This is a genomic window from Streptomyces sp. NPDC055103 (assembly GCF_053607625.1).
The window spans coordinates 1-54,554 of the sequence record NZ_JBSGTX010000037.1 but is presented as its reverse complement, the minus strand read 5'-3'; the positions used below and the strand labels follow the sequence as shown (position 1 = coordinate 54,554).

Annotated in this window: 66 protein-coding genes and 2 pseudogenes (1 of these 68 running past the window's edge); 65 read left to right on the top strand and 3 right to left on the bottom strand. The window is 69.3% G+C overall.

Annotated elements, in window-relative coordinates:
* The 6 genes from ACWFR1_RS23165 to cutA all read left to right on the top strand — a co-directional run.
* On the top strand, positions 1–672 hold the 3' portion of the coding sequence (locus ACWFR1_RS23165; protein WP_453554072.1) for a major capsid protein. 384 nt of this gene lie to the left of the window's left edge; 672 of the gene's 1,056 nt are visible here — the last part of the coding sequence; its start codon lies beyond the left edge, outside the window; the stop codon is at positions 670–672.
* On the top strand, positions 672–986 hold the full coding sequence (locus ACWFR1_RS23160) for a hypothetical protein (protein WP_453554070.1): 315 nt from the start codon (positions 672–674) through the stop codon (positions 984–986). Before ACWFR1_RS23165 ends, ACWFR1_RS23160 begins: the two co-directional genes overlap by 1 nt.
* A 79-nt stretch (positions 987–1,065) precedes the next feature.
* The gene (locus ACWFR1_RS23155; RefSeq protein ID WP_453554068.1) at positions 1,066–1,392 is read left to right on the top strand and encodes a hypothetical protein; all 327 of its coding nucleotides are present in this window, start codon (positions 1,066–1,068) and stop codon (positions 1,390–1,392) included.
* Between the two features lie 3 nt (positions 1,393–1,395).
* On the top strand, positions 1,396–2,214 hold the full coding sequence (locus tag ACWFR1_RS23150) for a hypothetical protein (protein ID WP_453554066.1): 819 nt from the start codon (positions 1,396–1,398) through the stop codon (positions 2,212–2,214).
* 233 nt (positions 2,215–2,447) lie between these two features.
* Positions 2,448–3,080 (top strand): hypothetical protein, encoded by a 633-nt coding sequence (locus ACWFR1_RS23145; protein WP_453554064.1) that lies wholly within the window; start codon positions 2,448–2,450, stop codon positions 3,078–3,080.
* Between the two features lie 229 nt (positions 3,081–3,309).
* A complete protein-coding gene (gene cutA, locus ACWFR1_RS23140; protein WP_453554062.1) occupies positions 3,310–3,636 on the top strand; it encodes a divalent-cation tolerance protein CutA in 327 nt (108 codons plus the stop codon).
* Positions 3,637–3,700: 64 nt separating this feature from the next.
* On the opposite strand, the gene ACWFR1_RS23135 is transcribed toward cutA, so the two are convergent.
* Complete coding sequence (locus ACWFR1_RS23135; protein ID WP_453554060.1) at positions 3,701–4,936, bottom strand: helix-turn-helix domain-containing protein; 1,236 nt, start codon at positions 4,934–4,936, stop codon at positions 3,701–3,703.
* 130 nt (positions 4,937–5,066) lie between these two features.
* Between ACWFR1_RS23135 and ACWFR1_RS23130 the strand changes: the two genes are divergently transcribed.
* From ACWFR1_RS23130 to ACWFR1_RS23060, 15 genes are all read left to right on the top strand, one after another.
* Complete coding sequence (locus tag ACWFR1_RS23130; RefSeq protein WP_453554058.1) at positions 5,067–5,672, top strand: hypothetical protein; 606 nt, start codon at positions 5,067–5,069, stop codon at positions 5,670–5,672.
* Between the two features lie 136 nt (positions 5,673–5,808).
* On the top strand, positions 5,809–6,006 hold the full coding sequence (locus ACWFR1_RS23125; protein WP_453554056.1) for a hypothetical protein: 198 nt from the start codon (positions 5,809–5,811) through the stop codon (positions 6,004–6,006).
* Positions 6,003–6,596: a class I SAM-dependent methyltransferase gene (locus tag ACWFR1_RS23120; protein ID WP_453554054.1), complete on the top strand. Its 594-nt coding sequence runs from the start codon at positions 6,003–6,005 to the stop codon at positions 6,594–6,596. Before ACWFR1_RS23125 ends, ACWFR1_RS23120 begins: the two co-directional genes overlap by 4 nt.
* A gap of 166 nt (positions 6,597–6,762) precedes the next feature.
* Entirely contained in the window at positions 6,763–6,957 is a 195-nt protein-coding gene (locus ACWFR1_RS23115; protein ID WP_453554052.1) for a DUF5999 family protein, read from the top strand.
* The gene (locus tag ACWFR1_RS23110; protein WP_453554050.1) at positions 6,954–7,184 is read left to right on the top strand and encodes a helix-turn-helix domain-containing protein; all 231 of its coding nucleotides are present in this window, start codon (positions 6,954–6,956) and stop codon (positions 7,182–7,184) included. The genes ACWFR1_RS23115 and ACWFR1_RS23110 overlap by 4 nt, the downstream gene beginning before the upstream one ends.
* 188 nt (positions 7,185–7,372) lie before the next feature.
* Complete coding sequence (locus ACWFR1_RS23105; protein ID WP_453554048.1) at positions 7,373–7,969, top strand: hypothetical protein; 597 nt, start codon at positions 7,373–7,375, stop codon at positions 7,967–7,969.
* A 128-nt stretch (positions 7,970–8,097) separates the two neighbouring features.
* Positions 8,098–8,859 carry an XRE family transcriptional regulator gene (locus ACWFR1_RS23100; RefSeq protein WP_453554046.1) on the top strand — a complete coding sequence of 254 codons (762 nt, stop codon included), beginning with the start codon at positions 8,098–8,100 and terminating at the stop codon, positions 8,857–8,859.
* 21 nt (positions 8,860–8,880) lie between these two features.
* Positions 8,881–10,077, top strand: coding sequence for a M20 family metallopeptidase (locus ACWFR1_RS23095; RefSeq protein WP_453554044.1), 1,197 nt, complete (start codon positions 8,881–8,883; stop codon positions 10,075–10,077).
* 118 nt (positions 10,078–10,195) lie between these two features.
* On the top strand, positions 10,196–10,324 hold the full coding sequence (locus ACWFR1_RS23090) for a hypothetical protein (protein ID WP_453554042.1): 129 nt from the start codon (positions 10,196–10,198) through the stop codon (positions 10,322–10,324).
* Between the two features lie 199 nt (positions 10,325–10,523).
* A complete protein-coding gene (locus tag ACWFR1_RS23085) occupies positions 10,524–10,652 on the top strand; it encodes a hypothetical protein (protein ID WP_453554041.1) in 129 nt (42 codons plus the stop codon).
* An 86-nt stretch (positions 10,653–10,738) separates the two neighbouring features.
* Positions 10,739–12,478, top strand: a complete 1,740-nt coding sequence (locus ACWFR1_RS23080) for an asparagine synthase-related protein (protein WP_453554039.1) — start codon at positions 10,739–10,741, stop codon at positions 12,476–12,478.
* The gene (locus ACWFR1_RS23075) at positions 12,472–12,762 is read left to right on the top strand and encodes a PqqD family protein (protein WP_453554037.1); all 291 of its coding nucleotides are present in this window, start codon (positions 12,472–12,474) and stop codon (positions 12,760–12,762) included. Before ACWFR1_RS23080 ends, ACWFR1_RS23075 begins: the two co-directional genes overlap by 7 nt.
* Entirely contained in the window at positions 12,759–13,175 is a 417-nt protein-coding gene (locus ACWFR1_RS23070) for a lasso peptide biosynthesis B2 protein (protein WP_453554035.1), read from the top strand. Before ACWFR1_RS23075 ends, ACWFR1_RS23070 begins: the two co-directional genes overlap by 4 nt.
* Positions 13,176–13,381: 206 nt before the next feature.
* Positions 13,382–14,020 carry a hypothetical protein gene (locus ACWFR1_RS23065; protein WP_453554033.1) on the top strand — a complete coding sequence of 213 codons (639 nt, stop codon included), beginning with the start codon at positions 13,382–13,384 and terminating at the stop codon, positions 14,018–14,020.
* Positions 14,021–14,311: 291 nt separating this feature from the next.
* Positions 14,312–16,141 carry an ATP-binding cassette domain-containing protein gene (locus ACWFR1_RS23060; protein ID WP_453554031.1) on the top strand — a complete coding sequence of 610 codons (1,830 nt, stop codon included), beginning with the start codon at positions 14,312–14,314 and terminating at the stop codon, positions 16,139–16,141.
* A gap of 151 nt (positions 16,142–16,292) precedes the next feature.
* Here the strand turns inward: ACWFR1_RS23060 and ACWFR1_RS23055 are convergent, their stop codons facing one another.
* Positions 16,293–18,254, bottom strand: coding sequence for a serine/threonine-protein kinase (locus ACWFR1_RS23055; protein ID WP_453554029.1), 1,962 nt, complete (start codon positions 18,252–18,254; stop codon positions 16,293–16,295).
* A gap of 434 nt (positions 18,255–18,688) precedes the next feature.
* Here ACWFR1_RS23055 and ACWFR1_RS23050 point away from each other — a divergent pair, with 434 nt between their 5' ends.
* The 44 genes and pseudogenes from ACWFR1_RS23050 to ACWFR1_RS22835 all read left to right on the top strand — a co-directional run bounded on the left by ACWFR1_RS23050 (position 18,689) and on the right by ACWFR1_RS22835 (position 53,697).
* The gene (locus ACWFR1_RS23050; RefSeq protein WP_453554027.1) at positions 18,689–19,120 is read left to right on the top strand and encodes a DUF6093 family protein; all 432 of its coding nucleotides are present in this window, start codon (positions 18,689–18,691) and stop codon (positions 19,118–19,120) included.
* Between the two features lies 1 nt (position 19,121).
* On the top strand, positions 19,122–19,547 hold the full coding sequence (locus ACWFR1_RS23045) for a DUF6093 family protein (RefSeq protein ID WP_453554025.1): 426 nt from the start codon (positions 19,122–19,124) through the stop codon (positions 19,545–19,547).
* Positions 19,548–19,586: 39 nt separating this feature from the next.
* The gene (locus ACWFR1_RS23040; protein ID WP_453554023.1) at positions 19,587–20,003 is read left to right on the top strand and encodes a hypothetical protein; all 417 of its coding nucleotides are present in this window, start codon (positions 19,587–19,589) and stop codon (positions 20,001–20,003) included.
* The gene (locus ACWFR1_RS23035; protein ID WP_453554021.1) at positions 19,987–20,400 is read left to right on the top strand and encodes an HK97 gp10 family phage protein; all 414 of its coding nucleotides are present in this window, start codon (positions 19,987–19,989) and stop codon (positions 20,398–20,400) included. Before ACWFR1_RS23040 ends, ACWFR1_RS23035 begins: the two co-directional genes overlap by 17 nt.
* The gene (locus ACWFR1_RS23030) at positions 20,400–20,900 is read left to right on the top strand and encodes a hypothetical protein (RefSeq protein ID WP_453554019.1); all 501 of its coding nucleotides are present in this window, start codon (positions 20,400–20,402) and stop codon (positions 20,898–20,900) included. Before ACWFR1_RS23035 ends, ACWFR1_RS23030 begins: the two co-directional genes overlap by 1 nt.
* 59 nt (positions 20,901–20,959) lie before the next feature.
* Positions 20,960–21,454, top strand: a complete 495-nt coding sequence (locus tag ACWFR1_RS23025; RefSeq protein ID WP_453554017.1) for a phage tail tube protein — start codon at positions 20,960–20,962, stop codon at positions 21,452–21,454.
* Between the two features lie 12 nt (positions 21,455–21,466).
* Positions 21,467–22,078, top strand: a complete 612-nt coding sequence (locus tag ACWFR1_RS23020; RefSeq protein WP_453554015.1) for a hypothetical protein — start codon at positions 21,467–21,469, stop codon at positions 22,076–22,078.
* 26 nt (positions 22,079–22,104) lie between these two features.
* The gene (locus tag ACWFR1_RS23015; protein WP_453554013.1) at positions 22,105–22,407 is read left to right on the top strand and encodes a hypothetical protein; all 303 of its coding nucleotides are present in this window, start codon (positions 22,105–22,107) and stop codon (positions 22,405–22,407) included.
* Positions 22,408–22,410: 3 nt separating this feature from the next.
* The gene (locus ACWFR1_RS23010) at positions 22,411–27,141 is read left to right on the top strand and encodes a phage tail tape measure protein (protein WP_453554011.1); all 4,731 of its coding nucleotides are present in this window, start codon (positions 22,411–22,413) and stop codon (positions 27,139–27,141) included.
* On the top strand, positions 27,141–28,037 hold the full coding sequence (locus ACWFR1_RS23005; protein ID WP_453554009.1) for a phage distal tail protein: 897 nt from the start codon (positions 27,141–27,143) through the stop codon (positions 28,035–28,037). The genes ACWFR1_RS23010 and ACWFR1_RS23005 overlap by 1 nt, the downstream gene beginning before the upstream one ends.
* A 33-nt stretch (positions 28,038–28,070) precedes the next feature.
* Positions 28,071–28,979, top strand: coding sequence for a hypothetical protein (locus ACWFR1_RS23000; protein ID WP_453554007.1), 909 nt, complete (start codon positions 28,071–28,073; stop codon positions 28,977–28,979).
* A 2-nt stretch (positions 28,980–28,981) separates the two neighbouring features.
* Entirely contained in the window at positions 28,982–30,067 is a 1,086-nt protein-coding gene (locus ACWFR1_RS22995; protein WP_453554005.1) for a hypothetical protein, read from the top strand.
* Positions 30,068–30,069: 2 nt separating this feature from the next.
* Entirely contained in the window at positions 30,070–32,244 is a 2,175-nt protein-coding gene (locus ACWFR1_RS22990) for a hypothetical protein (RefSeq protein WP_453554003.1), read from the top strand.
* Between the two features lie 85 nt (positions 32,245–32,329).
* On the top strand, positions 32,330–32,686 hold the full coding sequence (locus tag ACWFR1_RS22985) for a hypothetical protein (RefSeq protein WP_453554001.1): 357 nt from the start codon (positions 32,330–32,332) through the stop codon (positions 32,684–32,686).
* Between the two features lie 55 nt (positions 32,687–32,741).
* Positions 32,742–33,590 (top strand): peptidoglycan-binding protein, encoded by an 849-nt coding sequence (locus ACWFR1_RS22980; RefSeq protein ID WP_453554000.1) that lies wholly within the window; start codon positions 32,742–32,744, stop codon positions 33,588–33,590.
* A 32-nt stretch (positions 33,591–33,622) separates the two neighbouring features.
* Positions 33,623–33,877 carry a hypothetical protein gene (locus tag ACWFR1_RS22975; protein WP_453553998.1) on the top strand — a complete coding sequence of 85 codons (255 nt, stop codon included), beginning with the start codon at positions 33,623–33,625 and terminating at the stop codon, positions 33,875–33,877.
* Positions 33,878–34,053: 176 nt separating this feature from the next.
* On the top strand, positions 34,054–34,638 hold the full coding sequence (locus tag ACWFR1_RS22970; protein ID WP_453553996.1) for a hypothetical protein: 585 nt from the start codon (positions 34,054–34,056) through the stop codon (positions 34,636–34,638).
* A gap of 215 nt (positions 34,639–34,853) precedes the next feature.
* Complete coding sequence (locus ACWFR1_RS22965) at positions 34,854–35,195, top strand: hypothetical protein (protein ID WP_453553994.1); 342 nt, start codon at positions 34,854–34,856, stop codon at positions 35,193–35,195.
* Positions 35,196–35,221: 26 nt separating this feature from the next.
* The gene (locus ACWFR1_RS22960) at positions 35,222–36,307 is read left to right on the top strand and encodes an AAA family ATPase (protein WP_453553992.1); all 1,086 of its coding nucleotides are present in this window, start codon (positions 35,222–35,224) and stop codon (positions 36,305–36,307) included.
* A gap of 31 nt (positions 36,308–36,338) precedes the next feature.
* A complete protein-coding gene (locus ACWFR1_RS22955) occupies positions 36,339–37,469 on the top strand; it encodes a PD-(D/E)XK nuclease family protein (protein ID WP_453553990.1) in 1,131 nt (376 codons plus the stop codon).
* 87 nt (positions 37,470–37,556) lie between these two features.
* On the top strand, positions 37,557–38,537 hold the full coding sequence (locus tag ACWFR1_RS22950; protein ID WP_453553988.1) for a hypothetical protein: 981 nt from the start codon (positions 37,557–37,559) through the stop codon (positions 38,535–38,537).
* A 95-nt stretch (positions 38,538–38,632) separates the two neighbouring features.
* Positions 38,633–39,061, top strand: a complete 429-nt coding sequence (locus tag ACWFR1_RS22945) for a hypothetical protein (protein WP_453553986.1) — start codon at positions 38,633–38,635, stop codon at positions 39,059–39,061.
* A gap of 70 nt (positions 39,062–39,131) precedes the next feature.
* Entirely contained in the window at positions 39,132–39,782 is a 651-nt protein-coding gene (locus tag ACWFR1_RS22940; protein ID WP_453553984.1) for a hypothetical protein, read from the top strand.
* The gene (locus tag ACWFR1_RS22935) at positions 39,782–40,003 is read left to right on the top strand and encodes a hypothetical protein (RefSeq protein ID WP_453553982.1); all 222 of its coding nucleotides are present in this window, start codon (positions 39,782–39,784) and stop codon (positions 40,001–40,003) included. Before ACWFR1_RS22940 ends, ACWFR1_RS22935 begins: the two co-directional genes overlap by 1 nt.
* Positions 40,000–40,155, top strand: coding sequence for a hypothetical protein (locus tag ACWFR1_RS22930; RefSeq protein WP_453553980.1), 156 nt, complete (start codon positions 40,000–40,002; stop codon positions 40,153–40,155). Before ACWFR1_RS22935 ends, ACWFR1_RS22930 begins: the two co-directional genes overlap by 4 nt.
* A gap of 57 nt (positions 40,156–40,212) precedes the next feature.
* Positions 40,213–40,695 carry a hypothetical protein gene (locus ACWFR1_RS22925; protein WP_453553978.1) on the top strand — a complete coding sequence of 161 codons (483 nt, stop codon included), beginning with the start codon at positions 40,213–40,215 and terminating at the stop codon, positions 40,693–40,695.
* Positions 40,696–40,764: 69 nt separating this feature from the next.
* Positions 40,765–42,261: a DNA cytosine methyltransferase gene (locus ACWFR1_RS22920; RefSeq protein WP_453553976.1), complete on the top strand. Its 1,497-nt coding sequence runs from the start codon at positions 40,765–40,767 to the stop codon at positions 42,259–42,261.
* Positions 42,258–42,677, top strand: a complete 420-nt coding sequence (locus ACWFR1_RS22915) for a hypothetical protein (RefSeq protein ID WP_453553974.1) — start codon at positions 42,258–42,260, stop codon at positions 42,675–42,677. Before ACWFR1_RS22920 ends, ACWFR1_RS22915 begins: the two co-directional genes overlap by 4 nt.
* 20 nt (positions 42,678–42,697) lie before the next feature.
* Entirely contained in the window at positions 42,698–43,075 is a 378-nt protein-coding gene (locus tag ACWFR1_RS22910) for a hypothetical protein (protein ID WP_453553972.1), read from the top strand.
* Between the two features lie 34 nt (positions 43,076–43,109).
* Complete coding sequence (locus ACWFR1_RS22905) at positions 43,110–43,442, top strand: HU family DNA-binding protein (protein ID WP_453553970.1); 333 nt, start codon at positions 43,110–43,112, stop codon at positions 43,440–43,442.
* Between the two features lie 116 nt (positions 43,443–43,558).
* Complete coding sequence (locus ACWFR1_RS22900; protein ID WP_453553968.1) at positions 43,559–43,897, top strand: hypothetical protein; 339 nt, start codon at positions 43,559–43,561, stop codon at positions 43,895–43,897.
* Positions 43,894–44,583: a hypothetical protein gene (locus tag ACWFR1_RS22895; protein WP_453553966.1), complete on the top strand. Its 690-nt coding sequence runs from the start codon at positions 43,894–43,896 to the stop codon at positions 44,581–44,583. Before ACWFR1_RS22900 ends, ACWFR1_RS22895 begins: the two co-directional genes overlap by 4 nt.
* Positions 44,584–44,741: 158 nt before the next feature.
* Positions 44,742–45,155: a hypothetical protein gene (locus ACWFR1_RS22890; RefSeq protein ID WP_453553964.1), complete on the top strand. Its 414-nt coding sequence runs from the start codon at positions 44,742–44,744 to the stop codon at positions 45,153–45,155.
* Positions 45,152–46,216, top strand: coding sequence for a hypothetical protein (locus ACWFR1_RS22885; protein WP_453553962.1), 1,065 nt, complete (start codon positions 45,152–45,154; stop codon positions 46,214–46,216). Before ACWFR1_RS22890 ends, ACWFR1_RS22885 begins: the two co-directional genes overlap by 4 nt.
* Positions 46,217–46,315: 99 nt before the next feature.
* The gene (locus tag ACWFR1_RS22880) at positions 46,316–46,684 is read left to right on the top strand and encodes a hypothetical protein (protein ID WP_453553960.1); all 369 of its coding nucleotides are present in this window, start codon (positions 46,316–46,318) and stop codon (positions 46,682–46,684) included.
* A gap of 14 nt (positions 46,685–46,698) precedes the next feature.
* The gene (locus ACWFR1_RS22875; RefSeq protein ID WP_453553958.1) at positions 46,699–47,298 is read left to right on the top strand and encodes a hypothetical protein; all 600 of its coding nucleotides are present in this window, start codon (positions 46,699–46,701) and stop codon (positions 47,296–47,298) included.
* Positions 47,299–47,376: 78 nt separating this feature from the next.
* Entirely contained in the window at positions 47,377–48,435 is a 1,059-nt protein-coding gene (locus ACWFR1_RS22870) for an N-6 DNA methylase (protein ID WP_453553956.1), read from the top strand.
* A gap of 103 nt (positions 48,436–48,538) precedes the next feature.
* Positions 48,539–48,727, top strand: coding sequence for a DUF4314 domain-containing protein (locus ACWFR1_RS22865; protein WP_453553954.1), 189 nt, complete (start codon positions 48,539–48,541; stop codon positions 48,725–48,727).
* 76 nt (positions 48,728–48,803) lie between these two features.
* Positions 48,804–49,640 carry a hypothetical protein gene (locus tag ACWFR1_RS22860; protein ID WP_453553952.1) on the top strand — a complete coding sequence of 279 codons (837 nt, stop codon included), beginning with the start codon at positions 48,804–48,806 and terminating at the stop codon, positions 49,638–49,640.
* Between the two features lie 55 nt (positions 49,641–49,695).
* Entirely contained in the window at positions 49,696–50,232 is a 537-nt protein-coding gene (locus tag ACWFR1_RS22855; protein WP_453553950.1) for a DUF6349 family protein, read from the top strand.
* A 786-nt stretch (positions 50,233–51,018) separates the two neighbouring features.
* A pseudogene (locus ACWFR1_RS22850) lies at positions 51,019–51,471 on the top strand (hypothetical protein); the annotation flags it as partial.
* A 221-nt stretch (positions 51,472–51,692) separates the two neighbouring features.
* Positions 51,693–52,193: a replication initiator gene (locus ACWFR1_RS22845; RefSeq protein WP_453554106.1), complete on the top strand. Its 501-nt coding sequence runs from the start codon at positions 51,693–51,695 to the stop codon at positions 52,191–52,193.
* The gene (locus ACWFR1_RS22840; protein WP_453553948.1) at positions 52,193–52,417 is read left to right on the top strand and encodes a helix-turn-helix domain-containing protein; all 225 of its coding nucleotides are present in this window, start codon (positions 52,193–52,195) and stop codon (positions 52,415–52,417) included. Before ACWFR1_RS22845 ends, ACWFR1_RS22840 begins: the two co-directional genes overlap by 1 nt.
* Positions 52,417–53,697 (top strand): annotated as a pseudogene (locus ACWFR1_RS22835) (tyrosine-type recombinase/integrase). Before ACWFR1_RS22840 ends, ACWFR1_RS22835 begins: the two are co-directional and overlap by 1 nt.
* Positions 53,698–53,896: 199 nt before the next feature.
* Here the strand turns inward: ACWFR1_RS22835 and ACWFR1_RS22830 are convergent.
* Positions 53,897–54,256 (bottom strand): hypothetical protein, encoded by a 360-nt coding sequence (locus tag ACWFR1_RS22830; protein ID WP_453553946.1) that lies wholly within the window; start codon positions 54,254–54,256, stop codon positions 53,897–53,899.
* Positions 54,257–54,554 lie beyond the last annotated feature (298 nt).

The following is a 54,554-nucleotide window of genomic DNA, read 5'->3' as shown; positions in this document are numbered from 1 at the left end:
AAGGGACGGATCGAGCTGGCGGCCGCCGACGTTCTCCTCGACGGGAAGCTGACCGTCAACGAGAACAACTACATCACCGAGGTCGACTTCGGCGTCCCGGCTGAGAACCTGCCCACGGCCGCGAAGGTGTGGTCGGACCCGACGTCGGACCCGATCCGTGACGAGCTGGCCTGGCTCCAGTACCTGGAGGACATCGGCTCGCCGGCCCCCGAGTTCGCGCTGACCTCCCGTCGCGTGGTCAACACGTGGTCGAGCAACAACGCCTACCGCGCGGCGTTCTACAACTCGGTCAACCCCTCGACTACGCCGACCAGCTCGCTCACGCCCAGCCAGGTCAACAGCGTGCGCATCGAGTACGGCCTGCCTCCCATCCGCATCTACAAGGGGCAGGTCCGGGTCGACGGTGCCTGGGTCAAGCCGATCCCCGATGACCGGTACATCTACGTCCCGCCCCAGCGCCAGAAGTGGGCCAACATCCAGTGGGGCCTGAACGCGGACGCCATCGTCCTGTCGTCGGGGAAGAACCCCGAGATCGAGAAGGAGGAAGCGCCGGGCATCATCATCACCCGTGACGTGGACTCCGACCCGATCCGTATCTGGACCAAGGTCAACGCGTCCGCGATGCCCGTTATGCACGACCCGCGGGCCCACCTCGTGGCGAAGGTGCTGTGATGGGGCGCCGCCTGAACGCCGCCGTGTACCTGGTGCACCCGGAGACCCACGAACCAGTGGTCCTCCTGCCGGGAGACGAACCCGAGGACGCGGTCGCCGCGCTGATCACCCACCCCGACGCCTGGGAGGACGGCCCCGAGCCGGAAGTCGAGGACTCGTCCCCCGAGCCGGGAGGCCGGGACGCACCGGCGGGCGGCGACCCTACGCCGGAGCCGGAGCCGGAGCCGGAGCCGGAGCCGGAGCCGGAGCCGGAGCCGGAGCCCAAGCGCCCCGCGACCGGCCGTCGAAGGAAGGCCGACGAGCCCGGCGCCTGAGTACGCAGGCATCACTCCCCTCCCGTCCGCCCGCGCCCTTCCCGGGCGCGGGCGGATACCCGTCTCCAGCGGAGTACCCATGGACCCGATCCTCTTGGCCTGGCTGCGCGCGCAGCTCGGTACCACCGCCGACGAACAGGACCTCACCGCCCGGTACACGCGTCTCGGCCGGGCCCGCGCGGTCGCCGTCGAAGTCCTCGGCGAACGCCGCGCCGCGCTGCTGGCCGAACCGCTGCGCATGACCGTGGACGGCGTGGTCACGATCGACCAGAGCAACAACCTGGCGGGCCTCGAACGGCAGCTCGCCGGCCTTGCCGATCTCATCGCCCCGGACGACCTGGCCGCAGGGGAGGCGAGCGTCGACCTTGTCACCGCGCCCCTGATACCCCACCGCCGGGGACGGTAAGGGGTGCCGTACGAGTGGCCTCCGCTGACTCCGGGCGATCCGGACGAGATTGCGCGGCGGGTCGCCGCCGTCCTCGACGACGCGTGGCAGCGCCTCGCCGACAAGCAGCACGCCGTCCTCAGCCAGCTCGCCGATAGCCCGCGCGCCCCGCACACCACGGCCACCCTGGAGGAGTTCAAGCAGGCCATCGCAGACTTCCGCCGCCGTGTGGATGAGGAAGCCCGAGGCTTCGTCCGTCGGCAGCTCCCTCATCTCTACGAGGAAGGCGCGCGGGCTGCCGCCGAGGCTCTGGGGACCACCTTCACCTGGACCCTGCTCCACCGCGACGCCCTCCAGGCGCTTGCCGCCGACTCCTACGCCGACTTCCTGCGCCGCTCTCAGGAGGCCGAGCGGATGGCCGATCGGTTCTACCGGGCGGTGAGGGTGGCCGCTCGTCGCGAGGTGCCGCTGCTGGCGGCGGGGAACATGACGGCCAGGCAGGCCGCGCGCAACCTCGCCCGCCGTCTCGCCGCCGACCACAAGCTCACTCACGTCGTCTACCGCAACGACGCCCGGGTACCGGTACGGGCCTGGGCGGAGGCGGCCACCCTCGCGAAGAGCGCCGTCGCCTACAACGCCGGAACCCTTAACAGGACCCGCGAGGCCGGCATCACCATGGTCGAGGTCTTCGACGGCCCGGACTGCGGATGGACTTCACATCAGGATCCGGACAAGGCCACCCGGACGCTGCGCACCGTCGAGGAGGCGGCAGAGTGGCCGATCAGCCACCCTCGCTGTCGCCGGGGCTTCGGAGCAAGGCCGGATGCGCATCTTGAACGATGAAGGTGACTTGGGGAAGGGGTGAGCGGGGCGGCAGCTCAGAGCCTCCGCGCACTGCCACATCCGGGGTTACGGTGCTTCTAGCAACCTGGGCCATTCTTCGGGGCCCTGAACAGTCTGGGGGGACTTTGAAGAGACGGATTGCTGCCGCGGCGGCCGTGGCCGCGCTGGCGCTGACCGCGTGCTCGAACGCGTCCCCAGAGGGGAAGTCCGGGCCCACCGCGACCCCGCCGCCGGTGATCACAGCGGCCCCGGAGGTCGAGTACACGCCCGTGCCCATCTCGGTGTCGATCCAGTGCACCGGCGCTGATACCGAGTTCAGCGCCCCCGCCCAGGCGTGGTTCGGCATGTACGACCTCTGCGAAGGCACCGTGTCCGGGGACAAGCTCAGCCCGAAGGAGCAGAAGGCCCTCACCACCGCGTACGGCGAAAGCAACGACGGCGACACCAGTCCGCTCGGCACCCTGTACTCGATGTGCGCGCAGAACGCGACCGACAGCTTCGCCTACCTTGAGGAAGCCGGATCGCCCGAGCAGATCACCGAAGTCCGAGGCGCGCTCCTCCTATGCCCCGACCACCCGCAGAAGGGCCGCATCACGAAGCTGCTGGCCGGCGCCGAGAAGGACAACCGGCTCTCGGACGAGGGCAAAATCTTCGGATCCGGCGTCCTCCAGGTCGGCAAGGACGTGCAGCCCGGCACCTACGTCACCACCGACGTGGAGAACTGCTACTGGGAACGCACCGACCGAAACGGCAACCCGATCGACAACTACTTCACGGCCGGCGCCGCCCGCGTCCAGGTGACGATCCGCGCCAGCGACTACTCCTTCAACAGTGAGGGCTGCGGGGAGTGGAAGCCCGTCGAGTGACGGCCTGGACTGCGGCTGGACTTCGCACCAGGACGCGGACAAGGCCACCCGGACGCTGCGTACCGTGGAGGAAGCAGCCGAGTGGCCCATCAGCCACCCTCGGTGTCGCCGTTCGTTCGGGCCGCGTCCTGATGTCGGCAGCGTGTGACGAAGCCTCGGCTGGAAGCCGGTCAGATGCGCTGATCGCGTGGGTAGGGTCGAGGCATACCGTCCAAGGAGGAGCAGCCGCATGGCGACCGAGATCGTGATCGCGCAGACGACTATCGACGACGAGGAGAAGGCGAAGGCCCTGGCCCTGGGGGCCGTTGAGGCCCGCCTTGCCGCCTGCGCGCACATCGACCCCCCTTTCACCGCGGTCTACCGCTGGAAGGGCGACATCGAGACCGCTCAGGAGTGGCGTATCTCGTACAAGACGCCCGCGGACCGTCTTGCTGACCTCCAGACGTGGGTGCACCAGGAGCACAGCTACGAGGTTCCCGAATGGATCACGCTCCCCATCACGGGTGGATCCGAGGCGTACCTGTCCTGGGTAGTCGAGGAGTCGACACCGCAGTAGGCGCGATGCGAGGCGAGTGTCCGCTCGCCGCGCGGGAGTGGACGCTATCTCCCGCGCACGAGGTTCAGGCGGCGAGCTGCCGGAGCCGCCGGAGTAGGTCGCGTTCACGATCGGGCAGATGAGCAGCGACCGTTCGCGCGCGTTCCTTCGCCATGGTGTTAGGACGGGCCTCGGCCGCCGCCGCGAACTGATAGGCCACATCCACACCTTGTTCTACGTCACCGCCGCGCAGTAGGGCGTCCGAGAGGTCGCCAAGTACTACGACCCCCGAGTCGGGCAGTCCTTCCCCTAGCCGGCGAACGGCTTCGTTGGCGGTCTCGCTGATCTCCTGCCGACCGAGACGTCCGTACACCGAGAGTGACAACGAGTCGAGGCGGTATGGGGTCATGAACCGCACCCATGCCTGCTCGTTGGTGTAGTCGGCGAAGTCGTACGCAACGCGTGCGTGCTCCAGGGCCCGCAAGGCGGCGGTGGGATTCTCCGCGTTCGCGGACTCCTCCGCCTGTCTTCCGTAGATCCAGGCTGCCGCTGCGGCGTTGCCGGGTCCTCGTACGTCCTGAGCGGCCTGTGCCAGCAGTTCCACAGCCCTGCGTGGTGTGGGCGCGCCGTAGCTGGCGTAGGCCAGTGCCAGGGCTCGAAGGGGTGGATGGCCCGCTGCCTCCGCGCACTCCGTCGTGACCTTGTAGTACGCGCCTGCTGCGCTGTAGTCGCCGAGATCCCAAGCGACCCACCCGGCTAGGGCGGCTGTCTCCCCAGCGGCCACGGTCAGCTCCCGCTGATAGCCGCCGGCCCAGGGCAGAGCGGCCGTGATCGCGTCCAGGTGAGATTCCACCGCTCCTTGGAGCTGTCGGGCCGTGAGGTTGTGCTCGCTGATGTGCAGCGCGGCAGCCCGGTCGGTCAAGGCGCTCGCCGCGTCCGCATCCACCCTTCGCCCCTTCCCCAGGGCGTGCGCGAGTCGGCTCCACGGTTCGGCGGCGGCCACCGCCCCGATCTCGAGCACAGTGCGACGCTTCATGTCGTCGTGGTCCTCCTCCCCACGGCGGCTCCGCTGCCTCCGCCGGGCTCGGGCGATGGACGCTTCCTGATGCAAGTACTCAGGAGAGACGCCGCAGGCCACTGCCATGTGCGTAAGCGTGTGGTTGGTCGGGATGCTCTTGCCGTGCTCGTAGCGGTTGATCTCCCGGCGGGTGACGGTGTCCCGGCCGGATGCCCTGTTGATCGCGTCAGCCTGTTGGTCCTGGGTGCGTCCGACCTTGTCACGGAGCTGGACCAGTAACTGAGCGAACGGATCTGCTGCCATGAGTGTGACCTCTGCGTGTGGGCGGGGCCTCATCATGACTCCAATTCCCCCTCCGTGTTTCCCCCTTGACAGAGTTTTCCCCCTCTAGTTCCCCCTGGTCCGTGGCTTGTCGAGGCGGTGCGATGGAGCCATGACCACGATCCGCACGGTGGTGAGAGGCACTGCTTCCACGACCGCCCTTCGTCAGAACGTCACCCTCACGGGTGCCTGGCCGCCCCTGGCCGGTGGGAGCGTGGATCTCCGCCATCTTGCTCAGGGCGAGGACTGGATGGACCGCGAGTACGCCTTCCGCGCGAGGCTCGGGGTAGCTGGGGAGCGCGTGCCGAGCGGCAGGCGGCTCCTCCAGCTGCGCCGACGCCTGAACCAGCCCGGCCTGACCCGGGAGGGGAGTGCCCGCCCCTCCCGCAAGGTCGTTCTCTACGCCCGAACCTTCCACGGTGAAGACGTGGCGCCGATCTTCGACCGCCTCAAGGCGGAGGCCGACCGGCACGGCTGGAGTGCCGACCGGATGATCCACGACCAGGCGCAGTTCGGCCATGGCGCGCACGCCGTGCCGGAGCACTGGCCCGGTTGGAGGGACGTGCGCCAGCTGATCAGCACCGGCCTGGCCGATGGGGTCCTTGTTCCAGACCGCACCCACATCAGCAGCAACGACGCGGCGTACACCGGTGAGCTGGAGTTCGTTGCCGAATGCCTCGGGTTCACCGCGCTCCTGGTCCCCGAAGCAGAGCCGTGAAGGAGGCCTCTCCGATGGCTCGACGCCCGAGGAATCGGCTGGCGGCAGATTGCCGCACAGGTCCTTCTCGTGATCGTCGTTGGCACCGCCATCCCTCTCCTGCTGCTTAGTGCCAGAACCCCTTGAGAGGATTCTCGTGACCCCGCTCGACAGGCGCGCCCCGGGACAGACCCTGGCCGCGATCATTCCCCCGGCCGCCGAACCCTTGCCCGTGAACCTGTTCGGGGCGGGGCTCGGCGACACCTTCGACCGCCGCTTCGACCCGGCCCGCCTCCACCGGCTCGGACTCCGCCCCGCTGTCGGCGAGGCGCAGGAGCGGGAGGCCACGTCGTGAACGTCCTTCGCCAGCACCGCTCTGCCGCCTTCTGGGACGACATGTACGCGGTCCCCAACACCCACTTTGCGCCGGTCCCGCGCGCCGAGGTGGGTGCGTTCCAGGATCGCGTCGCCGCTGGTGCGGGGCAGGAAGCGGTGGACATCGGCACCGGCTTGGGGGAGTGGGCCTGCCGGATGTCCAGGCTCGGCCTGTCTGTCACCGGCTACGACTACTCCCCGGTCGCGATCGAGCGGGCCCGCCAGCTCCACCACAACCACGGCCCCCTCGCCTTCGAGGTCCATGACTTCGACGCCGACGCGATCCCCAGCCGCCTCCGGCCCGAGTCCGTGGACATCGTGTCGTGCCGGCACGTCCTGCAGTTCCTGGAGACGCCGCGGTTCATCGCGGACGTCCGCCGGTGGCTGCGCAAGGACGGCGTACTGCACATCACCACGACGGTCGTCGAGAAGATGCGCGACGGAGGGCCCGTCGGACTCCACGAGGAGCAGGTCCGCGAGCTCGCACGGGGCTGGAGTGAGTGCGACCGGTACGACGTCGACCCCCGCGGCGAAATCACCGCCGTGGTCCTCCGCGGCCCCTACAGCTGATCCTGCCCCGCTTCCGGGCGCCGTGGGGCTGTGACCCAGAAGGCGCCCACGTATCTGAGCCCCCCTCCGCTGCAGCACTCCCTGTGGCCCCGAACCCCTCCCGCGCCGGCCCGAGCCGACCCCCGTGGCAGAGCCGGCGCGGGAGGCACGCCTGATGAGGACGAGCATGTGCACGCATGAGCCCCCCTGCCCCGCAGCTGATTCCGCCGATCACGAGGCCGCCCGCCTGCTGGCGCACCGCCCGGAACAGGGGTGGAGCCTCCTGTGTAACGGCGTCTTGATCTTCGAGGACACCGGCGAGCTGCTGCCGAGCGGGAAGGTCGTGGACCCGCACCGCCCCGCCGTAAAGGTCCTGGCATGAGACGCACAACCGCGGCCGACCCGTTCGACTGGCCGGTCCCCCGCAAGCAGGTCGGGGAGTCCGAGCGGGCCCAGGTCGCCGACGAACTGCGGAAGCGGTACGACGCCGGCGCCTCGATTCGGGATCTCGTACGTGCGTCGGGACGCTCGTACGGCTTCGTCCGAGGCCTCTTGGTCCACGCCGGGGTGACCCTCCGGCCGCCTAAGGGCGGCCACAGCAAGCCGTAGCCCCGACTATCCAGACTCCGTCCCGGCCTGCTGCCGGACCGGCATACCGCGGCCACCACGAGGCGGAGCCCGGGGCGGGCACCAGCTCCCGAGCTCTCAGGCCAAGCCACCCTCACCGCCCGGTCGGGCGGGGCAGGGAAGAGCAACCTGGAACTCGGCGTGATCAACTTTGAATCCTGGCAGGAAGAATGACTATTCACGAATTACTGGATATATCAGGCATAGGTGCGGCTCGCGACGATGACGGCGGCACGGCGGCACCGAGCCCCGACGACCCGGAGAGGAAGGTCAGAAGGAACGAGGAACCATACGTCCAGCGCCGAGCCCTCCTACTGCACCTTCTGCGCAACCACCTGGCGAAGTACGGCGTGGGCACTTCCCTGCCGGGCGCCGGCGCGCTGGCGGATGAGATTGGCCAGCAGCAGCGTGACGTGGCAGCGGCGATGGTGCAGCTGGATCAGCTTGGCGAGGTGGTCTACAACAGGAGCGGTCTTCGCCGCTTGGGCCCGCAGGAGCACCACCCCGACGACGTTGCCCTCGACCGGGTTGTCCGTTCCGGCATACAGAGCGGCGCGTACCGGCCCGGCACACCACTGCCCACCGCGATCCTCGCCGCTCGACACGGCCTGACCTTGGAGAAGGTGCCCCGCGCCCTCCGCATGCTCATCAGGGATCGGCTCGTGGCTTGCTGGGACGGTCCCGTCGGCCGCGGCTACTACGTCCTGCCGACGCAAGGTGCTGAGAAGGGCGCGCGCGCCGCGAGGGCTCCGGCGCTGAATCCGTAGGTTCAGTTCCCCCGGGGGCGTTGCCCAGCGAGCATGTGCTTCGCCCCGCCCCCTTGCACCACCTGTACGACCAACACGGCGATCTGGAACATGTGGAAGCACGGCGGAGTCAGGAGGAGGCGGTCTCGATGGACACGCCGGCGGAATCGGCGCTCAAGCGGGCGCGGTTGGAGAAGAACCTCACGCTGGAGGAGGCGGTCGCCCTGCTGAACGCCCTCACGGGTGGGACGAGCGACACCAGTCAGCTCAGCGCGTGGGAATCGGGGCGGCGACGTACGGGGCTGCGGAACCGGCGCGGCCTGTGCGACCTGTACGACAAGCCGGGCGACGTGCTGTTCGCTCACCAGGACGGACAGCACGGTGTCGCTCAGGCCCTGCATCAGGCGCAAGGGACGCTCGTGACCCGGTGGGCCGACCTGGTGGAGGCTATGACCTCGGTGGTGACCGGCGCGCGTGAGCACCTGGTGGTGACGGGCAGCCGGAGCCGTGAGAAGGCGTACCTGGGCGTGATCGAGACGGCCGTTGCGCAGAATCCGGACCTGGTGCACACCCGCGTGCTCTACGGGCCGCCGCGGCACCCGGAGCTGTCCGAACACCTGGTACGGCTCATGGAGCTGAGGAACCCGGACGAGCGCCGCAACGGGGTCCGGACCCTGAGCATCGGATATGTCGACCGCGGGGAGACGCTGGAGCGGTTCTTCGTGGCCTCGGAGAAGCAGGCCGTAGTGCCGCTGCCGTCCCTGCACAGTGCAGATGGCTTCGACTGCGGCATCGTCCTCGACGGCGAGGCCGCGGCCGGTCTTGTCCATCACGGTCGAGAAGCGTGCGCGGCGGCGCGGTTGCTGGGCACGATACGGGACGTACGGGAACTGCCCGTGCGGCGCAGATAGGGAAGTTGGGGTGGGAAGGGCATGGCCAATGGCCCTTGGGAGGCCGGGCGGGACGAGACGATGCGGTCGGTGGTGAGGCTCGCGCAAGAGCTGATCCGCCAGCCGAGCCGTGGCGGGACCGACGACTACGGTCCCGTCCTCAACGTCCTGGAGGAGTGGCTGACGGCCTACACGGTGCCGCACCGGCGCCTCCACGACAGCGGTGGCGCCCTGGTCGGCCTCCTCGCGGAGGTCGCCGGCGACCGGCCGGGCCCGTGGTGGACGCTTGATGCCTGCGTGGACACCGCCCCGTACGGGGATCTGACCCGTTGGTCCTTCGACCCCAGCTCCGGCCAGGTCCGGGACGGGTGGCTCCTGGGCAGGGGCGCCGCCGACTCCAAGCTCGCCGCCGCGATGTACTGCCACATCGCCGCCGACCTCGCCGCCCGGCCGCACAACTTCGCGGGCGGCCTCGCCGTGCTCCTGGACGTTGACGAGCACACCGGCAACTTCGGCGGGGCCCGCGCCTACCTCGCCGACCCCTACGCCGCCCGGCCAGCCGGGGTGATCATCGGGTACCCCGGCATGGACGAGGTCGTCGTCGGGGGCCGCGGCCTGTGGCGTGCCGCGATCTCCGTGCACGCGCCGTCCGGGCATTCCGGTTCCAGCCGCACCGTCACTGGCGCCATCACCCGCGCCTCGCGCCTGGTGAGCCTGCTGGACGCCGCCGAGCTGCCGGGCCCTGACGATGCCTCCGGATTCCCGCTCGGGCCGAAGCTGACCGTCACCGCCTTCCACGGCGGCGAGGGCTTCTCCGTGACCCCCGACCGGGTGGACATCAACGTCGATGTCCGCACCACCCCCTCCTTCGACGCGTACAACGCCGAGACCCTGGTGCGTAAGGCCGTTGCCGAGCTCGACGCCGAGCTGCCCGCCCCCGTGCCGACGGGGGTGGCCGAGGTCGCGTCCTGGCCGGCGTTCCGGCTGGAGGAGGACGAGCAGCCAGCCGCCGCGCTGCTGTCCGTTGCCCGAGCGGCGGGGCTCGACGTCCGGGCGAAGACCGCAGGGCCGTCGAACATCGGGAACCTCCTCGCCGGCCACGGCATCCCCGCCACGGCCGGGTTCGGCGTTCCCTACGAGGGCCTGCACGGCATCGACGAGCGTGCGTCGCTGGCCGAGCTCCCGGACATCTACGGCATCCACCAGCGGGCCGTGGCGGGTCTGCTGAGCGCGCACTGACCGCTCCCTACATTTCCCCCAGGAAGTCACCAGTTCCTGCTCTTCAGAGGTCGGCCCGCACCCGATGTCATGGACGTGCACCGTTTACGGAGACACCCCGACACCAGGGAGGCCGGCCATGGCCGAGCAGACCACCATCCCCGCCGTCGACTTCGAGGCCGAGGTCAACACCCACGACGTCGCCGAGCTCACCCTCGGCAACCACATGGGCCGCGCGTCCGACAAGGAGGACTACTTCGAGGGCTAACCGGCCCGACACCACCAGTCCGGGGGCTGTCGCACTGCGGCGGCCCCCGGGCTCATGTCCGGGTGCTACTGGGTCGCGCCACCCCCCTACTTTTCCCCCATGAAGTCACCAACTCCCGCTCTAAGCAAGGGAGTTCGAATCCGATGTCATAGATGTGCACCACCCGAGAAGGAACCATCGACACCAAGGAGGCCCGGCCATGGCCGAGCAGACCACCATCCCCGCCGTCGACTTCGAGGCCGAGGTCAACACCCACGACGTCGCCGAGCTCACCCTCGGGCGGCAGGTCTTCAACGACTCCGACAAGGACAACTACTTCGAGGGCTGACCGCCCGGTGCCACAGGAACCCGGGGGCTGTCGCACTGCGGCGGCCCCTGGGCCCGTTTCCGGATTCGAGCAGGAGGCAGAGAGGGATGGAAGAGCAGTGGCTTGCCGCCGGTCCGACGGCTGAGCGCAGTGGAGTCGGTATCGCCGGCCTTGACGGCGTCCGTACGGGACTCGGGACCCGCGTGCGCAGCGCGACCGAGGGCGGTGCCGCCGTCGCGGTCGTCGGTGACTGCCCGGTGAGCGAGAAGGAGCTGTACGGCGCGCTCGCGGCCGTCCGAGCGGGACGGTGGGAGGATCTGACGGGCTGGCCGGGCTCGTACTGGGTGATCGCCGGGAACGAGCGCGAGAGGTTCATCTGCGGGGACCTGGCCGGGCTCCGGCCCGTCTACTACACCGCCGACGTGACGTGGGCGACCGACCTTCGTCGTCTTGGGAAGCCGCTCGTGGCCGATCTGGCGCTCGCGGCCTCGCGGATCGTCGCAGGCAGCGACCACTGGCCCGGCCGCAGTCCGTACGAGGGGATCAGCCTGGTACCGGGCGGCTTCGGCCTGCTGCTCCCTGCCGGCCAGGGACCGCAGCTCGTCGACCTCACCGCGACCATTCCGGTCGAGGACCTGCAATCCGGGGCTGCCCGGTTCGGATCCGCCCTCGCTCAGGCCGTGCAGTACCGGGTGAGGGCCGCTGGCGGGACGGTGGGCGCGGACCTGTCGGGAGGTCTCGACTCCTCTGCGGCCGTCGTCCTCGCCTCACGGGTCGGCCGGGTGCACGCGGTCACCTACACCGACGGTTACACCAGCGCCGAGGACGCGTCCTTCGCCGCCCGGATCGCCGAGCACACCGACATCGAGCACACCATCGCGCACGGCGCCGACGAGGACCTGCCCTTCTCCTTCCCCGCCGGCCAGCCGACCGGCCTGGAGCCGGCCATGGGCGCAGCCCTGTACGAGATGGACCGCACCTACCTCGCCCCGGTGGCTGGCCTGCCCCTTCACCTGACCGGGCACGGCGGCGACGTCGTCCTGGATGCGACCTCCTCGGTCTGGGTGCGGCTTCTCCAGGAGGGCGAACGTCGCACCGCGCACCGCCAGATCGTCGCCTACGCCCGGATGCGGAACATGGCGCCGGGCCCGTTCTGGAAGGGCCTGCGGGAGACCGCTGCGCTCGGCCGGATCGGAGTCCTGGAGAGGGCCGTGGAGCAGTTGGAGAAGAACCGGCCCCAGCCCGCGGAGGGCATGGCGGGGTGGTCCTGGTGCCGCCTGGGCGCGGCTGCGTCCTGGCTGACCCCCGAGGGCCGCGCCCAGGCGGCCGTGCTGCTCCGGGAGGCTGCCGCCGACACCTCGCAGCCGGAACGAGCCGACGAGTTCGACCAGTGGTCCGCGCTCCGGTTCACCGGCGCTGCGGCGCGCAGCTGGGCCCCCTACGCCGACGCTCTCGGCATCCGCCCCGTCTACCCGTACCTTGACAACGCCGTGGTCCGCGCCGCGTTCGCCGTACCCCCGGCGGCTCGCCGCGGTCTCTACACTTTCAAGCCGCTGCTCTCGGCAGCCCTGCCCGACCTGCCCGACTGGCTGCTCGGGCGCCGCTCCAAGGGATCCTTCACCCCCCAGCGGATCGTGGCGTTCCAGCAGCACCGCCCCCGGCTTCGCGGCCTTCTCACCATGAGCCCTCTGACGACGACGGGCCTGTTCGACCCCGAGGCCGTGGCCGGCACGCTCGACCACCTCGCGCAGGGCCGGACTCCGACCGGATCCGCGGACATGCACCAGATGCTGACGGTCTCCTGGTGGCTCACCGGCGCCTGCGCCCCTGCGGAGGCATCATGCTGACCCCGGCCGGCCACATCCACCACGCCACCGACGAGCACGGGATCGTGCTCCTCGACATCCGAACCGCGAGGTGGTCGATGCTCAGCCCGGACGTCTCGCGGATCTGGCAGGCGATCGTCACCAACGGCACCACCGACGGCCTCGCCGACGAACTCGCGATCCCCACCGGCCGCGACCCCTACGCCGTACGCCTCGGCGTCGACAACCTCGTGAACCAGTGGCAGCGCGACGGGCTCCTCGTCGACGCCACCCACGCTCCGCGCCGAAGGTGGTGGAGGCGATGACCCAGATGGTTCCCGTCCCACTGGACACGCCCACCCTGCCCGAGCGGACCGTCGCCACGGTGGGGCTCGTTCTCTCCCTCGCGCTCAGCCGCCTGCCGCTGAGGCACCGCATCACCGCCGTACGGGCCCTGCGCCACCTGCCGGCCGCCCGCCGCGAGCAGGTCGCACGTCTCGACACTGCCGTACGACACATCACCCCCACATGGTGGCCGGGCCGAATCGCGTGCATGGAGATCAGCCTCGCCACCGTCCTCGCGACTGCCCTCACCGGACGGCGCGCCTCCTGGGCTCTCGGGGCCCGCCGCTTGCCCGACGCCGCGCACGCCTGGGTCGACACCGCCGAGGGACCCGTCGGACACGACGTCGGCGACGGCGCGGACCGGCCCTACACCCGCGTCCTGTCCGTGCCCTAAGGCCTGTCTGACAAATGATCATGTGGCCGGTTCGCGGAGCCAGAGGACCAGGGAGGCCAGGAAACCAGCTGAGCCACACCGGCCCCGTCTTCCTTCGCGGCGGACGGGGCCTTCCCATGTCCATAGTCCGGGAATCCGGGGGCCGATCTTCCCAATCCCTCCGGCCGACAGCATCCTGACCCGATGTCACCTTCGGGAGGGGAAGCATGGACATGGAAGACCCCCGGTCGTACTACATCGACCTGAGCGGGGAGGACGGCCCCAGCCCCGGCCTGGACAGGCTGCGGGACCTGGATCTGCAAGAGGCGGCGTTCCGAGCACGGGAACGGATTCGGGATGCCACGCGAGGCCGCCGCATGCCAGACCCCAAGGACACGAAGACCACCTTCGAGGCGGCCCTGCGCAGCATGGAGCTGAGTTCCGGTGGAGTGGAGCAGCCCGGAGACCAGCTGTATGCGTTGTGGTACGAGAACCCGGTGACCGCGTACATCAAGATCGGGCGCTCCTACGGCTTCTGGAAGACCCGGTTCCCGCGGTACGTCCACGCCGCGAAGCTACACAAAATGTGCCTGATGGACGCGTGGCTGTCACCCCCGGTGAAACCGCTCAAAGACGAAAAGGCCGCGGAGCCCTGGGAGGATCGGCTGAAGAAGAAGCTGGTGGAGTACGAAATCTCGCGGGATCACCAGGAGTACTTCCACGTCCTGTGGGATGACGTCTGGGACGCCCGGTTCCGGGAGGGCGCCTTCTGCACCAACGACAGGAACGAAGACACCGGCATCACGTTCAGCCGGGTGGTGAGTATCGCCAAGGCGCTGCGCGACGGCGACGTGGACGTGGTCTAGCGGAGCTTGGCGGCCTTCGTCGAGATTGCCCGCCTGAAGGTCTTAGGGCACGCATCAAACGGCTGTGGCCCGGGGGAGACACGCCTCCGTCCTTCCGGGCCACGGCTCCACGATTGGGTGAATCTCGCAACGCGAAGTTGACGGCCTGATTGTCTGACCGGCCTCGATGCGCGCATGCCGTCAACAATCACGTTGCCCCGCAGCACCACCACGCGCGTTCCTTGGCCCGTGAGTTCTACCGCAACCATCGCGCCGCCGGCCCCCGCCGTTGGCCAGCCCCCCGTCATGCGCATGGCCTCCGATCGATACCAGGACGCCAACGCGACCATGTCGACCTGGGCCATCGCCCGCCGCCTGCCGCAGACCCTCGGCGAGGCCGTCCGGCTGGGCTGGGCCACCGACCACCGTGCCGTCCTGACCCTGGCCGTCTGCCAGGCCGCCGGCGCGCTGCTCACCGCCGCCGCGCTCGCCGCGACCACCCGCGTGCTGGCCGGCCTGTTCACCGGCACGGACATTCTCGTTGGGCTCCAGGACCGCGCCGGAGCCCTGGCCGTCCTCTGTATCGCCCTGTGCGGCCGCTACGTCTTCGACGCCGCCGCCCGGGCCGCCGCTGCCCGCCTGGCCCCGAAGGTCGTCCGGGAAGCCGACCTCCGCGTCATCGCGGCCTCCACCACAGCCGAGCTCGCCGCGTACGAGGACCCCGACTTCGAGAACGCCCGCCAGGCCGCCGCCGACGGCGCCGACAAGACCCGCGACCTGATCCTCGACGCCCAGCTGCTCACCTCCGCGGCCGCCCAGATCTTCGCCGCCGCCGTCGTCGTCGCCGTTCTCCACCCCGCCGTCCTCGGCCTGCTCCTGCTCGCCGCCGCACCGTGCGCCTGGGGCGCCGTACGCGCCGCGCGGATCGAACACGACGCACACCACCGCAACCTCGGCGACTCCCGCCTGCGCAACGTCTTCCGCTCCTACACCACCGAGCACACCACCGCCGACGAAGTCCGCGCCGGCACCATGGCCGACTTCCTCACCAGCCAGTACCGCATCGTCTCCAGCCGCCTCGAAGACGAACAGCTCACCGCCATCCGCAAGGCCCTCACCGTCCGAGGCATCGGCGACGCCCTCACCGCCCTCGGAACGGCCGCGGCCTGGGCCGCGCTCGTCCTGCTGGTCTCCACCGGCCGCATCGAACTCGCCGCAGCCGGCGCCGCCGCGCTCGCTCTCCGCACCGCCTCCGCCGCGCTCAGCACCACCGTGCGCGCCGGGGCCGGACTCTTCCGCACCTCCCTCGCCGTCGGCGACTGGCACCGCTTCCTCGCCGTCGCCGGACCCTGGACGGCCCGCCGAGGCACTGCCCGCATCCCGGAGACCGGGCCCGAGGTGATCAGCGTCAACGACGCCGCCTTCACCTACCCCGGAACCGACCGGCCCGCACTCGACGGCATCAGCCTCGATCTCAAGCGCGGCGAAGTCATCGCGCTCATCGGCGAAAACGGCTCCGGCAAGACCACCCTGGCCAAGCTCCTCACAGGCCTGTACCTACCCACCAGCGGAACCGTCTCCTGGGACGGCATCGACCTCGCCGACGCCGACCCGGCCACCGTGTACCCCCACATCGGGCTCGTGCCTCAGGACTACACCCGCTGGCCCCTCGACGCCCGCGCCAACATCCACCTCGGCCAACCCCGGCCCGAAGGCGACCCCGCCATCCACGCCGCAGCCGAAGCATCCGGCGCCGACGCCGTCCTCGCCCAGCTCCCCAACGGCCTCGACACCTCCCTCGCCCGCTCCTGGTGGGGCGGACATGATCTCTCCGGCGGCCAGTGGCAGCGCCTCGCCATCGCCCGCGCCTTCCACCGCGACGCCCCCGTCCTCGTCATGGACGAACCCACGGCCGCCCTCGACGCCCGCGCCGAGCACCGCATCTTCACCCGCCTCAAGAACCTCGCCGCGGGCCGCGCCACCCTCTTCATCACCCACCGCCTCGCCAACGCCCGCCTCGCCGACCGCATCATCGTCCTCGAAGGCGGCCACATCATCGAGACCGGCACCTACGACGAGCTCGTACAGCGTGGTGGCAGCTCCACGTTCTACGAGATGCTTCAGTTGCAGGACGGCACGTGAACACAGCAACTACCCTGCCTGGGCTCACTCTGCCCGGCGAAGACATCACGCAGAGGTTGATCAGGGAAGCTCTGGTGCAGGCGGGCCCTCGCTGAGGCTCTGGCCGGCGTCGCCGTGAATGGAGGCGACGCCAGGCAGGGAAAGCACGGTGCTATTGCGAGCAGTTGCCGGAAGCAAGGAAGTCGTCAGCCCTGCTGTTGCCCCGGATCGCGACGACGGAGTAGCGCCGGTAGGGCCAGTTCTTGTCGGCGCGGGACATGTCGGCGATCACTTCGCACGCAACGGTGGAGGCGACTTGTTGGTAGCCGTCGGAGTAGGTGTCGGTCCACTCGTAGTGATCGGTCCATACGTACATGACGTTCTCCACCGGATCGAACCCCACCTGTGCGGCGTTGGTGGGTGCCGGTGTGCCGCCTCCCTGCATCCAGGAGGCATGGATGTTCTTCGCTGTACGGCCGGCTGCCCGGATCTCGTCCTCGCGGACGCTGGGGATCGTGGCGATGTCCAGGCCCGACTGATGCCCGTTCCAGTCCGAACCGCCAGTGCGGTCGCAGCCATCTTCGGCTTTGCCGAACGTCTGGATGTGGATGGTGGAGGAGTCAGCAGGGGTCATGAACTCCCGCCACATCACTGTGTACCGACCGTAGGCCCACGTGCGGTCAGTCTTGAGCCGCTCGGACAGTTCGGTGCAGGCGGCCATCTGGGCGCTGCGCGCGAAGTACTCCTTCTCCGCCTCGCTCCATGTCGGCTGCGGGTCGGAGGCGACGAACACGGTCTGCGCCTCGTGGTTGAACGTGACTGTGGCGTCTACGTCCGTCATGCCCTTCACCGCAAGAAGCGCGAGAGTCCGGTCCTTGATAGCTGTGCCCGCGCCCTGCTCCGCTGCGGCGGCAGCGCCGCGTGCCTTGTCGTATTCGGAGAACATCGGCTGCGTGTCATCGGTCCTGGTGTAGCCCGGATCAGGCGTCCTTGACCCTGCTCCGTTCTCGATGGTCGCCGGCGAACCGTCGGCACTGCTGCTGGGGCTGCTGGTGGAAGTGGGGGCGGCTGTAGAAGTGGCTGCGGCCGTGGGCGGGGTGGCGGTGCTGCCGCCGGGCAGGACCAGCAGACCGCCTGCCAACGCCCCGGTGACGGCTGCAGCTGCTCCGACCGCTACATACAGGCGCATGCGGGAACGGACCGGGTGCGCGTGCCAGATCGGGTCGTCCAGGGTGGGCATGTGCCACTCGGCGGCGATCAGGTCACCGACCATCGTCGCCGGAAGGTCTTGGCCGGGGATGATGACCTGTGTGGTCTGCGCGGCCAGGAGGCGCGAGGCGGCCTCGGCGACGGCCTCGGCGGTCATCCTCTCCTCGGGCTCCTTCGCAAGAGAGCCGGATATCAGGGCGAGGAGTTGTTCGGGTACACCGTCCAGGTCGGCGTCCGCCGACATGACGCGGAAGGCGACCACATCGGGGGCACCGGTCCCGAACGGCAGACGGCCTGTCGCCGCGTAGGCAACGAGGGCACCCCAGGCGAACATGTCACCCTCCGGACCGGCGGTGCCGGTGCGGTAGTGCTCGGGGCTGATCCAGCCCGGCGTGCCGGTCATCACCCCGGTACGGGTGACGCTGGTGCCGTCGGTGGCGTGCGCGATACCGAAGTCCAGAACACGGGGCCCGGAAGGGCTCAGGATGATGTTCTGCGGCTTCACATCGCGGTGGATGACTCCGACAGCGTGAATCGCGGCGAGAGCTTGCGCGGTACCGGCCGCGAACGCGTACAGGGAGCCACCCGTGAGAGGACCGTGTTCGGCGAGGTGCTGTCCAAGGGTGGGGCCGGGGGCGTAGGCGGTGGCAAGCCAGGGGGTGTCCGTTTCTGTGTCCGCGTCCAGGAGAGGGAGGAGACAGGGCCCATTGACGCGGGCTGAGAGGGCGACTTCCCGACGAAAGCGGGCACGGAACTCGGGGTCCTCGGCCTGCGCGCCGTGGACCATCTTGATGGCGACCCGCTGCCCGGCGGCGTTGAGTCCGGCGTGGACGGTGCCCATGCCGCCAGACCCAAGACGTCCGATGATCCGGTAAGGGCCTACCCGGTTCGGGTCACCGGGGCGGGCGGGCTGTACTCGTGACACGACGGAACCTTCTGCGTGGTTGGGTAGGTGGGGCTGGGCGGGCGCAGTTCGGATGCGCCCGCCCAGTTCTGTCTGGCGGCTGGATGGTACGCGCGGGCTGTCACGGTCCGACGAGCTGTCTCACACGGAGGTCGGTCGGCGTCGCCGTGGACGGACGGCGCAGCCTTGGGTGTGCGTCTAGCAGTTGGTGCGGAGCAGATTATCCCGATTGCAGAGGGCACACATGGCTGATGCCGACGTACGGGGTCCGTCCCCTGGTTGCGCCCGCAATCAAGTTGGGCGAAGGGCAGGGCTGGGGATTTTCAGCATTTCCAAGGAGCCCATCAGCGGCAAGATATCGAAAATGTGGCCGATTCTGGTCGGGTGCGTGACCCTGCGTCCAGGGGAGGGTGGGTGCGCTGGGGGTGTCCGACTCTGCGGCTACGCTCGAACGCATGAGCGCCTCTACTGAAGGGCTGACTCTGGGGGCTGTCAGCGCGATCGTCGAGAAGAAGATTCTTACCAGCAAGATCAGGATCTACCGGCCTGGCGAACCGGTCTTCAACCCGGACACCGGCCAGTACGAGCCGGGTCCGCCGATCACCGTCTACGAAGGACCGGGAGCTGTCTTTCCCGCGGGCGGACCGGCCGTCGTCCTGCACCTCGCGGGACAGGCATACGTGGACGACACCCCCTCCCGCTATCGACTGCTGACGCCGCTGGCGGCCCCCGTGGCTTCGCGTGAGGACACCGTGACCGTCGTGGAGGCCGATGATGGAGCCGCGATCGGCCGGACTTGGCGGGTCCTCGACCTTGGGGACACCTCCACGCTGAGCGTCGTCCGCACCACGTGGGTGGATCAGAACACCCAGGCGACGGGGGTGTGAGGTGAGTACGGCGATCGACCCGGCGGAGGTTCGAAGAGAGCTGGAAGCGAAGCTCCTCCTCGACCGGGTGCGGGTGGTCCGTCCTACCGGTACCCCGGTCCTGGACCCGGAGACGGGCCTGCTCGGAGAGGTGCCGGCCGACGTGGTCTACGAGGGGCCCGGCGCGGTGCTCTCGGGGCACGGTCAGGTGACGGCGGAGGGCATCGTCGGCAGGCAGTGGCTCGACGACACTGTCTCCTGGTACCGCTTGCTGACGCCGCTCAGCGCGCCTGTGCCCGCCCGGTACGACCGAGTCGAGGTGGTCATCGCGCATTCCGGCGACGCGGCAACTGGTGGGCGGGTGTGGCAAGTTCTGGATCCTTCGGAGGCGTCCACCGTGGAGCTGGTGCGGGTCACCCGGCTCGACGAGATCACGCCGCCTTCCTGAGCGAGTCGGGGTGTTCGTGATCCGACCTAGGCTCGATGTATGGAGATCACGGACACCCCACCCGCAGACGTACGGCAGGTCAAGGTCACGGCGGTCGGCGGGAACGCCTCGTTGCACGTAGACGGGACCGACTGCACGGACTTCGTCTCCGGCTACACGATCCACCACCGCTCCGGAGAACCGGCCGAGCTCGTCATCCAGCTCGCGCAGGGACGGGTCGCCCCGATCTTCGAAGGCCACGCCAGGGTCTTCGTCGGCGTCCCGTACGAGCCGGGTCCGGCAGCTGCCCGCTTCCTGTCGGCTATCGACGCGGGGCTGCTGGAGAAGGCGGCGCTTGCCCGGCCGGATCTCGGCGGCCCGCACGGCTTCACCGCAGCCGTCCTCGCGCAGCTTCAGCAGTGGGCGAACGGCGAGATCGACCCGGCGCCGAAGGAGACTGATGGCTTCCTCTCGTAACCCGCGTGCGGGAGCGGACACGAACGCCCCCCAGGTCGCAGCGCAGTTGACCGCCCGCGCGGCAGCCGCCCTTCCTGCCGTAAGTACCGTCGTCCAGCACTACGCGATGCTGCTGGAGACCAGGATCAAGGCCCACGCCAGCGGCCGGCCAGGGCCGAACGCCCCGACCGGCGACTACAGGCGCTCCTGGACGCACGAGTTCAGCGCCACCGGCCTGACGGCCGAGGCCGTCGTCGGCACCAACAAGCCGCAGGCGCGGCGCCTGGAGTACGGGTACGTCGGCCCGGACAGCCTCGGCAGGATCTTCAACCAGCCCCCCTACCCCCACATGGGGCCGGCCGTCGAAGACATCCGTCCGGCGTTCCTCGCCGCAGTCGGAGCGGCGGTGGGGGACTGATGCCCGTATCCGGACGCCTTCTCAGCCTCGCGGTCCAAACAATGCTCGCCGGTGCCACGGGGCGGTCCTGCGGGTACGGGGCGGCGCCCACCGCCAGCAGTCTCCCGACCGGCGCGGCCACGCCGTACAGCGTGCTCTACCCGATCGGCTCGACCAGCGACGGGCCCCCCTTCGGGGACGCGAGCGCGGACGCCAGGATGCTCTACCAGGTCACCTCGGTCGCCACGACGGCCGAGCAGGCGGAGTGGATGGCCGACAAAGTCCGCGCCGCCGTAATGGCCCGTACAGGAAACGGCCACACCTACCCCATCGCCGCCAGCGGGTACGCGGTCATGTCCCGTGAGCTGGACAAGGAGGAAGGCGTGGCTGTCGCGAGCGGCGTATACAGTTACATCCAGCGGTTCGCGCTTGAGGTCACCACCCTCGCCTGGCCGCCGCACCTCACCGCGGAGGCCCATCGCGGACGCCCGACCACCGGTACGGGCCGACTCCCAGCTTGATCTGTTGGGGACGGGCCTGCCGCATTCCCGGGCTATGGTCCCCGGAGAGTGAGAGTCGCGTGGCCACCACGCAGCAGCGATTCATGCGCCGAGGCACCACCCTCTTCTTCTTCCTGAAGGAGATCGCCTCCGACGAGAACATCCCCAGCCGCGCCGAGTTCGAGCCGACCAATGCCACCAACCTGTCGGACACCATCTCCGACGTCGAAGGGTGGTCGCTGGAGAACACGCCCATCGATACCCCGGACATGGGCAGCACCTTCGCCACCACGATCCCCGGGGAGGACAAGGCCGACAACTCCAGCATCACCTTCTACGAGGACAAGGTCCGCGACACCATCGAGACCCTGCTCTCCAAGGGGGTCACGGGGTACATCGCGATCATGCGCAAGGGCGACGTGCCCCTGTCGAAGTCGCTCGACGTCTTCCCCATCCGGGTCGGCAGCCGCAGCCCGTCCTACTCGACCGCGTCCGAACCCGCGAAGTTCAAGGTCACGTTCGGCATCACCGAGGAGCCGACGCTCGACGCCGCGGTGCCGGCGAAGACCGTCTGAGAGGGGTGCCGCATGTCCACCACGATGAATCCCGCACCGCCGGCCGCTGCCGTCGCACGCGATCCGCACTGGTCCGCCAAGATGGCCCGGCTGAAGGCCCGGAAGCTCCCGGAGCGAAGCCTGCGGCTGTGCGACGACGACGAGGCGAAGCAGAACGCCACCAACGCTGCCCTCGCGCTGGCGAAGGCCCGCACGGCTGCCCGCGCCGAGTCCATCGAGCAGGGAGTCGCAGAGGCCGACCGCGAGGAGTGGGTAGCCGCCTACCCGGATGTGGTCGCCGCACAGCTCCAGCTCGACGAGGTCGAACGGGCGCTGGAGGACGTGACGGACGTTCTGACCTTCCGGGCCCTCCCGCGGCCCGCATGGGAGCAGCTTCTGCGTGACCACCCGCCGACCGAGGCCCAGGCCGACCAGGGCATGGAGTACAACGTCGAGACGTACCCTGCCGCCCTCGTCGCCGCATGCCACATCGAGCGCGACGAGACGGGCGCCGAGGTCCCGGGGATGAGCGAGCAGGAGGCACAGGAACTCCTCGACGTCTGGCCGGACTCGGAGGCGAAGGCGCTGTTCACCACTGCCCTCCTGGTCAACCAGACGCTCAGGGCCGACCTGGGAAAAGGCTGATCTCCGACCCGGCGTTCCGCGCGGAGATGGAGGTCTGCGCCTCGTACGGCATCCCGCACAGTCAGTTCACCGGTGCGGGGGACGGGAGGTGGTCGGCCCTCGACCGCGCGAAAGCTGTCGCCTACCTCGCCTATTCGCGGACGGTGTGCGACTCGTGCGGGACCAGACCGGAGGAGTGGGACGAGCAGGCGGGTGGCGACCGCTTCGCGTACGTCACAGAGACACACCGGTGCGTCGGCTGCGAGCTGATCGCCATGGAGCAGGAACAGGTCCCGGAGGGTCCGGAGGGGCGTGGGGTGAAGGTCGGGCTTCGGCCCAGGAAGAAGTAGCCAGTGGCCGGGGCCTACACCCTCTACGTCCACGTCCAGGCCGGTGTCACCGGTCTGGTCGGCGGCCTGCGGACGGCGGCAGGCCAGGTCACCGCCTTCGGTAGCCAGGTACGCCGCCTCGACAGAGACCTGAACCAGCTCGGGGGCAGGTCGGAGCAGACCCGCCGGACCATGGCCGCAGGCTTCGCCGTGATGGGTGTCGCGCTCGGCGGCGCCTTCGTCATGGGAGTGCGGGGCGCCATCGAGCTGGAGAAGCAGATGGCGAACGTCATGACGATCTCCAAGGAGATCAACAACACCAACATCAGCAACTTCACGGACCAGATCGTCGAGCTGAGCACGCAGCTCCCGCAGTCGGCCTCCCAGCTCGCCGAGGGTCTGTACCAGGTCGTGAGCACCGGCTTCGACGGTGCGGACGCGATGACGATCCTCCGGGTGGCCGCACGAGGTGCGACCGCCGGCCTGACGACGACGGAGACCTCCGCGCGCGCTCTGCTCGGCGTCTTGAAGGCGTACGGGATGGACGCCTCCCAGGCCGCCGACGTCATGGACGTCATGTTCCAGACCGTCAACTACGGCGTGGTCTCCTTCGACGAGCTCGCGCAGCAGCTCGGTGACGTGGTGCCCATGGCGGCAGCCGCCGGCGTGGAGTTCGACGACATCAGCTCCGCTCTCGCCGCCGTCACCCTCACTGGCATCCCCGCGGCCGAAGCCGTTACGGCGCTTAACATGCTGATGACGCGCATGATGAAGCCGGGCCGCGAACTGGTCGACATGATCAAGGGCTTCGGCTACGAGTCGGCTGCGGCTGCTCTTGAGCAGGACGGCCTGTACGTCGTCATGGAGAAGGTCCGCAACGCCACCGGCGGTTCTGCGGATCAACTCGTTCCGCTGCTGAAGGACATTCGCGCGGTCCGCGCCGCGCTCGCCCTGTCGGCGGCCGAGGGCAAGAACTACCAGGACACCTACGCGGGCATCAGCGTCGAGGTCGAACGGGCCGGGGCGACCCAGAGGGCGTACGCGATCCAGCTCGACACCACCGCCGGCCAGTGGGCGCAGTTCCAGAACCAGGCCCAGGCCCTCGGTATCGACATGGCGCGCGTTCTCCTGCCCGCGCTGGAGAGTGTGGGCGAGGTCCTGAACATCGTGGCCGGGGCTATCAACGATCTGCCCGGCCCTGCGAAGTCACTGATGGGCGTCGTCCTCGCCCTCTCGGCGGCGGCGCTGCTGGCGAAGGCGGCGTTCCTCCGCTTCGGGAACCAGCTCACCATCTTCCGCACCGAGCTTGCCACGGCGCGAGCCGGTGGCTCGGCTCTGCCCGCAGTCCTCAGTGGCGCCGGGATCGCGGTCGCCGGTCTCACCGCTCTGATGGCGATCGGAGTCGGCGTGTACGCCGCCTACTCCGCCAGCAAGCAGAAGGCCAAGGCTGCGACCGAGGAGCTCGTGGATGCACTGCGTCGAGAGCGCGAAGAGGGCGAGCAGGGGGCGGGCCTGCGCACCCTCACCGAACAACTCACCAACAGCGACGACGTCAAGAAGCTCAAGGACGCCCAGATCGACGTAGCGACCGCCATCGACGCGATCACGTCTGGAGGCGCGAAGCTCAAAAAGCTCAAGGATGAGCTGGACACTCAGAAGGGGCTGACCTGGGACAGGGGCTCATACGCGGCCGACCCCGAGTGGGATGCCGCCAAGGAGGTTCTGGACCGGCAGCACGAGGTCTGGTCGAACGCGGTCAAGAAGGAGAACGAGCTCGCCGCGTCCATGGCGATCGTCAACAACAAGATCAAGGCCAACCGGCTGGAGCTGCTCGGCGCCTGGGAACTCACCCAGTCGCTTCCGACCGACAAGAACGGCAGTCCCAAGTTCACCGAGCAGATGGAGGCGATGGGCAAGGCCCTCGGCTCGATCGTCGACCCGGCGAAGGCGTGGAAGAACGCGCAGGACAAGGTGGCCGAGGCGAACAAGAAGGCGGGCCTGTCAGCTGACGCGTCCAAGGCTTCCCTCGCGGACTACGTGGAGGAGCTGAACAAGCAGCTCAAGGCGCAGCGAGAGTTCCAGAAGAACCTGGGTGAGCTGGCCGCGAATGGCCGTCTCGACCTGGCCGATCACTTCGCCGCCCTCGGGCCCGAGTCGGCGCCCCTGCTGGACGAGCTCGTCGGACAGCTCAAGAAGGGCAAGGGTGAGGTCGCCGACGAGCTGGAGAAGATCATCCAGGAGTCCTCTGCACGGGCGACGCCGGCGTTTCGCGCCGGTCTGGAGCAGCTGCCCGCGATCTCCGCCAAGTACGGCAGGAAGGTCGCCGAAGCGTGGGCCGACGCTTCGGCCACCAACGATCCCGGCAAGTTTGCGAAGGTCATGCAGGACATGGTCGTCGCTGACATGGGGAAGGCCGCTAAGAAGCTGCCCAAGGCCGCTGCCGCCCAGATGGAACAGGGCATGAGCGTACTGGCGGACGTGTCCGAGAAGTTCGGCAAGGAGGCGTCCACCTCGCTGGCTCAGTCGTTCCTCCAGGGCGACATCGAGAACATCCGCGCTCAGCTCGGCTACCTGTACGGCGCGGACATGCCCATTGACGCGCCAGACCTCTCGGGCGTCGTGGCGGCCTTCCGTACGGTCGGAGGCCAGTCGAACTCCGAGTGGCTCGGCATGCTCAGCCTCATTGTGTCCGTGTCCCAGACGAAGGGATCCGAAGCGGCGAGCGCCCTGACCACGGCGCTGCTCTCGGGCGACATGGCGGCGGTGCAAGCACAGCTCGACGAGATCGGCGCGTCGGTCGGCCGGATCCCCGGGCAGAAGACGATCACCGTGAGCGTGAACAAGCCGGCCGCGGTCACCATCCCGTTCTTCGCGAAGATCCAGGCCAGCCCATGGGACAAGGACGGCAACGGCGTCCCCGACGGCATCCAGGCGCCTGTGAAGCAGGCCAACGGCGGACTGCTCGACTTCTACGCGGACGGGGGCGTGCGCACCCCGCGCGAGGACCACACCGCGCAGATCGCGCCGGCGGGCGCGTGGCGTGTGTGGGCGGAGCCGGAGACGCAGGGTGAGGCATACATCCCCCTGGCGGGGGCGAAGAGGGGCCGCTCCAAGCACATCCTGGAGGAGGTCGCCCGCCGCTTCGGCGGCGAGGTCACCTATCACGCCGACGGCGGGGTCACCGGCTTCAACTACCAGGCTCCGACGCTCTACACCCTGAGCGGCATCGCCGGCGACTCCATGAACAAGAAGGGCAAGTTCAGCCTCAGCCTGTTCGCCGAGAAGCTGGACGCCTCCGTCGCCACCGCCAAACGGTGGCGCAAGGACCTGGAGACGGTGGCTCGCCGCGCCGGCCAGGATGTAGCCGACGCTCTCGCGGAGATGGGCGTCGAGGGGATCGCGCTCACGCGCAAGATGGCGACGGGCAGCTCGCGCTACGTACGGGCGATGGCCCGTGACCTGGAGGCCCTGGCCGCGGCATCGCGAGCGAGCCTCGGAGAGTGGACCAGCCAGCTCGGCCAGGCGGCGAAGGACCAGGCCGCCTTCGAGCGGAACCTGTCGAAGCTGGAGGCGCGCGGGTATGGGGCGCTCGCGAAGCGGCTTCGGGAGCAGGGCGACCAGGACGCGGCTGACCTCGCCGCGCAGGCCGTGAAGGATCCGAAGAAGGCCAAGGCGGCGAACGACGCTGCCGCCCGCATGAACGCTGCCCTCGTCGCGAGCCTCCAGCAGTGGACGAGTCAGCTCGGTCAGGCAGCGAACGACCGGATCGCCTTCGAGCGGAACCTGTCGAAGCTGGAGGCGCGCGGGTATGGGGCGCTCGCGAAGCGGCTTCGGGAGCAGGGCGACCAGGACGCGGCCGACCTCGCCGCGCAGGCCGTGAAGGACTCGAAGAAGGCTCAGGCGGCGAACAACGCTGCCGCTCGTATGGCCTCGGCTCTCATCACCAGCCTCGGGCAGTGGACTGACCAGCTCCGGCAGACGGTGAGGGACCAGACCAACTTTGAGCAGAACCTCGCGAAGCTCGCGGCCTCGGGCTACACCGACCTGGCCAAGCAGCTCGCCGAACAGGGCGACCAGGAGGCAGCCGACCTTGCCGCGCAGGCGGCGAAGGATCCGAAGAAGGCCAAGGCGGCGAACGACGCTGCCCGCACAGCTGGCAAGGCGCTACCGGAGGACGACCTGCCGGACCTGGTGGCGATCATCGGCGCGATCAAGAGCAAGAAGACCGGCCTGCACGCGGTGGCCGACGCCACCGGGCTCAGCGAAGACCGCATCATCGAGATCGCCAACCTCGCCCTCGCCCGCCTCAAGAGCGCGCTGGGGGCAAAGGGCGCGAAGTTCTTCGATGACCTGAGCCGTGCCAACCGGGGGCTGTCGTACGCCAGCGGGGGCATCCTCACGCCCGGCCTGTACGCGACGTCAGGGGGACTGATCAAGTTCGCCGAGCCCGAGACGGGCGGCGAGGCTTTCATCCCGCTCGGAGCGGCGAAGCGCGGCAGCGCGCTCGCCGTCCTCCACGACGTCGCCACACGGTTCGGGATGCGCCTGTCCAGCGCCGACGCAGTACCGGCCACGACGAAGCTCGTCGACGCCCGGCCGCCGGCCGCCATCAAAGTCACCATCGTCCAGCAGCAGCCGAGGGCCTTGGTGGAGTCCATGCCGATCACCGTCCATGGGCGGGACACCTCTCCGCAGGAGCTGTCCGGGGAGATCATGCGGCGGTTGCGGAACGCGCAGCGCGGAGGGCGGATCTGATGGCCGTCCTCACCGACTGGCAGATCGACTTTGCTGGCGTCCTCATCGGTCGTGGCACCTCCGTGTCCGTGTCCGACATCGAAGGTCTCGGTGCTGCCGAGCTGCGCACCCAGGACGTGCTGAACCCTTCCGACGACGGCGCCTTCCCCGGGGTGGACCTGTACGCGCCGCGCACGGTGCGGATCGAGGCCGGCATCCGAACCCCAGGCGACCCGGCCGCCGCCCTGGACAAGCTGGCCGAGATCGAAGCCGCCGCTGCCAACGCGAAGATCCGACGCACCGCCGGCGCCCTCGCACAGCTGCGACTGCGCTGGCCCGGCCGCGACACCAAGGTCCTCTTCGGCCGTATCCGGCGTGCCGAAGCGGTCTCCACCGCCCAGGCCATCCACGGGTGGATACCGCTGGACCTCGAGTTCACCGCCCTCGACCCGCGGTTGCACGGCGACTCGGTGTCCAGCATCACCCTGCCCCTGGACATCAGCCACAGCAGCGGGGGGTTCAAGGCCCCTCTCGTGGCCCCCATCACGACCGGTATCGCCACCCCGGAGACCAGGCCCGGGTGGGTCATAAACGAGGGAAGTGTGGGCGCGTGGCCGTCCATCAGGATCGCCGGCCCCGTGACCAACCCCCGCGTCCTGCACGTGGAGAGCGGTCGCGTCCTGGAGCTCGGCATCACCCTCGGCGTCGGCGAGCGCATCGACATCGACACCCGTCCGGGGACCCGTTGGGTTCTGCGGAACGGATCGGGGAACGCCGCGTCGGCCCTCTCCAACGTGTCGCGCCTGGATCTCTTCCAGATCCCACCCGGCCGCAGCGAGATCCGCTGGACGGCGACCGACTACACCAACACCACCCGGCTGACCGTGTCATGGCGGTCGGCCTGGACCGCCCTGTAAGGAGAACCCGCTGTGCCACTGATTCAGCCGCCCATGCTCACCCACGGCGGAACGCACCCTGCCCGCGCGATGCGGATGATGATCAGGGACCTTGCCCGCGGTTCCCAGGGCGTCACCGAGGCCAACGACCTTAAGGTCAGGCAGCTCTCGACGCCGGGCTCCGCCGTACGTGTCGGGGACGGTTCGTCCATCATCCGTGGCGCGTCGTGGGGCCAGGGCGCCTACACCCAGTACAACGTGGGCGACTCCATCGTCCCCATCGCGCCCACTGGCGCGTCGCCGCGCTCGGACCTGTTGGTGCACCGCGTTGAGGACCCGGAGTACGAGGGCAACCGTGATCCGGCCGCAGACGACATCGGGTACTTCCACGTCGTCCCCAATGTCGGGTCGATCGCGACGGCGGTACCGGCCGGGATGACCGCAATACCTCTGGCCCGAATCGACCTCCCGCCGAACACAGCGACCGTCACGGACGCCATGATCAAGGACCTGAGGCGCATCGCCAACCCGCGGCGAGAGCGACGCCTCTACACGGCGTTCCCGGGCAGTCCCCAGAAGCTGACCTACTCGGACAACCGGTACCACACGTGGCCGCCGGCAGCCCGCTGGACTATCCCGGTGCCCGACTGGGCCGTCACCCTCAAGGCGATCACGACCTTCGCCGGCCTCCGCATGGACACCGCCGACGTCTACGCGTCGATGCAGCAGGTCATCGGGTCGATCCAGGGACAGGACACGACCATCGACGACGACCAGGGTAAGAACGTGCGGCGGACAACGGTCATCCTCGCCGACAGCCTGGGAGTCTCGGCCGCCATGCGAGGCACGAACCAGGTCCTGTACGTGCAGACCTACATGTCAAAGTCGGAAACCGGCAACCTCACTGTGGACGGCGCCACTTCGCTCATCTGCGACGTGGAATTCAACGAGGGCGTCATCTGACGATGGCGTACCGCTTCCTCACCACACACGCCCTCACCGGCCAGACCTTGGCCTGGGACCTTCCGCTGTCGGACGTGGAGTTCGGGCCCGAGCTGTGCGGGCCGGGCTCCTTCACCGGCGTCATCGAACCCAGGCTGGCCAACCTCATGCGCTCCCAGGTGGACCCTGGGACGACAGCGATCTACGTCGAGCGAGACCGCACGCTGTTGTGGGGAGGGTTGATCTGGAGGGCCGAGCCCGAAGGCCAGAAGCTTCGCCTGGAGGCGAGCGGCTTCGGGTCCTACCTCACCAAACGGACCGACACGCACGGCAACTTGGCCGGCCGCGGCCCGTGGGTGCACGCCGACCCCTGCCGCGTCATCCGAGAGACCTGGGCGTACTGCCAGTCCCAGCCCGACGGGAACGTGCGCGTGGCGGTGGACGGGACGACGTCACGGGTCACGGTCGGCACCCCCTCCGACCCGTACTCCACCCCGTGGTGGGAGGCGCCACCGCTCGCCAAGGTCGTCGACGACATGGTGGCCGTCGCCGGCGGCCCGGAGTGGACCGAGGCGGTCTCCTGGTCAGGCAGCGCCCCGGCCCAGCGCATTCGAATCGGCTGGCCGCGCCTGGGGACGAGACGGCAGGACATTAGCTTCACCTCCGGCATCAACGTCTCCTCCACGGTGCCGGTGCAGTACGACGCCGACAGCTACGCCCAGGTGATCATCGGTCTCGGTGCCGGTGAGGGACGCTCCCGGCGTCGCGCCGTGGACGCGGCCCGGAACGGGCGGCTGCGCCTGGAGCACGTGCTTGAGCTCCCAGACGAGAAGTCCACGGACCGACTCGCCGCGCGTGCCCGCACCGAGCGCGTGAACCGGTCGGTCATCGGCGAGGTCACCGAGGTCGTGCTCCGGGACCACCCCGCGGCGCGCATCGGCTCCTTCCAGATCGGCGACGACGTCCGGGTGCGCCTGAACGACGAGTGGTCGCAGTACGACGGTTGGGCACGGATCACCGGCTGGCTCCTCAAGCCGCCGTCCGACGCCGGGCCGGAGCAGGTCACGGTGCAACTGGCGCGGGCCGACAGATACAGCTACGGAGCGTGAACATGAGCAACCCCATAGCCGCTCTCGCTGCCCGTCTCGCCACGGTTGAGCGGCGACTCGACAGCACGAGCCGGACGGCACAGCTCGCCTACTCCTCCATCGAGGATGGAGCGATCAGCGTCTTCGACGGAGAAGGGTCCTTGCGTGCCATCATCGGCCAGCAACCCGACGGCACGACCGGCCTGAACGTGACCAATGGACCGCCGCCTCCGCAGCCCGTCGCGCCCACGCTGGTGCCCTCGATCGGCGGCGTCACCGTGGGCTGGGACGGTCAGTTCCTCGAGGGAAGCACCACGCCCCTGGACTGGGCGCGGCTGGAGATCCACACCGCCGAGGTGGAGTTCACGCCCGACGCCTCCACCCTGCGCGCGACCATCGAGTCCCCGCAAGGCGGAACCTTCACAGTCCTGGCAGAAAGCCCCCAGTACGTGTGTCTCGTCGCGCGCAACACCTCCGGTAGCCCGTCGCTGCCCTCGCCCACGGCAGGGCCTCTCGGGCGTATGCCGGTCGTCGCCGAAGCCGTGCTCGACGGCATCGTGGGTGAGCTGGCCCTCGCGGACGCCGCAGTCAGCCGCGCCAAGATCGCGATCGGCGCCGTCGACGCCGATCGCCTGGCCATCGGAACCGGCAACCTCCTGCCGGACAGCAGCTTCGAGGGCGCGTACACCGAGAAGCTGATCGCCGACAGCCCCGACTGGTACCTGGCCAGCCCCGGAAACGACTCCGCTCGATGCCTGACAGCGGACGTCACCGCCGAGCAGCCGACGACCCGCGGTCAGCAACTCGCGGTCCTGCCCGCCTCCCCGGGCGACCGCTTCTTCCTGGCGGTGGACTACCAGACCAGCACAGACTGGTCCGGGCTTGCCGCGCGGCTCTCCCTGCGCTGGTCCGACACGAGCGGCGCCACGCTCGGGTCCGGTGCCATCGAACAAACAGCGGCGCCCGGCACGTCCTGGGCGCGTATGAGTGGGCAGGCCCAGGCCCCGGCCAACACGGTCCGCGCCGAGGTGTGGGTCGAAGCCGTCCAGGCGAGTCAGGGAAGCCTGTCGTTCGACAACGGAGAAGTCCGCACGGTCGTCACGGCCGGTATGGTCCTGGCGGGCTCCATAGGCACTCCCGAGCTGGCCGCAGACTCCATCACCGGCGAGAAGGTCGTGGCGCAGACCATTACCGGTCGGGAGGTGAAGTTCCGGACGCTCACCGGCGATCACATGGACGTCAACTCGGTCCGGGTCGCGCTTCTGACGGCGGGCGCCGTCACGGCCGACATGATCAAGGCCGATGCGCTGAACGGCAAGACCGTCACGGGCATCAGGGTCATCGGCGCGGAGATCAACGGCGCCACTCTGCGCACCGCCGACTCGGGCAGCCGTGTGGAGATCACCTCCGTTCCGGCCACCGACACGACGCCCGCGTCCGGACGGGTCCAGCTCCCCTCCGGTTCGGCGACGGAGGTGGAACCGGCGGCCATGTACTCGCTGTACGACGCCGCCAGCAACACGTCCACACTGAAGCTGCAGTCGGCCGTACTGCGCGAGCCGACCCCGACCGGCGACATGAGAGCCATGGCGTCCCTGCCGACGTGGCCGACCTCCGCGATCACCGTGTGGTCGGAACCTGACACCGCCTATCTCGAACTCAGCGCCACCAAAGCGATCATCGAAGCCCAGTCCGTTGCCATCGGTGACACAGTCCGGTCGCACCTGGTCGTCGAGGGCAACCAGATCAGCGCGGAGAGCAGGGGCGGCGCCGTGCCGGTGTACCTCGGCGGCATGCTCGCGGTCGATCCGGACGGATGGATCAGCCGGTACAACGAAGTCTGGAGAGAGCCGACGCTCGGATCCGGATGGGTCCAGTACGGGGGGACCTGGGACCGCGTCGCCTACAAGGTCTATCCCGACAAGACCGTGGGGCTGCGCGGGGTGCTCAAGCGGACCTCCAAGGACCCTGCTGGAGGAGGCGAGATCGTCACCGTGCTCCCCGCCGCGGCCCGGCCGAAAGTCACGTACACACAGCAGTTCCAGGTCCTCGTCTCGACCGGGGCCGCGACGTTCCTGAACCTCAACCCGGCGTCGGGGGCCGTCACCCTTACCAACGTCACCGCTGCTGCGGCCACAGCCCTGGCGACCGGGACGGCGCACCTGAACCTGAGCGGAATCCGCTACCCGCTGGACTGACGCCGGCCGTCGCGAGCCGGGGTACTTCGGGTTCCGCCGTATGATCGGGACGTGGCGCGGGGCCACCGATCGCAAGGAGTTCGCGGTGAGCACCCAGCCGGGTGCGGAGCCCACTCTGTGGGAGCTGCATCGCGCCGTCGTTCAGCTGCGTGAGGACCAGCGCGACGACCTCGCACAGCTCCGCGACGATCTTCGCGGCGACATCGCGGCCCTGGCGAACCGGCTGAACGAGGTGGTCACCGTCGACGTCTACCGTGCAGATCAGCGCAACTTGACCCTGCGGATCGACTCCCTGGAGAGGGAGTTGGAGGCCGTGAAGAGGGATCGTAATCAGGACCAGGAGCAGGCGAGCACCAACCGGCGCCTTGTCGTGAGCGCGGTCATCGCACCGGTGCTGCTGATGGTGTTGCAGCTGGTGCTCGCGGCTCGCGGCAGTCCTTAGAGAAGACCACCACTCAGAATTGCTCATGGCGCGGGGGAGAAGCAGGACGCGCCTCATGCCCGACCTCTGGCTGCCCGGCGCCGAGCGGCATCCGCTCGGCGACACCGCGCCTACCGACACCCAGTACGCCCCCCGCGTGATCTGGCACATCACCTGGGACAAGAACGCCAGCGCCGCCCGGCCGGCTGACCTGGTGCCGTTCGACCGGCTGGTGACCTACTTCACCGGCGCCGGGCGCAGCTCGGCACCGCACATCTTGTGGGATCCGTTCAGCGGCCGTATCGCTCAGTTCTACCCGGCCAACAGCCGGTCGAAGTCGGTCGTCGACCTCGCCGGCGGCACCCGCACCAACCGGACCGGGCGGGTCTGCCTCCAGGTCGAGACGCTGTTCTTCCCTCATTCCCGCGTCAACGGCGAGTCGTACGCGACCGTGAGGGACACGCCGGCAAGGGGGCTGGACAAGATCCTGGCCTGGGCCCGGAGCTGGGGTGTCCCCGACGCGTGGCCGATGGGATCCCCGACGTGGTCTGCGAACCGCAACGAGCAGGTGTGGGAGACCCGCGGCGGGCACTACGGCCACAGCCAGACACCGGAGAACACCCACACGGACCCGGGCCCGATGCCGAAGTGGCCCGCGGTCGAGGGCCCGACCCCCAAGCCGGGCCCGCCGGCCTTCCCTGGACGAGCCGCTTTCGGCCCTGGCAAGTCGAACGGCTCGATCCTCCTGCTGGGCCAGCAGCTCGTCCGACGCGGCTACGGCAAGCACTACCGAGTCGGCCCCAGCCGCGACTGGGGAGAGGCGGACCGCCTGAACGTGAGGGACTTCCAGCGCGCGCAGCACTGGACCGGCGCTGACGCCGACGGACTGCCCGGCCCCGAGACCTGGCGCCGACTCTTCACCTGAACCCGCCGATTCGAACAAGGAGGCAACCCCCTGTGAACCTCTACGTGTCCCTCCTGCGCACGGGCGTTCCGGCCGTTGCCGGCGCGCTCGTCGCCTTCGCGCTGCGCCACGGTCTCGACCTCAACGCGTCCGCTCTCACCGAAGTCCTGACCCCGCTCGCGGCCTTCCTGTACTACGGGGTCTTCCGCCTGGCGGAGGAGAACCTGTCGCCGCGCTTCGGGTGGCTGCTCGGGTACGCCCGTCCTCCGCAGTACGAGACGGCCCCGGCGTCTCTGCCGCGGGCCTGACCCGCGGGCGCCGAACCACCGGTGTCCACCTATGGAAGAAGGCCCCCGTCTTACCTTGACGGGGGCCTTCGACCTCTTGGAGACACCTACTCTACCGCCCCTCCGGGCAGGTCCAAGTCTTCGAGCCCACTGGTTACAATCTATATGCATACGTTGGTGGAGCGGGAGGCGGCGAAGTGGCAGAGGGACAGGGCCTGACGGTGAGGAGGCCGTACCTGGTCGGCGGGGCGGAGTTTGCCGAGCTGTACGACGTGAAGCGGCTCCAGGTCAGCCAGTGGATCAGCCGAGACAATACGCTCGACTACCGGTACGCCAAGATCATCAGCGGGTCCCCGTACTGGCTGCTCCAGTTCGCCAAGGGCTTCGGTGAGACAACGCCGCGCCCGAGGCGTCTGAACGACGTCGTACTCGCGCGCCTGATCGCGTCGCAGGAGCCCGGCTACTGGGTGGGCGAGGTGAGCCAGCTTCCGCCGCTCGTGGGGCAGGCCGAGCTGACCGCCTTGTTCGGCGTGTCGCGCCCGCTCCTGCGGGACGCCCTGGACTCAGGCCGGCTCCGCCCCGCCGACTACACGCTCTCCGGGTCTCCGATCTGGCTGCTGGAGCCGGTGGTCGCGGAGGCGCCCACGCTCAAGGTCGGGGCGCGTACGGCGGATTGGTCCATGGACGAGACCGTCTTGGAAGCCCTGCGCACTGGGGCGTACGACGGGCCGGGGTCCAGGATCGTTCCGCGAGGGCGGGCGGCCGGGAAGGCTAGCAACTAGCCTGTTTTTAGGGCGATTTGATTTGATCCCACCCTCAATCGCATATAGAATGGAAGCGTACTCGAAGGGGTGCGCTTCCGTTCGTTGAGGGGGTTTCGTGTGTAGCTCCAGAGGGCCGCCGCCGGGTGGCCGGCGTCTCCGGCGATCGACATTTCGTCTACCCAGAGATAGATTCCAACACTCCAGAGCTGTTGTTCTATCTCTGAGGGGGAGTCTTGCCGATCGAGCAGCCGCCGTTGTTCGGCATCCAGCCCGTTCGCCGTCCCTCCGGTACCTCCGGCCTGACTATCCAAGAGCGGTTCGAGGCGTTCCACGCCTTCAACCCCTGGGTTGCCAGGGCGCTGGAACGGCTCACCGCCGACTGCGTCAAGAAGGGGTTCGGCCGTATCGGCATCGGGATGCTCTTCGAGCTCCTGCGCTATCAGTACGGCGCGGCCACCCATGGCGACGAGTTCGCGCTGAACAACAGCTTCCGCTCCCGGTACGTCCGGCTTCTCCTGGATGACCACCCGGAGTGGTCACCGCTTTTCGAGGTCCGCGCCCTGCGCGCGGACTGAACCACGCGACCTCTTGGAGCCAGATCGTGACCGCACCAACGGGCGCCGCCAAGGCGCCCGGCATCAAGACCCGCAAGCCGACCGGGATCGTCCCGTGGCCGCTTCTCCTCATCGAGGGGGAGGAGGGCGCCGGCAAGACCTACTCGGCAGCCAAGTTCTCCAGCAGTGACCGCATCGGCCAGATGTACTGGATCGACCTCGACGAAGGATCGGCCGACGAGTACGCGGCCATCGAGGGCGCGGACTACCTGATCATCGAGCATGACGGGACCTACCGCGACATCCTCGAGCAGGTCGATGCCGTGCATGCCGAAGCCCGCCGCGCGGCGGCGGCCGGGGAGCCTCCGGTCGTCCTCGTCATCGACTCGGGCTCCGCCTTGTGGCGGATGCTGACGAACTGGACCTACGAGCGGGGCCGCCGGACGCGGAAGAACCGCGCGCTGCTCCAGGAGGACCCGGACGCCGCGTACGACATTGGCCGCAACTTGTGGAACGACGCGCTCGAACGGTGGAACCGGGTCGTCTACCTGCTGCGCACCCTGCCCGGAATCGCCATCGTCCTGGCCCGCGGGAAGCAGGTCAGCGCGACGGACGACAACGGTCAGCCCGTCCAGGGGAAGAGCGAGTGGAAGGTTTCCGCCCAGAAGGACCTGGGCTTCGACTCCACCTGCTGGGTGCGCATGAAGCGCAACGCCGACCCCCAGGTGATCAAGGTCCGCTCTCTCCGGATGCAGGTGGACCACAGGAAGCCGGCCTCCCTGCGGGACTTCAGCATCGAGGACCTGGTCTTCAACAAGCTCGGCTGCTCCATCGAGTCCCAGCCTCGCGTCATGCCCGCGCTCGCTGGGGACCTCGTACAGCCCTGGCTGACCCGCATCGAGGAGCTGGAGGACAAGGAAGCCCTCCAGGCGCTGTGGCGCTCAGTCCCGGCCCCGGAGAACCGACTCAGCCGTGAGGAGATCACCACCATCCGCGCCGCCGCCGAGCGGCGGGCGGCCGAGCTGGACAACCCGCGCTCGGAGATGGGAGGGGGCCCGCTGTCCGACGCCGACAAGCTCCGCGCCGCCGCCCGCCGCAAGGCGGCCGAGCAGGACGCGGACGCCGAGCACTGACCCGCCCCGACCTGTCCTCTGGAGTCCCCTCATGTCCGTAGCAACTCTTCCCGGCACTGCCGCGCCCTCCATATGGGGCGCGGCGTATGACGTCGACGCTCGCCGACCTCGATCCCTTCAAGCGCAGCTCGGGGCGTCCGACACGGTGTGCGGCCGTCGGGCCGCCTACATCCTGCACGGGGTCGCCCCGACCGATCAGTCCGACAAGCGTGCCGCGATCCTCGGCACGTACATCCACCACGGCCTCCTGGAGTCGGCCCGCACCGAGTACGGGTGGCTCGTCGAGCGCAGCATCCAAGACGGCCGTATCCGTGGGCACATCGACGTCGTGCAGCTCGACGCGGCGACCGCTGCGCGGCTGCCCGCCCGTCACCGGCCCGCGGTCGCAGCCGACGTGCTCACCGTGGAGGACGTCAAGACCAAGTCGACCTACCTGTGGGACTACGTCCGCCGTTATGGGGCCACGGCCGCTGAACTGAGGCAGGTCTTCCTGTACGCCGGCGCGCTCTCCGAGGTGGGCTTCGAGGACGTTCCGGGGCAGCGGTACCTCGCCCGCCTGGGCCCCCTGGAGATCGGCCGCATCCGCTTCCGCTTCATCAACCGCGACTCCGGCGCTGAGCACGTCCAGGAGGTCGACTTCGACCCCCAGCGGGCGGCGGAGGCCGGATGGTGGGTGGAGCGTGTACGGGAGACCACCGACCCGGAGCAGATGCCGCGCGACTTCAACGGGCCGGGCCTGGACGCCATCTGTGACTACTGCCCCTTCCGGTCCCTGTGCTGGCCGGAAGTCGAACCGGGCGCACCGGAGCAGACGGCGCTCATCCACTCCGACGCCGACCGGGAGCAGGCCCTGATCGACTACGTGAAGGGCCACGAGCTCTCGGCGGAGGGGGATCGGATAAAGAAGTTCGCGCGCAAGAAGCTCGACCGCTCCCCGGAAGGGGTCTACGGGCCCAACCGGCTGTCCTGGCGCGGCGGCAACGACGGCGAAGAAGACGACCTGGAGGCCATGGTCGACCTGCACGAGCTCGCGGGCCTGCCGGTGCCGATGGCTCCGGACACCAACCGCATGATCAAGAACCTCAACGCGGCTGGACTGCCTGCGCCTCGGCGGAAGACGGGGAGGAAGACGCCCCGGGTCATCAACGTCGGGCCCGCCTGACGTACGACCACTGCCTCTTGAGCCCCGCCCGGCATCGACCGGGCGGGGCAACCCGTCCTGCCTGCACCGTCCGAGGAAAGCCGTGCCGTGTCCATCCAGCTGATGATTGTTGCGTCCTACCTACCACCCGAAGAAGTCAACCAAGGGCAGAAGCTCGCCCTTATGAAGATCGCGGACTCCGCTGACGACGAGACGCGTCTCTCGCGTCCCGGCCTGACGCGCCTTGCGGCATGGGTCGGCGTGACCGACAAGCGTGCCATCACCATCGTGACCGAACTGATCGCCAAGGGGCTGGTCGAGCGCGTGGAGACCGGCAAGGTCAATCGCGCTGCGGTCTACCGCGTCTTCCCGCTCGGCGTGCCACCCATCCCAACTACGCCTGAGCTCAAGGCGGCTGCCGAGGCGCGCAAGGCGGCCCCGAAGAATCCGCGCATGGCTCGCTCCGGGGTGGCACGCTCGGCTCCGGCCAAGCCGGCCATGACCTACCGGGATGTTGAGAAGCGGGAGGCTGAGCGGCGCCAGAGAACCGTATCTGCGCAGGTGGAGCCAGGGTTCCATGGGGGGAACCCTGGTGAAGAGGCAGGGTTCCACGGGGGGAACCCAGATGCTCAAGAGGGCAGGGTTCCACCGGGGGAACCCGATGAGTTCCACGGAGGGAACCCACTGGGTTCCACGGGGGGAACCCCTTCCTTGCCTGGTTCTTCCTCTGTTCTTCCTTTCCCCCCTACCCCCACGGCTGACGCCGTAGGGGAGCCTGCTGCGCCCGCGACTGACACCCCGGCACGGGACTGCGAAGGGCTCCAGGAGGGCTGCGAGAGGCACAGGGGGCGCCCCGCTGCCTCCTGTCGCGGCTGCGGTACCAATCCGCGCGCAGGGCGGGCGCGGGAGCAGGAGAGGGTCAAGGAAGAGGAGCGGCAGGCGACCGGCCGCTTCTGGGAGGAGTGGAGGGACGGGGCCGCCAGCCGACTCGAACAGGTCGAGGAGCAGGCGGAGACGGCGGCGCAGGCGCGCGAGGCTGCGCGTGCCGCCGTACGCAGTTTCAAGGAGCTCGGACACCAGAGGCAGTAGCCCGAAGAATTCCGCCAGAAATATGGACATCCCGCCAAATGCATATAGAATAGAAGTAGATGGAGGGGGGACCCCTCCATAACTGAAAGGACGACATGATCCAGCTGCCCACCCTCCGCCCGGAGGTCCACGGGGTCCTGGTCCTCGACGACAGCGCCTCCGCCCGTGCTCGCCTGTGCGCGCTTGCGGACCTGTATCGCGAGGACCCTGAGGGTGTCGGTGACGCCCTCATCCTCATCGCCGACCTCGGCGAGGCGGCGGAGGAGGCCCGACGCTCCAGCGGCTGCGGCTGCATCGGGCACGCCCGGGACGAGGTCGTCGACGACCTCCTCGCCGACATGGGGGGAGCGCGAATCCCCCTGGACCCGCGCATCAATCACCACGCCCTGATGCAGGCCCGACGGCTCGCCGCCGCAGCGCAGTCGATCGCGGACACCGCCAGGGCTCGCGCCGACGAACTCGCCTCGCTGACCGCCCTGGAGCGCCAGGTGCGCGAGGAAGCCCGGCGGCCTGCCTCGTCGTAATCCCCGGCATCAACTCGTTCAAAGTAGATCCCAACTCTGTACTGTTGGACTCAGACCTCTTGGAGAGACCGTGATCGACAGCCCCCTGACCGCGCCCCCGCCCGCGCACGGCAACACCGTGGACCCGCAGTGGCTGCGGCTGTGGAACGCCTACGAGCCGGTGATCGGTGGCCTGCGGCGCATCCCGCTGCCCACCGACGTCGAGATCAACGGCGGAGAGTTCGGCATCACCGCTGAGCTGACCGACGGCTCGCACCTGTGGATCGCCTCGACCGGCGCCCTTCCCCTGGACCCGTCCGAGGTCGAGGGCTTCCACGCCCGACGGGCTCACTCGGACAATCCGACGGTCGACGAGCTGGTCTACGACTCGACCCCGGACGGGGCCCAGTCCGAGTACGGCAACAACATCGTGCCGCTGCTCACCGCGATCACCACGTACATCACCGAACGCCACCTCGCGCCGTCGATCACCGACCTGTTCTCCATCCGGACAGTCGGCGTGACCGCCAAGCGCCGCCCGCTCGCCATGCAGAGCCGAGACCTCTTCACCAGCCGAGAGGCGGCGGTCAAGGAGTACGGCCACACCACCCACCGCATCGAGCATGAGGCGGGTTGGCGCCTCATTTACCGGGACGACGCCGCTTGGCCGGTCTCCGTCTGGGACGCGGGCGGCGACGTGATCACCCTCTTCGTCGCGTCCGAGGGGCAGGCGTTGGCCTGATGAACCGACCCGAACCGCAAGGGGCCACGCAGGCCGGGGAGGCTGGTCAGTCGGAACCCTGCCGCTGCTTCTTCGCCCATCCGCAGAGCAACAGCCAGCGAGCGGAGATCACTTCCGCGCTTCGTGTGGCGCGCCACGCCGGCGACGCCGTCGGCATGGTGATCGGTCTCGCCCAGCTGACGCAGCCCTGCCCGGCCTCCGCCGCGAAGGAGGCCCGGTGACCGTCTTATACGGGCTGCTCGCGTTCGGCATCGGCACCGCCGCCGGTCTGGCCGTGCTCGTCGTCGACGAGCTCCGGCGAGAGGCCCGCAGCCGCATCCCGCGCTGCATGACCTGCGGCGATCTGCACCACCGCCACGCCGCCCACCGCTGATCACCTCGCCGTCCGGCTTCTGCAAGCCGGACGGCTCCCACCCTCTTGGAGACATGCATGGGATACGACATCTACATCCAGGGCCGCGACGGCAAGCCTCTTCCGGGCTCGGAGAACTACCAGCGGTTCAGCTTTTTCGACATGCCGAGCGTCTTGGACGCGATGTTCAGCTTCGGGATGACCACGGAGGTGGCCCTGCCCACGTTCCCGCCGCTCGCCGACTTCGGGCTGACGCGCGAGGACTTTCGGAACAGGACCGAGAGCGACCCGAAGGTGAAGGAGCGCATCGCCGCCTACGACGCTGCCTACCGGGCGACCTTGGACATCGCCGAGCCGGAGCCCGCCGGCATCCCCGAGTGCAAGCTCAAGTACAACGACGGCTTCCTCGTCACCGTCGCCGAGATCGCCGCCGCCCTGAACCGCTACGACGCCCACCCGGGCGTGGACAACGCGGAGAGTCCCGTCGGTGATCCGTCGTGGCGGAACTGGACCGCCCTCCTGCGCCGCGCCAGGACGTACGGCGGCCTGCGCACCCACTGACCCTCGCCCTGCCCGGCCCCGCCACCAGCGGGGCCGGGCCCCGGCACGACCTCTTGGAGAACAACCACCATGGCAACAGTCATCGACCTGCTGTGCGGCGCGGGAGGCAGCAGCACGGGTCTCGTCGAGGCCGGACATGAACTCGTCCTCGGCATCAACCACTGGCGCGTCGCGATCGACACCCACGCCGCGAACCACCGAGACGCCGACCACGCGTGCATCGACATCAGCGGCTTCCCCATGCGACACCTGCCCAACGCCGACATCCTGTGGGCGTCCGTCATCTGCACCGAGATCAGTCCCGCCGGCGGCCGCCCGCGCCAGAGTAACCAGATAGACCTCCTCACCCTGGTCGACGAGAAGGAGGACTGGGAGGCGCTGACCAAGGACGCCTTCGAACGGACCCGGGTCACCGGCTGGTGCGTCGTACGAGCCGCCGAGGCCAAGAAGTTCAAGGTCATCGTCGTAGAGAACGTGGTCGAGTTCGGCCTCGACTGGATCCTGTTCCCCACGTGGATCCAGGCCATGGAACGCCTCGGCTACGACTACCAGATCACCTGCGTCAGCAGCGCCCACGTCGGCGACGAAACCAACCCCCGTGCCCCGCAGTGGCGCGACCGCATGTACGTCACCTTCACCCTCAAGACCATGCGGAAGCCTGACCTCGCGCCCCGGCCGCAGGCGTTCTGCGTGGAGTGCGACGAGGACGTCCACGCGGTGCAGTCCTGGCACGTCGAAGGCGTCCGGATCGGCAAGTACCGGCGGGACTACATCTACCGGTGCCCCCGCACCCGCTGCCGCCACGCCGTGGTTGAGCCCTACGTCCGCCCCGCCAGCGACGTCATCAACTGGTCCGACCTCGGTACCCGGATCGGCGACCGCAAGAAGCCCCTCGCCCCCACCACGATGGACCGGATCAACGCCGGACTCGTCAAGTTCCCCTACCAGCCCAGCTCCATCACCCTCACCCACGGCAGGGACGGAGGCGACCGGGCATACGCCGTCGAGGACCGCCCCCTTCCCACCCGTACGGCCAAGCAGGGAGACGCCCTCCTCGTCCCCACCGGCGGCTCATGGAACACCGACGCCGCGCCGGTCGACGCACCGCTTCGCACCCGCACCACCCGCGAGAGCGAAGCCCTCGTCACCGTGGAGCCGTTCATCGTCGAGTACCGCAACCACTCCACCGCCAGCCCCGCCAGCGAACCCCTCGCCGGCGTCACGGCCCAGGGCAACCACCACGGCCTCGTCACCCACGGCGGCCGCGTGCCCGAGCAGGCCCGGAACACCCTCGTCATCCCCTACCGCAAGGCGGCGGTCAAGACGGCCGCCGAGCCCGTCCACACCCTGTCCACCCGCGACTCCGCCGCCCTCGTGCGCAGCGCCCCGGCCGTTGAGGACTGCTTCTTCCGGATGCTCAAGCCCCGCGAACAGCTCGAAGGGCAACGGTTCCCCGCCACCTACATCGTCTACGGCACCCAGGCCGAACAGACCATGCAGGCCGGGAACGCGGTCTCCGTCAACGTCGCGAGGTGGATCGGCAAGCAGCTGGAGGCCGTCCTGTGACCGGAACGCGCAACCTGCCCGACATTCACGTCACCGAGCACGCGCCCTGCTGGGGTGACGAGGACTTCGCTGTGGCCGACCACCGCTTCAAGAACTCCAAGGACCTCATCAAGCTGTGCGCCCCCGTCCTCTATGTCTGCGGCGGCTGCCCGTACCGCGCCGCGTGCATCCGACAGGTCCGGCCGGCCAAGAGCGAGTTCTCCGGCATCTGCGGCGGCCGGATCTGGCTCAACGGGGAGATCGTCCAGGCCCTGCCTGACGCCGATCCCGCCGAGTTGCCCCCGCCCGTCATCCGCAAGGCGTGCGGCACGGCAGCCGGATCGCGCGCGCACCGGCGAGCCGTCGAGCAGCAGTGCCCGCGCTGCCAGCCCTTCCATGCGCCCGCCGAGCAGCTCGAACTCCCCGCCTCAGCCTGACGCCCCGAGAGAAGACCTCCATGCTCCGAGATCGCGAGATGCGCGACCTTCTCGGCCCTGTGGCCGCCGTCGCGCTCATTGCTCAGCTCAACCCCGACTTGCCCGTGCCCAGCATCGAGTTCGCGCCCGTCTTCGAGGGCGGCCGCGAGCTCGGCATGGGCGTTCGTCTCCACCTCCACCAGCCCGGTGAGGGCGCCTACGAGCGGTGGGCGCACCTGATCGGAAGCGACGACCCCGACTCCCACACCAACTTCACGCCTACGGCCAGGGGAAACGTGGTCCGCCGCACCTTCGGCGCCTACGCGGACATCCCCGTCGAGGCCGTCGCCTACGTCCCGCCGACGCCGCCTCTCGCAGCCGGCCACCTGGTTCAAGCACGCGTCGAGCCGGCCGCCTGACTCCGCACCGCCAACACCCACAACAAGGAGCGCCATGAACAAGAACGACATCATCAAGGACGTCGCCGCCACGCTCGGATCCAACCGTCTGGCCAAGGAGGCCGTCGAGGCGGTCTTCGACTCCATCGTGCGCGCGGTGGTCGAGGGGAAGAGGGTCCGAGTGACCGGCTTCGGTTCCCTCAGCCGCGTGGAGCGTTCGGCCCGCCTCGCACACAACCCCCGAACGGGGGAGCGGTTCAGGAAGGAGGCGTCGCACGCCATCCGTTTCCGCCCGGGTGTCTCCTTCAAGGCTCTCGTCGACGGCCACATGCAGCTCCCGGCGGACGGCAGCGCCATCAGGAAGGCTCCGAAGACCCCCCGCCCCTGACCCGCGCGCTTCGCCGCCCCGGGTGCACCCCGGGGCGGCGCCCGAGCGTGAGCACCGCAACTCCCGAAAGCAGAGGAACGCAAAGTGCACGAGCATGAAGAGGGGTTGGACCGGACATGAGCGCCACCTACACCGATGACGGACTCCGTCACGACGTCGCCGACCCGGAGGCGTGGAGCGTGCGGATCTGCCTGGAACGCTGCGCGACGTGCATCTTTCGGCCCGGCAACCTCATGCGCCTGGAGGCGGGCCGGGTAAAGGGCATGGTCGACCAGGCCGTCGCCGACCGCGGGCACATCGTCTGCCACGCCACCCTCGGCACCGACACGCCCGCGATCTGTGCGGGCTTCGAGGTCCACCCCGTGGGACGCCGCCACTCTCTGGCGCTGCGTCTGGCCCGAGCCGGGGTACTCCGGATCGTCCGTATCCGGCCGGACCTCAGGAGCGGGACGTGAACGGCGGCCACATCCTCCAAAACCGCGTCTTCGCGGCCTGTCACCCGGAAGACACCACGCGACTGCGAGTCGTTCAGTATCAGCCGGAGGACATCCGCGCCCTGGTTGCCGACGCCGAGAGCGGTCTCCGCCGGCGCCTCATCCGGGTTTCCAGCCTGCACGCCTCGCCGTTCACCACGACGGGCAGCCGCCGACGGAGCGGCTATGCGCCAGAAGACGTGGTGGGGAGCGACGCTCCGGCGGCGGACCCGCCGCAGCAGCCGGTCGCCGGCGAGGTCGACTGGTTCGAGGGCCTGCCGGGGCGCAGGTTCAGGGTCGCGCTGCCTCCCCGGCTGATCCTGCTCAACGCCAACGAGCGCCCCCACCACCACCGCAGAGCCGAGATCACCAGGGTGCTGAGGCGGGCCGCCGCGGTTGCCTCGCGCCACATTCCGCATCTGGAACGGGCACACATCATCGGCGTCCTGCACCCTGCCACCCGAGGCCGCCGGGACCCGGCCAACTGGTACCCGAGCTTCAAGGCGGTCACTGACGGGCTCGTCGACCAAGGTGTCCTGGACGACGACGACCACACGCGGGTCATCGGGCCGGACATGAGGCTCGGCCACGCCGTAGCGGGGGCGCGCCTCGTGCTGCACATCCGGGCCCTGGACGCGCTCAACTTGCCGTCTGAGCAGGGAAATTAAGGCGCGCGGCGATAGAGAAAATCCACCGAAAATATTGCCAACCCCCCTAATGCATATAGAATAGAAGCAGAAGGAGGGGGACCCCCCTCCGATCCCCGCCCGGCGGCCGGTGGCACACGACCCGGCCGCCGGGCGGACCTACGCCTAGGAGGCAGAAGGTGTACGTACCGCCGCCCGACCCGTGCGCCGAGCGGGACCGCCAAGTCTGCAAGGCCACCCGCAAGCTCGCCCTCGCCGTGCTGCGCCGCCTGGCCCGGACCACGGCAGACATTGAGCCGCGCATCAGGACGATCGTCGCCACCCAGTCGGGTGCCCCGTGGGAGTACGACCTGTGGCGTCTCCACGCCGATGACGGGCGCCTGCTCACCCAGTTCAACCTGCTCGACCGGCCGGGAGCCGCCTGGGGCAAGGTCATCGCCGACGTGTCGTACCTCATCCGGCTGGCCGACCTGCGCACCCACCCGCCCGGCTACTACTACGTCCACCCGCAGCCCGACTCGCGCGACTACGCCATCCTCCTGCCCACCGGCCCCTGTGGCCCCGCCCCCCGAACGATCGGAACCCTCACATGACCGCCCCCGCCCTCCTCCTCTGGCCTGACGGCCGGATCATGCCGATCCACTTCAACCCGCACCGAGGCGTCCTGCAGCGGGACATCGACCTCTACGTCGAAGGTGCCCGCCCTCACCCCCTCGGCCGGAACGTGGTCATGCACGCCGCGGCCGGTCAGGGCACCCTCAACGAGGCTGCCCGCGGCGCATGGGTGAGCATCGCCGGCGGAAGCCGCGCGCCCGTCCTGCGTGGCCCGGTCGTGCTCACCGGTCCCGCCAGCCGCAGCGGTGACTTCACGCCGTTGCCCACGTCGAGCGTGGAAGCCGTTCGATGGATCTCCGGCATGCTGGAGGGCACTTCATTCAAGGTGCCGTTCGAGGCGAGCGCGGCCCAGTCGCACGGCGACCAGACCTACCAGTGCGACGCCTACGCGGTCAGGCGCAACCGGAGGACCGGCCGCTCGGCCTTCGTCGTGCTCGGCGGCGTCGGCGACACGCCGGATGTCCAGCGGTTCACCCAGCGGTTCGCCCCGAGAATTGCCCATGACGCCACCCTCCACGGCGACCCTGTTCGCGCCCTTCGCTCCGCGAGGGCCGCTGCCAAAATCGCCTACCGCGCGGCGGCGCACCCCGAGGAGCCGTCAGGCCCCACGGCGACCGCCGTCGTCGCGGTTCTCGACTCCCGTTACCCGCTCGTGCGCATCGCCTGGTGCGGAGACGCGCGGGCCTACCGCCTCGGCTCCATCGGCACCGCCGTCAAGCTCACCGAAGACCACACGCGCGCCGAACAGCTCCATCGTCACGGCCTTGCTGTCGATAGGCGCCTCGCCCTCGCCTCCGGCGTCACTATGGGGCGGATCTCCCAGCGCCTGGTCGAGCGCCGGCATGTCCGCCGGATCCTCCTGGCCAGCAGTGGCGCCTACGCGCCGCTGGAGAAGTGGGACCGGCTGAGCGCCATTCTGAGTACCGCCGACAGGCCCAAGGAAGCGGCCGCGCAGTGCGTACGCGAGGCGGACCGAGGGGGGAGCGGGGGTGGCGCTTCGGGCAATGCCACCGCGCTTGTCCTCGACCTCCTTCTCTGACCCACCCCCGTTCGCTCATCCATGAGCGCCGACCCCTGCCCAGAATGCACATAGAAAGACAGCATCGGGTCGGCGCTCCCCACTCAACCGGAGACCCACATGCCCAAGCCCCCGAAGACCCCCGCCTTCAACACCCCCGAGCACCACCTCGGAGCCATGACCCTGGTCCTGCTCACCCGCGCCCCCGACGACACCACCCTGCGAGCCGCCGCCGGCCTCGTCGACAGCGCCAGCGTGGCCGCCTGGGCCCTGCGCACGGACCCCCTCGAGGCGCTGACCCAGGAGCAGTACCGCCAGCTCCTCGACTACGCCGCGGCCCCCCACGTCCTCGACCTCGCCCTCTACCTCGGCGGCGACCGCAAGCAGATCCGCACCCTCATGGACCACATCGCCACCGAGCTCAACGACCTCCTGGCCCACTACCCCGCGCCCGAAGCCCGCAACTCGCCCGACCAGCCCACCGAATAGAGCAGGAGAACGACATGCACGACACCTCGCTCCGCGTCCTCGCCCAGCCGACGATCAGCCGCTTCGGCGTCAGCCCCGCCGCCGCCACGTACGCCGTCCGCCGCGCCCTGAACCAGTTCCAGGCCGAGTCCTACGACCCGGCCATCGCCCAAGCGGGACGCACCCCGGCCGAGTACCTCGCTGGCGCGCTCTCCGGCCCCCGCTTCACGGCCACCGTCCACTCCATCGCGCTCGCGGCCGATGGGCGCGAGGTCGACGCCCGGCTGTTCTGGGAGGCCCACCGCCAGCGTGAGATCGACGCCGTGCAGCAGGCGCACCTCGCCGTACCGACCACCGCCCTCCTCGGCAGCCTTGAGGCCATCCACAGGGTGGGGGAGTCGCTCGGCCTCGGCGCGGCGCGGACTGAGGAACTGACCGCAGGCATCGTCCTCATGATCGCCGCCGGCTACCCGCACCGACCGCGTGAGCTGGAACACCTCACCCTCACGGACTGCCTCACCCAAATCGGCGCCGAAGACCTGCGCGTCTACCTCGCGCACGCCGCCCTCATCGCGGGTGGACACAGCGCCGTAGCCGACGTGCTCCAGCGAGCCGTGTTGAACCAGGCCCGCTGAACTGCCCCACCGCGCTCACCCGCACCTGCGGGTGGGCGCGGCTAAAACTCGCACGCCGTTCCTGACTTGGAGAACGACATGAACCAGCTCGACCTCTTCGCCGCCAACGCGGACGAGCCGCCCGCCCCGAGCGCACCTGCGCCCCCTCCGCGCCGCTACCTCGCCGACCTCCCGCCCGCGCCAACCCCCGAGCCGGCGGTCCGCGCCCTGCGCAGCGTCGCCGCGCCCGCGCCTCCCGCCAAGCGCGCGCTGAACCGCTACCGCCCCTCGACGCGCGACCCCCACGAGCACGCCTTCGTGATCGCGGAGGCCGTCAGCTATGCCTGGCACCACGCCCAGGGTGGCGAGGACATCGCCGTGCCGATCGGAACCGTCGCCACCCTCGCCCTGTGGCCGCTCCGCGGCCCCGACGCCTACATCGGCGCCGACTGGTGGCTCAGCCTCAGCGACACGGACCTGATGACCGCCTTCCGTGAGTGCTGGGCCCGCTGGTGGATCAGCCGCCCCGACCTCATCGACCGCGCCGCCCCGCTGCACAAGTGGCTCGACGACGAGGAGCCCCCCGCCAGGCGGGCGCCCGCAGTGCGCGCAGTCGTCGAGGCCGCGCTTACCTGCGGGCTCCTCCACCGCACGAGCAGCGCCGACGCCTACGTCCGCTCGGAGGCGGACATCGTGGGTGCACTCCTGGCGATCCTCCGGTCCAAGGGCAGTCACGACGCGCTCGCGGAGATCCACACGCCGCCGGGCATTGCCGAGCTGATGGCCCGCATGCTCTTCGACGGGCCACTGGAGCCGGGCATGAAGTTCGACGACCCGGCGGGCGGAACCGGCGGGCTCTACCGGCCCGCGGTGCAGGTCATGCGCGAAAGGGGCATCAACCCCCACGACTTCGGCTGGTCGCTCACGGACATCGACCCCCTCGCCGCCGCCGGAGCCGCCGTCAACGCCATCCTGTGGGACCTGGGCCCGCACGTCCTGATCGCCTGCGGCGACACCCTCCACGACGGCAACCTGCCGGCCAAGGCCGTACAGGAGGCGCTGGAGTCGATCGAGCGCCGAGACCGCATGCACGCGCAGGCCGTCATGCTCGCTGCGATACGCAAGGTCGAGACGCTCCTCGATGGAAAGGCCGCCTGACCTGCGGAAATCTCGCGGAGAATTCTTGACCCTACCCCAAATGCATATAGAATAAAAGCATGAGGGGAGGGTCCTCTCCACGCCGATTCGATCGGAGAACGCCATGACCTACAGCAGGGGCGACCGCATCTCCCTCGTCCACACCACCGACCAGTACACCGACCTCAAGCCCGGCGACCAGGGCACGGTCACCAGCTACAACGCCACCCTCGCCCAGCTCAACATCACCTGGGACAGCGGCTCCCGGCTCTCCATGCTCCTCGATGACGGCGACGAGATACGCCTCGCCTGAACGCACCTAGCCATCCCGGCCCCGCCCTTCAAGGGCGGGGCCGCAGTCTCACCAGCAGACCTCTTGGAGAACGTCCATGCTGATCACCGACGCCGCAGTTCAAGAAGCGGCGCTCGCCCTCACCGAACACCTCGACGGCGACTGGGTGCTCGACCCGGAAGCACCCGCCGACGGCGCGGCCCACCTCCTCCACCGCGACGGCCGGGGCATCAGCTTCCGTCCCGTCTTCGGTGGCACCACGGCGCAGATCTGGATCACCGGCGCCGCTGCCCCCTCCATGCCGGCCGACGCCACCGCGGCCGAGCGGGACGCCCATGAGGCGCAGCTCGCCGTCCGCCTCGCCGAAGGGCACCGCTACAACCGGGCCATTTCCCTCCTCAGCGACGACGACGAAGACCCCGCCGACCTCATCCTGATCACCGTCGAGAACCACCTTCTTCCCGCCTTCACCCTCAAGCCCCGCTACGTCGGACACCGCCCCTGGGCCGACCTCGTTGCCGAGGTCCTCAACGAGGCCCGAGATGAGACCACCCCCGTCGGCACGTCCCTCCGGGACTGCGGCCCCGAGGCGCACACCCGCATGCCCGACCAGCAGGCCGAACCCGAGAGCGAGCCGACTCCCGCCCCCCACCCGGAAGCCGGCGACGACTCGGTATCCACCTCCGACGCCCCAGCCCCCCAGGGCGATGAAGAGACCGATCCCGCGGGGCCCGACGAGCCGCAGGAGACCGTGGAGGCGTCCACGGCCATCGACGCCCAAGAACCGGAGGGCGAAGAGGCGCCAAGCAGTAGCGCCGCACCCTCCCCGGTCGACGGCGCCGGTACGGCGACCCCCGCCCGCCGACCGGCCGCGAAGCGCCGCCCGCGCAACCGCGCCTCCGACAAGAAGCCCCGCCCGACGACCACCCCCTGACCGGAACCGACCAAGGGGCGCGGCCGCGACCTGTGCCGCGCCCCTGCGGAGACCCATGACCGACACCACCGGAGCCATCGCCCGCCAAGGCCACATGCTCTCCCTGCGCTACGCCGAGCGAGAGACCATCCGGCGGGCCTGGTACATCAGCTACGGAGACCCCGGGTTCACCGGGCTCTTCGGAGCCCCGCCCCCGCCCGCCGCCCGCCACACCGCCACCTCCCTGACCCGCGCCGTAGCTGACGCCCGGTGGCAATACCGAGGCGCCTGCCTCGCCTGCCCCTGGGAAGGCCCGGAGCGCCCGCGGCGTGACAACGCGATCGAAGACGCCCACGACCACACCCACCCCGGATGGCGCGACCTCCCGATCTTCGAAAGGGCGCGAACGGGCAAGGCCGCGAAGACCTGGGCGACCCACACCAGGGCTGTCTACCCAGATGGATGGTTCGAAGCCGGCGGTCCACTGCGGCTCTACATCGACCCGCCGTTCGACAGCCACGAGGCCGGAGGAGCCCCCGGCGGAGGGTTCATCCTCTACACCGCGAGCCGCAAGAGACCTCGGCTGGAGAACGTGCAGCTCCTCTTGGTGTAGGAGGTCGAGCCCGATAACCTGACGGCAGACGTAGGGCCGACGAAACGGCCATGAGGCTCCGCCCCCAGCACGGGGGCGGAGCCTCTGCGCGTTGGAATGTGAATCCGTCGCCCGCGAGTCCGAAGCCCTCTGCTGAGCTGGCGCGACGCTCGGGCGGCCCGCCGAGTAGCCCCGGATGGGACAGGGTTTGGACGGCGTTTGGACACAAGGACAGGAAAGGACTGACAAGGGTAGGGAAGAGGGGGACCCCTTCACCCTGCTTGACCAGGCAATACGTCAATCCTGGGCATCAAAAACCAAGGGCCGCCAAGATCCCCAAAGGACTCATAATCCGTCGGCCGTGGGTTCGAGTCCCACCCGCCCCACCATAGAAAAACGTTCTGACCTGCGAAAACGCCCCGAGAGGGGTGCTTTCGCGTGTGGCGATCGCCTCGCGTTGGTGTGGCGAAACGGGCGCCCGTGGTCTGCTGGGCCAGGCCTCGACCTTCTTGACCTGGGGTTTCAGGTGGAACGTGGGTGTGAACCCACGACGATGATCCCACGGCGATCCCACGACCCCCGCGTGTGACACGCCGCACACTGCGCTGAATTCTGTGCCCTGCTGACGCCGCTCGCGCCATCGATTAATTGGCCGGTCGACTGCGCACAGCAGCAGATCGAACGCCTCGGCGGCCGCACCGAACCCATCCGCCTTTCCGGCCACACCACCACCGTCGACACGGCGACGGGTGAGGTATTGCGCTCCTACACCTCCTCCGAGGAGCACGCGGGCAGCCTGCTCACCGCGTGTGGGAACCGCCGTGCCTCCCGCTGCCCGGCCTGCTCCCGCCTCTACGCCGCCGACACCTACCACCTCATCCGCGCCGGCCCGTCCGGCGGCAAGACCGTGCCCGACACGGTCCGCGCCCACCCCCGCGTCTTCGTCACCCTCACCCCGCCGTCCTTCGGCCCCGTCCACAACCGCCTCAGCATCCCCGGCGGCGACATCCGGCCCTGCCGTTGCCGCAAGCTCCACGACCCCACGGACGCCCTGATCGGGACGCCGCTCAACCCCGGGACGTACGACTATGCGGGCGCGGTCCTGTTCAACGCCCACGCCTCCCTGTGGGCCCGCTTCACCACCTACCTGCGCCGCGAGATCGCCGCCCAGCTCGGCATGACCCAGAAAGCCGCCCACGCGGTCCTACGGTCTCCTTCACCAAGTTCGCCGAGTACCAGCAGCGCGGCCTGGCCCACTTCCACCCCGTCATTCGGCTCGACGGCCCGGACGGCACCAGCCGCCGTACGCGCCGCCGCCGCGCGGGTCCGCGTCACGGTCGAGTCGGATGCGGTCGGGGAACGCGAACTTGGCTGGGGCGAACAGCTCGACGTGCGCGAGATCGCCTCCTTCGGCACTGACGCCGAATTCACCGACCAGGCCGTGGCCGCCTACGTGGCGAAGTGCGCCACCAAGTCCGCCGATGCCTCCGGGCACCCTCGACGGCTCCCTGTTCTGCCGTCCCTGCCAGGGATGCGGCGCCACCCTTCTGCCCCACGGAACGCCGCTCCCGTGCGCCGCCTGCGACGGCACCGGGCAGGCCCGCCCGCTGTCCCGGCTCCCCGTCGCCCGGCACGTCCGGCAGATGATCCGCACCTGCGGGGAGCTGGGCAGGCTGCCGGAGTTCGCCGATCTCAAGCTCTGGAAGTGGGCGCACATGCTCGGCTTCCGGGGCCACTTCTCCACCCAGTCCCGCCGCTACTCCACCACCCTGGGCGCGCTGGGCGATGCTTGCCGCGCCTGGCGCACCGAACAGGCCCGCGCCCACGCCGGGCTGCCCGAGTCCGACCCGACGACCACCCTCGTCATCAGCCGGTGGGAACTACCTCGGCTCGGGGTACAGCCACGGCGCGGCCCTGCTCGCGGCCGACGTGTGGCATCGCAGGAACTGGAACGGCAGTTCGCGGCCGAAGGGGGCCGTTGATGGCCTCACCCCCGCTTGCTGTCCTCCACGCGCAGACGGCACCGGTGCTGGAGCTGCTCACGGTGCCCCAGGTGATGGCCCGCCTCCAGCTCGGCCGCTCCGCCGTCTACGACCTGCTCCGCTCCGGCCAGCTCGCCTCGATCACCCTCGGCCGCGCCCGCCGCATCCCCACCCACGCCCTCACCGACTTCATTCGCACCCGACTCGAACAGGAGGCCGCCTGATGACCACACCCCGAGATGCCCCCGCCTCCCGGCGCGTCCGCGCCAACGGCGACGGAACCGTCTACCAGCGCAAGGACGGCCGCTGGGAAGCCGCCGGATACGTCCTCGCCCCCGGCAACACCCGCAAACGCGTCCGCGTCTACGGCATCACCCGCAAAGACGCCCTGGCCAAGCTCACCGAGAAGATCGCCGCCAGCAACCGCGGCCTCCCCATCGCCGCAGCCGACAGCACCGTGAGCGCCTATCTCGCGTACTGGCTGGACGGCGTCGCCGTTCACCACCTGCGGGAGAACACCCACACCCGCTACGCAGCCTCCATCCGTCTCCACCTCAATCCCGGCCTCGGCGTCAAGAAGCTTGCCCGGCTCACCACCCGCGACGTCCGCACCTTCCTCGACGGACTCCGCACCACCTGCCAGTGCTGAGCCCAGAAACGGGACTCCGTCCGGCGGTCCTGCTGCACCATCGGCCAGTGCTGCGGAAAGCGGCTCTCGCCGCTGACCGTGACGTACGTCCATGCGGTCCTCAAGTCCGCGCTGGAACACGCCGTCCGCGAGGACGAACTGCCGCGCAACGTCGCCCGGAACGTCAAGACGACCGCGCCCCGGCCCAGGCGCTTCCAGCCCCTCACCGCCGCCGAAGCCCGGCAGCTTCTCCATGCGGCCAACGGTGACCGGCTTCACGCCCTGTACGAACTCGCTCTGCGCACCGGGCTCCGCAAGGGCGAACTCCTCGGCCTTCACTGGGAAGACCTCGACCTCGACGGCGGCACCGCGACCATCCACCGTTCCCTCCAGCGCACCCGCAGCCAGGGCTTGACCGTCCTGAACACCAAGACCCTGGCCTCCGAACGCCGCATCGCCCTCCCCACCGAATGTCTCAGCTCCCTCAAGATCCACCAGGAACAGCAGCAGGAAGAGCGCCAGGCGGCCGGAACGAGCTGGACGGACAACGGGCTCGTCTTCACCACCCCGAAGGGCAGGCCGCTCGACCCCGCCAACCTCACCCGCCGCTTCCGCCGCCTCCTCCACAGCGCAGAACTTCGGACGATCCGCTTCCACGACCTCCGGCACTCGACCGCCACCCTGCTCCTGGAACAAGGCGTCGACCTCGTCGTCATCAAGGAACTCCTCGGCCACGCCCACATCGGCGTCACCGCCGGCGTCTACGCCCACGTCCGACTCCGCCTCCAGCGCCAGGCCATCGACACCCTCGGCAACGCCCTTCGCGTTGGCGTCGGCCCTGGCGACCCGCCGCCCAACGTGGCGCCTGTCCGCTGACGTTGCCGTCAGCGTTGCCGTCAAACGACACAGATGCCCCACCAGTGCTTACTGGTGGGGCATCTATTATTTCTCGCCGAAAACTTGAGAGTAATACTCGCGGAGAGTTCCTAGAATCCCACGATGGCGCTCGAAAGGAAACCCTCACGTTCACTTACAAGAGGCGAGGAAAGGAACCTTCAGATCCGAATAATCGAAACTACTCTGTCCCCCTGAGCGGGCCAAACTTCGAGGGGGCATGGTGATCGCCAAGATCCTCGTGCCAAGAGCATCGTCGCGCCAGAACATAGCCTTCTCCCCCGTTAAGGAGGTACAGCACCCCGGGGAGATCTGCCGCCAGTTGGTCACCCAAAAAGTGCCCCCTCTCCACACTGGTTGCCTCGCTGATTTCCAGGCGAGCGCAGTAGGGCTGCAGGTGCATCAGCTCAACCGCCGTGAAGAGAACATCGATCCGCGTCTCAAAGCCTTCCACGTTCACGCTGCGCAGGAGCAGCATGGAGTGGCTGACGGAGTACTGCCAAACTTGGAACTCGCGTTCCCACTCTGCGATCTTCGCCATGTCACCCTCCGGAAAGAAAACCAGGCTTGGGAACCTGCACTACGGACCCACCTCGATAGAATGTGATGCTATCCCATGAGCGATCACCAACTCGTACGGCCTTCCCCACGTGGTACATCTCCCGTTCCGTCGCAAACCAGTTACTCCCACTACCGTTGCGATAAGCGCTAGAGAACTGCTCGCCGGGATTAGCTCCGCGGAACCCAGGGGCATTGCGTAGTCGAGGTTGGTCGGGTTCGCCGGGTTCGTGCGTGACGTGACGTCATGTCCGGTGTGCGGTAAGGGAACTCGGACAGCA

What these genes read in the sequence shown, in the direction of transcription:
- ACWFR1_RS23160 (WP_453554070.1), top strand. Translation starts at nt 672, where the DNA reads ATGGGGCGCCGCCTGAACGCCGCCGTGTACCTGGTGCACCCGGAGACC.
- ACWFR1_RS23155 (WP_453554068.1), top strand. Translation starts at nt 1,066, where the DNA reads ATGGACCCGATCCTCTTGGCCTGGCTGCGCGCGCAGCTCGGTACCACC.
- cutA (WP_453554062.1), top strand. Translation starts at nt 3,310, where the DNA reads ATGGCGACCGAGATCGTGATCGCGCAGACGACTATCGACGACGAGGAG.
- ACWFR1_RS23135 (WP_453554060.1), bottom strand. Translation starts at nt 4,936, where the DNA reads ATGGCAGCAGATCCGTTCGCTCAGTTACTGGTCCAGCTCCGTGACAAG.
- ACWFR1_RS23130 (WP_453554058.1), top strand. Translation starts at nt 5,067, where the DNA reads ATGACCACGATCCGCACGGTGGTGAGAGGCACTGCTTCCACGACCGCC.
- ACWFR1_RS23115 (WP_453554052.1), top strand. Translation starts at nt 6,763, where the DNA reads ATGTGCACGCATGAGCCCCCCTGCCCCGCAGCTGATTCCGCCGATCAC.
- ACWFR1_RS23110 (WP_453554050.1), top strand. Translation starts at nt 6,954, where the DNA reads ATGAGACGCACAACCGCGGCCGACCCGTTCGACTGGCCGGTCCCCCGC.
- ACWFR1_RS23105 (WP_453554048.1), top strand. Translation starts at nt 7,373, where the DNA reads ATGACTATTCACGAATTACTGGATATATCAGGCATAGGTGCGGCTCGC.
- ACWFR1_RS23100 (WP_453554046.1), top strand. Translation starts at nt 8,098, where the DNA reads ATGGACACGCCGGCGGAATCGGCGCTCAAGCGGGCGCGGTTGGAGAAG.
- ACWFR1_RS23095 (WP_453554044.1), top strand. Translation starts at nt 8,881, where the DNA reads ATGGCCAATGGCCCTTGGGAGGCCGGGCGGGACGAGACGATGCGGTCG.
- ACWFR1_RS23090 (WP_453554042.1), top strand. Translation starts at nt 10,196, where the DNA reads ATGGCCGAGCAGACCACCATCCCCGCCGTCGACTTCGAGGCCGAGGTC.
- ACWFR1_RS23085 (WP_453554041.1), top strand. Translation starts at nt 10,524, where the DNA reads ATGGCCGAGCAGACCACCATCCCCGCCGTCGACTTCGAGGCCGAGGTC.
- ACWFR1_RS23080 (WP_453554039.1), top strand. Translation starts at nt 10,739, where the DNA reads ATGGAAGAGCAGTGGCTTGCCGCCGGTCCGACGGCTGAGCGCAGTGGA.
- ACWFR1_RS23075 (WP_453554037.1), top strand. Translation starts at nt 12,472, where the DNA reads ATGCTGACCCCGGCCGGCCACATCCACCACGCCACCGACGAGCACGGG.
- ACWFR1_RS23070 (WP_453554035.1), top strand. Translation starts at nt 12,759, where the DNA reads ATGACCCAGATGGTTCCCGTCCCACTGGACACGCCCACCCTGCCCGAG.
- ACWFR1_RS23065 (WP_453554033.1), top strand. Translation starts at nt 13,382, where the DNA reads ATGGACATGGAAGACCCCCGGTCGTACTACATCGACCTGAGCGGGGAG.
- ACWFR1_RS23060 (WP_453554031.1), top strand. Translation starts at nt 14,312, where the DNA reads ATGGCCTCCGATCGATACCAGGACGCCAACGCGACCATGTCGACCTGG.
- ACWFR1_RS23050 (WP_453554027.1), top strand. Translation starts at nt 18,689, where the DNA reads ATGAGCGCCTCTACTGAAGGGCTGACTCTGGGGGCTGTCAGCGCGATC.
- ACWFR1_RS23040 (WP_453554023.1), top strand. Translation starts at nt 19,587, where the DNA reads ATGGAGATCACGGACACCCCACCCGCAGACGTACGGCAGGTCAAGGTC.
- ACWFR1_RS23035 (WP_453554021.1), top strand. Translation starts at nt 19,987, where the DNA reads ATGGCTTCCTCTCGTAACCCGCGTGCGGGAGCGGACACGAACGCCCCC.
- ACWFR1_RS23030 (WP_453554019.1), top strand. Translation starts at nt 20,400, where the DNA reads ATGCCCGTATCCGGACGCCTTCTCAGCCTCGCGGTCCAAACAATGCTC.
- ACWFR1_RS23020 (WP_453554015.1), top strand. Translation starts at nt 21,467, where the DNA reads ATGTCCACCACGATGAATCCCGCACCGCCGGCCGCTGCCGTCGCACGC.
- ACWFR1_RS23015 (WP_453554013.1), top strand. Translation starts at nt 22,105, where the DNA reads ATGGAGGTCTGCGCCTCGTACGGCATCCCGCACAGTCAGTTCACCGGT.
- ACWFR1_RS23005 (WP_453554009.1), top strand. Translation starts at nt 27,141, where the DNA reads ATGGCCGTCCTCACCGACTGGCAGATCGACTTTGCTGGCGTCCTCATC.
- ACWFR1_RS23000 (WP_453554007.1), top strand. Translation starts at nt 28,071, where the DNA reads ATGCTCACCCACGGCGGAACGCACCCTGCCCGCGCGATGCGGATGATG.
- ACWFR1_RS22995 (WP_453554005.1), top strand. Translation starts at nt 28,982, where the DNA reads ATGGCGTACCGCTTCCTCACCACACACGCCCTCACCGGCCAGACCTTG.
- ACWFR1_RS22990 (WP_453554003.1), top strand. Translation starts at nt 30,070, where the DNA reads ATGAGCAACCCCATAGCCGCTCTCGCTGCCCGTCTCGCCACGGTTGAG.
- ACWFR1_RS22980 (WP_453554000.1), top strand. Translation starts at nt 32,742, where the DNA reads ATGCCCGACCTCTGGCTGCCCGGCGCCGAGCGGCATCCGCTCGGCGAC.
- ACWFR1_RS22955 (WP_453553990.1), top strand. Translation starts at nt 36,339, where the DNA reads ATGTCCGTAGCAACTCTTCCCGGCACTGCCGCGCCCTCCATATGGGGC.
- ACWFR1_RS22945 (WP_453553986.1), top strand. Translation starts at nt 38,633, where the DNA reads ATGATCCAGCTGCCCACCCTCCGCCCGGAGGTCCACGGGGTCCTGGTC.
- ACWFR1_RS22935 (WP_453553982.1), top strand. Translation starts at nt 39,782, where the DNA reads ATGAACCGACCCGAACCGCAAGGGGCCACGCAGGCCGGGGAGGCTGGT.
- ACWFR1_RS22925 (WP_453553978.1), top strand. Translation starts at nt 40,213, where the DNA reads ATGGGATACGACATCTACATCCAGGGCCGCGACGGCAAGCCTCTTCCG.
- ACWFR1_RS22920 (WP_453553976.1), top strand. Translation starts at nt 40,765, where the DNA reads ATGGCAACAGTCATCGACCTGCTGTGCGGCGCGGGAGGCAGCAGCACG.
- ACWFR1_RS22910 (WP_453553972.1), top strand. Translation starts at nt 42,698, where the DNA reads ATGCTCCGAGATCGCGAGATGCGCGACCTTCTCGGCCCTGTGGCCGCC.
- ACWFR1_RS22905 (WP_453553970.1), top strand. Translation starts at nt 43,110, where the DNA reads ATGAACAAGAACGACATCATCAAGGACGTCGCCGCCACGCTCGGATCC.
- ACWFR1_RS22900 (WP_453553968.1), top strand. Translation starts at nt 43,559, where the DNA reads ATGAGCGCCACCTACACCGATGACGGACTCCGTCACGACGTCGCCGAC.
- ACWFR1_RS22885 (WP_453553962.1), top strand. Translation starts at nt 45,152, where the DNA reads ATGACCGCCCCCGCCCTCCTCCTCTGGCCTGACGGCCGGATCATGCCG.
- ACWFR1_RS22880 (WP_453553960.1), top strand. Translation starts at nt 46,316, where the DNA reads ATGCCCAAGCCCCCGAAGACCCCCGCCTTCAACACCCCCGAGCACCAC.
- ACWFR1_RS22875 (WP_453553958.1), top strand. Translation starts at nt 46,699, where the DNA reads ATGCACGACACCTCGCTCCGCGTCCTCGCCCAGCCGACGATCAGCCGC.
- ACWFR1_RS22870 (WP_453553956.1), top strand. Translation starts at nt 47,377, where the DNA reads ATGAACCAGCTCGACCTCTTCGCCGCCAACGCGGACGAGCCGCCCGCC.
- ACWFR1_RS22865 (WP_453553954.1), top strand. Translation starts at nt 48,539, where the DNA reads ATGACCTACAGCAGGGGCGACCGCATCTCCCTCGTCCACACCACCGAC.
- ACWFR1_RS22860 (WP_453553952.1), top strand. Translation starts at nt 48,804, where the DNA reads ATGCTGATCACCGACGCCGCAGTTCAAGAAGCGGCGCTCGCCCTCACC.
- ACWFR1_RS22855 (WP_453553950.1), top strand. Translation starts at nt 49,696, where the DNA reads ATGACCGACACCACCGGAGCCATCGCCCGCCAAGGCCACATGCTCTCC.
- ACWFR1_RS22845 (WP_453554106.1), top strand. Translation starts at nt 51,693, where the DNA reads ATGCCTCCGGGCACCCTCGACGGCTCCCTGTTCTGCCGTCCCTGCCAG.
- ACWFR1_RS22840 (WP_453553948.1), top strand. Translation starts at nt 52,193, where the DNA reads ATGGCCTCACCCCCGCTTGCTGTCCTCCACGCGCAGACGGCACCGGTG.
- ACWFR1_RS22830 (WP_453553946.1), bottom strand. Translation starts at nt 54,256, where the DNA reads ATGGCGAAGATCGCAGAGTGGGAACGCGAGTTCCAAGTTTGGCAGTAC.